The following is a 56,005-nucleotide window of genomic DNA, read 5'->3' on the forward strand; positions in this document are numbered from 1 at the left end:
GCGTATGGCCGCGGTCGCCTCGCCGGACTACTTCGCCCGTCATCCTGTTCCGCAAACGCCGCATGAGCTGACGCAGCACCAGTGTATTAACCAGAGGATGATTAAATCCGGTGGGATTTACGTCTGGGATTTTGATCAGGACGGTGGCGATCTGAACGTGCGCGTGAATGGCCAGCTGACCTTTAATACTTCCTGGCATATTGTCGAAGCTGCCCTGGCGGGATTCGGGATTGCTTTCCTGCCCGAAGACGAGTTTGGCGATCATATTGCTGAAGGCCGGTTAATCCGCGTGCTGGAACCCTGGTGTCTGCCCTTCCCGGGGTATTATCTCTACTACCCGAGCCGAAAGCAGCCGTCGCCGGCCTTTTCGCTGGTGGTGGATGCGTTGCGGATGCGATAATGTTGACCCGATTTCATCGATCATCGCCCTGTGGCCCACATTGTTACGCGCGGCATCGGGCTATTCTCCTCTTCACACTATGAGGAGAATACCCATGAAAATCACCCAGATTCGTAATGCCACTCAGCTGATTACCTACGCCGGGAAACGCTTTTTAATCGACCCAATGCTGGCCCCGAAGGGCGCTTATCCGGGCTTCCCCGGCACGGCGCATGCGGAGATCCGCAACCCAATGGTCGAGCTTCCCGTTGACGTCAACACGTTGCTGGAGGCGGATGCGGTGATCGTCACCCATACCCATGACGATCACTGGGATCGCGCCGCAGTGGAACTGATCGGCAAAGATAAACCTGTCTATGTGCAGAACGACAGCGACGCCGCGCTGCTGCGCAGCCAGGGATTTACCCACCTGACGGTAATGACCGAGGAGACGGCGTTTGGCGATATCCGGATCGCGAAAACCCGCGGCGGCCAGCACGGTACCGATCGTGCTTACGCCGTGCCGGAGCTGGCGGAACGGCTGGGTGAAGCCTGTGGCGTGGTTTTACGTCATCCTGATGAGAAGACGCTCTACATTGTCGGGGATACCATCTGGCGTGATGAAGTGGCAGCCGATCTGCATAAGCATCAGCCGGATGTGGTGGTGCTTAACGCGGGCTATGCTCACGTCATCGGGTTTGGGCCGATTATCATGGGCCAGGAAGATGTGCTCAACGTCCACTTCCTGCTGCCGCAGGCGAAAATTGTGGCGACCCATATGGAGGCCATCAACCACTGTCTGTTGACCCGCCATGCGCTGCGTGAGTACGTTGACGCGAACCTGATTGGTGATGCGGTGAGCATTCCCGAGGATGGTGAAACCGTTATATTCTGAGCATCACCAGGGGAAAGGAGAGACACATGGCGCTAATCAACGTCGCGATTGTTGCGGTAGACGGGTTCAGCCCGTTCCACTACTCCGTTCCCTGCATTTTGTTTGGTGATACGGTATCCGGCGAAAAGCGCTTTAGTGTGTTGATCTGCGCCGAAAAACCCGGATTACTGACATCCAAAGACGGGTTTGCGCTTAACGCGACTCACGATTTCTCCGCCATCGGCCAGGCAGATATCGTCGTGGTGCCTTACTGGCAGCATGTCCAGCAACGCCCGCCCCAGACGCTTCTCGATAGCCTGGTCCAGGCCAGAGACAACGGGGCGGAGATCGTCGGGCTTTGTCTGGGGTCGTTTGTGCTGGGTTATGCGGGCATTCTCGACGGTAAACGCGCGGCCACGCACTGGGAGTTTGAACATCAGTTTCAGACGCTTTTCCCGGACGTAAAGCTGGATATCAATGCGCTCTACGTCGATGATGGCAATATCATCACCTCTGCGGGTACCGCTGCCGCGCTTGACTGCTGCCTGTACATCATCCGCCAGCGCTTTGGCAGCGTGGTCGCCAACCAGATTGCCCGCCGTATGATCGTACCGCCACACCGCGAGGGGGGGCAGGCACAGTTTATTGCCCAGCCGGTACCGAAAGATACCCGTGACGGACGAATCAACTCCCTGATTGACTATCTCCAGCAGCACATTGCCGAACCGCATAATCTGGACTCGCTGGCAGAGGTGGTATCGATGAGCCGCCGCACGCTTACCCGCCATTTTGTAAAAGCCACCGGAATGAGCGTGGCCGACTGGCTGACCACCGAGCGCCTGCGGCGCAGCCAGATACTGTTAGAAGCCGGGAATATGCCCATTGAAAGCGTGGCAGAGCTGGTAGGGTTTAACTCTGCGGTGACCTGGCGCCAGCAATTTAAGGCGCGTTTTGGCGTGAGTCCGGCAGAGTGGCGTAAGACTTTTCGGCTTCGTCATTAATTTATTACGGCTAACTCAAGAGTTAAGAGGCAAATAAAGGCCTTTATATTTTATCTTAACGGAAGGTATCACGCAGGCGGTGGCAGCGCATGCTTTCGCACCGGGCTTACCCCAGCCTCTCCACCCTCGTCTCTCCCTCCGCCATAGACAGCTGATACAGCGAAAACGATCGCTGTTTCTCAATCAAATTCGCCAGTTCCGGCGAGTGGCTGGTGAGCCAAATTTGTGAGTAGCGGCTGGCCTCGGCGATTAAGCTCGCCAGCGCGGGCAGCATCTGCGGGTGCAGGCTGTTTTCCGGTTCGTTCAACGCGATAAAGGCCGGTGGGCGTGGGCTTAACAGCGCTACCGCCAGGCACAGGAAGCGCAGCGTCCCGTCGGAAAACTCCGCCGGTTCCAGCGGCCTGCTCAGCCCCTCGCGCTGCATCATCATGCGAAAGCGGCCGCCGGTGTTGTCGCTGTAAAATTCGCAGCCGGGGAAGGCCTGATCAAGAATGCGCATCAGCAACATTTCATCGCCAATCTCGACAATGGTCTGAAATGCGGCCGCCAGGTTGGCGCCGTCGCTGGCCAGTACCGGGGAGCGGAAACCGACCTGCGGGGCACGCATCGCCGAGCCGGACGAGACGGAAAATTCATGATAAAAGCGCCAGTTACGCAGGGACTCGCGCATCTGCGACACTTCCGGGTAGAGATGCGGTTCGCCGAGCTGCCCGAACACCGATTCGTTTTCATACAGCGTGCCGCTGTGAGTCACTTTTTCGTGGTGCACGTTGTTGAGAAACACCGCCTGATTCCTGCGCTTCATCAGCTGTGATGAAGGGCGACGGCGCTGACCGGTAAGCCAGATGGACTCTTCTTTAATGACTGGATCGAGCTGAAACTGGGAGGGATAGGGCAGTTGCTCGACAAAGCCCACCTGCAGCTCGTACTCGTAAGTGTCCGTTTCCACCGCGAGGTTCATCCGCCGGAGCTGGTCGCTACGGGTCTTACCTGCCCAGAACACCTTCAGAATACCGCCTTCATTTGCCAGCGCCTGGGAGAACTGCCCCTGCGCCGCGCTGTGCATCAGGTATATCGCCTTGTAGATATTCGATTTCCCGGTACCGTTGGGGCCGAAGACGATATTGAGCGCTTCCAGCTCCAGCGACATGTCGCGAATCGAGCGGTAGTTTTGGATATGCAGGCTTTTGATCACAGGCAGGCTCCTTTTTTGCACTGTAGGCCTGTATATAATTACAGTCTTTAAGGTTAAATGCAAAAAAAGAGACGACAGTGAGGGTGTCGTCTAAACGGGGTACTGCTTTGGGCCTCTGAGGGTCAATGGGGCCTTCGCATTTTTATGATCACTTGACTGCCAGACGCAGACCCAAATCATCAGGATAGGGATCAAAGTAGTTTTGCGTCATCAGATACCGGTCAGGGTATTCGGCCAGGTAGTGCTTCAGCAGCGTGATCGGCGCGAGGATGGGCAACTGCCCGTTACGGTAGTGCAGGATCACGTCGCGGAGTTCGCCGCGCTGGCGGCTGTTGAGCTGGTTACGGAAATACCCCTGAATATGCATCAACACGTTGGTGTGATTTTTCCGCGAGGCAGGTTTTTTCAGGATGGTCATCAGCTTTTCGCGGTACGCCACAAAGAAGGCGTCCAAATCTTCCCACTCGTGCAGCGTGGCAACGAACGGGCCGATTTCACGATAACCCGCCTGATGGTGCGCCAGCAGCTGAAGTTTGTAGCGGCTGTGGAAATCTAATAGCGCACGGCGCGTCAGACCCTGGGCGCGCAGTGTGTTCAGTTCATGAAGCGCGAAAACACGCTCAACAAAGTTTTCCCGCAGCACCGGATCGTGCAGGCGACCATCTTCTTCCACGGGTAACCACGGCAGGGTTTCAAGGAGGGTGGCAGTGAACAGCCCGACACCCTCCTTGCGGCCCCGGTTGCCGTTTTCATCATACAGCCGCACGCGTTCCATGCCGCAGCTGGGGGATTTTGCACAGACGATAAAACCTGCCAGATCGCCGATTTTAGGCAGATAATCTGCCGTAAAGTCAGCCATCTTTTGCGTAACGTCTTCGTGCGGGGCGTGGCTAAAACGCATCTGGGTTTCACCGCTGTCCGTCACGATAAGACGCAGTGCAGGGCGTGGCGTCGGCAAGCCGATGGCCATCTCAGGGCAGACGGGCCTGAAATTCACCCACTGGGCCAGTTCGTCCATGACAAAGCCCATACGCTTATGTCCGCCGTCGAAGCGAACGGCGGAACCGGTCAAACATCCGCTAATACCGATTACAGGTTTCATTGTCATGGTGTGTGTCTCCAGTTCGTATATCTAAAACTTACACAACATGAGTAATTTGTCCAAGTATTGGCGGAGTTATTTTTTATTATCCTTTAAAATCAATGTTTCTTAACTGCCCTTGTAGGTCGAGTAGCCATACTGGCTCAGCAGAAGCGGGATGTGAAGTTTCTCGTTGGTTCGGGTCACGGTAAATAGCACTGGGATCTCCGGGAAGAAGGTGTCCAGCTTTTTGCCGTGGAAGTAATCAGCGGTTTTGAAGGTCACTTTATACACGCCTGGCTGCATGTCCTGATCCTGCGGATAGAGTGATTTGATACGTCCGTCGTGGTCGGTTTTGCCGCTGGCAATCTGGGTCCATGTGTTCTGCTGCTGCTTCTCCAGCGTGACGGTAACGTCAGATGGCGGCATCCCGGTTTGCTGGTCGAGAATATGTACGCTCAGGGTGCCGGCAGGGGCGCTAAACGCGGCAGGGGTAAAGGCCATGGCGGCCAGCATCAGCAGAGGGGTTGTTTTTTTCATTGTGTTTTCCTGTGGGGTTGTCAGTTACAGGAAAACGTTAGCATTTGCGGGACGGAAAAATATTCAACTTTTCGTGAAGTTTACCGCAGGAGAAAATAATCAGAGGATAATCACTTCAAGGGATACCTGCTGCTGCCACTGTGCCACCTGCTTTTTCCGTGCGGCGGTCAGTTTACCGCTGGTCACCAGAAGCCATTTGCGCTCGGGGAAAATCTCAGGCGCCAGTGACGTGGAGGGGGTAGGCAAAATATCGATACGGTGCCCTTGTCCGGTACGCGTCAGGGCCTCGAGCCAGATTTCACACGGGTCATTCAGGTACCAGCCACTAAGCAGGATGTTATCACCCGGCGCTTTTTTGTCGCCTTCAAGGCAGAACGAGGCATAGGCGATGATAATGCCGTCGAGGATCTCGCGCAGGGTCATGGCGGCAGGGATGTTGGCTGACATCTGGCTGCGCAAAGGACGCAGCACATTTGCAACCAGCTCTGGCCTGGGGTATTCGCGGCCGGCGTCGTAAATCATCTGGCGCAGGGACTCAATTTTCCCGTCCTGCAGGCGTTGCAGCATGGTCTCAAGCAACGTTTGCCAGTTGTTGGTCCGGCGCGGAACGGGGCGTTCCAGTAGCGGTTTGACCTGGCCGATGGGCACGCCTTTTTTCACCCAGTCGAGGATTTTCAGTGCCTGCTGGACGTCCTCATCACTGTACTGGCGATGGCCGCCCTCCGTGCGCTGTGGCTTCAGTAAACCATAGCGACGCTGCCATGCCCGCAGCGTCGTGGCGGTGATCCCGCTGAGTCTGGCGAATTCGCCGATGGAGTAAGCCATGTCCGTGTCCAGAGTGGAGGAATACTCTCAATATACTACGAATTTTCCCTCACGGGATGAAGCGCCGTAACGGTGCACTACACTTTACTTCCAACCGTGCAAATGAAAGGAATTCTCATGAAACTATGGCCTGTTGTGACTGGTGTCGCCATTGCCCTGACTCTGGTGGCCTGCAAATCCCCTACGCCACCGAAAGGCGTAAAGCCCATTTCAAATTTTGAAGCCAGCCGCTATCTCGGCAAGTGGTATGAAGTTGCCCGCCTGGAAAACCGCTTCGAACGGGGACTGGAGCAGGTGACCGCCACCTACGGCGAGCGCAGCGACGGTGGCATCAGCGTGCTTAACCGGGGTTTCGACCCGGTCAAAAACAAGTGGAATGAGAGTGAAGGCAAAGCGTACTTTACCGGCGAACCGACGACGGCAGCGCTGAAGGTGTCGTTCTTCGGCCCCTTCTACGGCGGCTATAACGTGATCAAGCTGGACGATAAGTACCAGTATGCGCTGGTGAGCGGGCCGAACCGCGACTATCTGTGGATCCTGTCTCGTACGCCGACGATTCCGGATGCCGTGAAGCAGGACTACCTGAATACCGCACGCAGTCTGGGCTTCAAGGTTGATCAGCTGGTGTGGGTTAAGCAGTGAAGATCGTGCTTTCTTCGTAGGGTTTTACTGGCTCGCCTGGATAGACTTCCGTTAAAAGCTCAACGGGAGACGACGACATGAACTGGCAGCCTTTTCGCGGCGACGCACCGGAAAATATGACCATTTTCAGTGCGTCATTTCCGGATATTAGCGACCAGTGGCCGATGAAGGACGACACTGCCCGTGAGATCAATTCGATTAACCGGGCGCTGAAAGCCGACCCGGCGCTTCGTCCTCCGCGGATTGAATACGAAGAGGGGGGACAGGCCGTGCTTGTCCCACAGAACCGTTATTCCGGGCAAGCCTACCGCAATCGTCCGGCGCTCACCGCGTGGCGTACCCGGCTGGTTCCCTCTGCGCTGGCGCTTTTTGTGGTGCAAAACCCGCTGGAGGAGCGCCTACCAGACGGAACCCGAATGGACAGCGACAGCCGCCAGTGGTTTATCCATGCGAACGATGCCATTGGTGTGCGCTCCCGTGCAAAAGTACTGGCTGCGATGGTGGATAAATACATCCGCAACGGGAACGATAACAATTGGGTGAGCCTGGCAAGCGGGGCTGCAATCCCCGTGCTGGAGGCGCTGCGCGAGGCGAAGCTCGACGGCCAGCAGGTGTATCTGACGCTGGTGGATAAAGACCCAGTGGCGCTCAGTTGGGCCGAAACCATGGCGGCGCAGGAAGGCATTATCGTGGGTGAACAGCTGACCCTGCTCAGGCGCAACTTGCTCCATACGCTGGTGCGTAACGAAGATTTACTGCATGAGCTGGGCGAGCATCAGGCCGAACTGGTGGATGCGCTGGGGATTTTCGACTATTTCAACGATGCCGATGCGGTGATTTTTCTCCAGCGTGCGCTGCGGCTGATAAAGCCCGGCGGGGCGGTGATTGTCTCGAATATGCTGGCCAGCAGCCCACAAATCGATTTTATTTTGCGCTGTATCGGCTGGGAGGATATTTACCCGCGGACGCTCCGGCAGCTGCAGGATATTCATATCGCGGCAGGCGTGCCGGTGGAAAACGTCACTGTGGTCGTCCCGAAAGACGGGGTGTATGCGGTGATGGAGATTAAGGTGGGGGATGACAAACCGCACGGTCAGTTCCCTCTCCCTGAGGGAGAGGGCTAGGGTGAGGGGGGACAGGGCGCTACAATATTTACCGTTCCTCAGTTGTTCGGTTTACCCGAACAACTACCATGAAGGGTTAGCTGGTTTCTTTATTCTCAATGTCTGTTGGGGATTCTTGCTTTTCATGCTCTATCTGCTGACCAGTCTCCTGAACCAACTTCCGGGCCATTTCCTTGATACGCTCTCGACTTTCACAGGTTCGAGAGTTTATTACTTCATTTAAGGTCTTCATTTTATTGCCTCCATGCTTCTGGATACTTGATTTAATCGCTGCGCTCTATAATGATCCCCCTCATGAAAATCGAATCTGCACACCCCTCACACTTCGAACGTCTCGTCACAGTCTGGGAGTCTTCCGTTCGTGCCACCCATCACTTTTTACAGGAAAGCGATATTGCGGCGCTGCGCCCGTTATTGCTCAATGCCTATCTGCCCAATCTCAAGGTTATGATTGCCCGCGATGAAGCGGGTGTTATTCATGGCTTTTTAGGCGTCGATGAAAACCGCATTGAAATGCTGTTTGTGGATGATGCGAGCCGGGGAAAAGGTGTGGGGAAATTACTGCTGAACTATGCCATTGCGCATTTTGGTGCGAATGAAGTGGATGTAAACGAGCAAAACCCGCAGGGCGTTGCGTTTTATCAGCATATGGGGTTTGTGCAGGTGGGGCGCTCAGAACGGGACGGACAAGGGAATGCATTTCCGTTGCTGCATATGTGGTTGGGTGAGTGAATGCTAACTTAACGCAGATATCCTACTCGTTAGATATGAAATGAAACGCGTTTTGCCGTTCAGGAATTATACCTTACGATTAAAGTTTGGCTATTATGATATCCGTAATATAACCGAACAAATCAATATCAACGTAATTAATTAGTAAAACACATGGGTAAAGTTTAATGCCTGAATATTTGTGGGTGAAAAAACGAAAAAGGATGACTTAAGAATTACTGAAAAGCAGAAGAGTCACATAAAAATTTTGGTGAATAGATTTAATTATTATTTGGGTTTAATGGTGGAACAAATATGAGAATAATCTCTTCAAAGAATTTTGGCGGAAGATCACAGGAGTCGAACCTGCCCGGGAACGCTGGCGTCCCCAACTGGATTTGAAGTCCAGCCACCTCACCGGAGATGACGATCTTCCGCGCCTGCATTGCTACATGGAGGCGGGGCGCATTATAGCTACTTTCAGTCATTTACCACATACCCCGGCACACTTTTTTCACCTCTCTTTTGACCTTAACACCCCTGTTTCAGTTAATTCCTAAGAAAATCCTCAGGTTAGCATTTCGTGCTCGTCAATATTTACCGCGATCACAAAAAACAAGAAACGTAACCAGCTAACCAGAAAACGCAATACCCGCTCCTGAAACAATGGTTTAAAAATCTGTAACCGGTCTCAGCGCCCCCTACAGCGTGAAGGATAAAAAAATGAGCGACGTATTGTCAGTAAAAGAGAAGATTGGCTACGGCATGGGTGACGCCGCCAGCCACATCATCTTCGATAACGTTATGTTGTACATGATGTTTTTCTATACCGATATCTTCGGCATTCCTGCCGGGTTTGTCGGCACGATGTTCCTGCTGGCACGTGCGCTGGATGCGATTTCGGACCCGTGCATGGGCCTGATCGCTGACCGCACCCGCAGCCGCTGGGGTAAATTCCGGCCGTGGATACTGTTCGGTGCTATCCCGTTCGGCATTGTCTGCGTGCTGGCCTACACCACGCCGGACCTCAGCCTCAACGGCAAAATGATCTATGCCGCCATTACCTACACGCTGCTGACGCTGCTCTATACCGTGGTTAACATCCCTTATTGCGCGCTGGGCGGTGTGATCACCAACGACCCGACGCAGCGTATCTCCCTGCAGTCCTGGCGCTTTGTGCTGGCGACCGCGGGCGGCATGCTCTCGACGGTACTGATGATGCCGCTGGTTAACCTGATTGGTGGCGATGACAAAGCGTTCGGTTTCCAGGGTGGGATAGCCGTGCTGTCGGTGGTCGCGTTCCTGATGCTGGCGTTCTGCTTCTTCACCACCAAAGAGCGCATCCAGGTGCCGCCGAGCACCACCTCCATGCGCGAAGACCTGCGAGATATCTGGCACAACGACCAGTGGCGTATTGTTGGTGTGCTGACCATTCTTAATATCCTCGCCGTCTGCGTGCGTGGCGGTGCGATGATGTACTACTGCACCTGGATCATGGGCTCGCCGGAAATCTTTGTCGCGTTCCTCACCACCTACTGTGTCGGCAACCTGATTGGCTCTGCGCTGGCGAAACCGCTCACCGACTGGAAATGCAAGGTCAGCATCTTCTGGTGGACCAACGCCGCCCTGGCAGTGGTCAGCGTGGCGATGTTCTTCGTTCCCATGCATGCCACGGTGGTGATGTTCACCTTCATCTTTGTGATTGGGGTGTTGCATCAGCTGGTGACGCCGATCCAGTGGGTCATGATGTCCGATACCGTCGACTACGGCGAATGGACCAACGGCAAACGTCTTACCGGCATCAGCTTCGCGGGCACGCTGTTTGTGCTGAAACTCGGCCTGGCGCTGGGCGGGGCGATGATCGGCTGGATGCTGGCAGGAGGTGGTTATGACGCCGCAGCTAAAACCCAGAACAGCGCGACCATCAACATCATTATCGGCCTGTTCACCCTGGCCCCGGCGGTCTGCTACGTGCTGAGCGCCATCATCGCCAAACGCTACTACACCCTGAAAACGCCTTTCCTGACCAAAATCATGAGCGAGCTGGCACACGGCGCGCGCCGCAATCAGCAGGAGTTTGACAACCTGCCGGTCAGTAAAGAATTACAGAACTAAGAGGACGAGAGTATGAAAATCAGTGATGGAAACTGGCTCATTCAACCGGGCCTGAACGTCACCTGCCCGGTTCAGGTGTTCGATGTAGAGCAGCAGGGCAATGACCTTGTGGTATACGTGGCGCCGCGTGATGTACGAGAACGTACCTGGCAGCTTGATACCCTGATGTTCACTGTCCGTCTTTTCTCCCCGCAGGAAGGGATTGTTGGCGTGCGTATCGAGCACTTCCAGGGCGTGCTGAACAACGGTCCGCACTATCCTCTGAATGTCATCAAAGAGATGAACGTTGAGATTGAAAACAATGCCGAATTTGCTGAGCTGAAAAGCGGTCACCTCAGCGTGCGCGTCACCAAAGGCGAGTGCTGGGCGCTGGACTTCCTGCGCAACGGCCAGCGCATTACCGGCAGTCAGCTGAAAAACAACGGTTACGTGCAGGATACCCGTACCGATCGTCATTATGTTTTTGAGCGTCTGGATCTGGGCGTAGGTGAAACGGTATACGGTCTGGGCGAGCGCTTTACCGCCCTGGTGCGCAACGGCCAGACGGTCGAGACCTGGAACCGCGACGGCGGCACCAGTACCGAGCAGTCATACAAAAATATCCCGTTCTATCTGACCAACCGCGGCTACGGGGTACTGGTGAACCACCCGGAAAACGTGTCGTTTGAAATTGGCTCCGAGAAGGTCTCCAAAGTGCAGTTCAGCGTAGAAGGTGAATATCTCGAGTACTTTGTGATCGACGGCCCGACGCCAAAAGAGGTGCTCAACCGTTATACGCGATTCACCGGGCGTCCGGCGCTGCCGCCCGCGTGGTCATTCGGCCTGTGGCTGACCACGTCGTTTACCACTAACTACGATGAAGCCACGGTGAACAGCTTTATTGCTGGCATGGCGGAGCGCGACCTGCCGCTGCACGTCTTCCACTTCGACTGCTTCTGGATGAAGGCCTTCCAGTGGTGTGATTTTGAATGGGACCCGGTGACCTTCCCGGATCCGCAGGGGATGATCCGCCGCCTGAAGGAGAAAGGGCTGAAGGTTTGCGTGTGGATTAACCCGTACATCGGCCAGAAGTCGCCGGTATTTCGCGAACTGAAAGAGAAGGGCTACCTGCTCAAGCGCCCGGACGGCTCCCTGTGGCAGTGGGACAAGTGGCAGCCGGGCCTGGCGATTTATGACTTCACTAACCCGGACGCGTGCCGGTGGTATGCCGACAAGCTGAAAGGCCTGGTGGATATTGGCGTCGACTGCTTTAAGACCGACTTTGGCGAGCGCATCCCGACGGACGTCCAGTGGTTTGACGGTTCCGATCCGCAGAAGATGCACAACCACTACGCATACCTTTATAACGAACTGGTGTGGAACGTACTGAAAGAAACGGTGGGCGCGGATGAGGCGGTGCTGTTTGCCCGCTCGGCGTCGGTAGGTGCGCAACAGTTCCCGGTGCACTGGGGTGGCGACTGTTACGCCAACTACGAGTCGATGGCGGAAAGCCTGCGCGGCGGGCTGTCGATTGGTCTGTCCGGCTTTGGCTTCTGGAGCCATGACATCGGTGGATTTGAGAACACCGCGCCGGCACACGTCTACAAACGCTGGTGCGCGTTTGGGCTGTTATCCAGCCACAGCCGCCTGCATGGCAGCAAATCTTACCGCGTACCGTGGGCGTACGATGATGAGTCCTGTGATGTGGTGCGTCACTTCACTCAGCTGAAATGTCAGATGATGCCGTATCTCTATCGCCAGGCTGCCCTGGCTCGCGAGTATGGCACACCGATGCTGCGGGCGATGATGCTGGAGTTCCCGGACGATCCGGCATGCGATTACCTCGACCGTCAGTACATGCTGGGGGAGTCGGTGATGGTAGCCCCGGTGTTTTCTGAGGCCGGTGACGTGCAGTTTTATCTGCCGGAAGGGCGCTGGACCCATCTCTGGCATAACGATGAAATCAAGGGCAGCCGCTGGCATAAACAGCAGCATGATTTCCGCAGCCTGCCGGTCTATGTGCGCGATAACACCCTGCTGGCGTTGGGCAACAATCAACAGAAACCGGACTACGCCTGGAACGAGGGAACAGCTTTCCAGCTGTTTAACCTGGGCGATGGCGCGATGGCGGTGAGCGAAGTGCCTGCGGCGGACGGTTCTGTGGCATTTACGCTGAAAGCCACACGCAGTGGCGACACCGTGACCATTACCGGCACAGGTGACGCGCGAACCTGGTCGGTCTGCTTGCGCAACGTGCAGAAACTGAGTGGCGTAAAAGGCGGCTCAGAGGCCGGGAGCGAGTGGGGCGTGGTGGTGAAAGCGGAGGGTAATGAGGTGGTGGCACACCTTTAATTTTCCTCACCCTGACCCTCTCCCCAACGGGGGGAGGGAAGGGTTTGCTTCCTCTTCCTTTCAGGGAGAGGGCTGGGGCGAGGATAGTGTCGACACCTCTCCCCCCGTCATCGTCTGTTGCACCTGCTGTTTATCCATATTTACCGCATTCAGTTTCCCGTTAACCGTCGGCTTCAGCGGTGCGTTGGCCTGCACGCTGCCGCTGGCGGTTAGCTGGATATTGCCATCACCGCCAATGGGCAGCGCCGGCCAGCCCCACGCCTGCAGCACGTTGAGCGGCACGCCGCGTCCGTTCAGGCTGATTGTGGTCTGCCGTGGCGGAAGCTGTGAAACCGTCGCCGTGGCTTCCAGAATGCCTTTTTCGGTGAAAGCACTCAGGTCGGTAATGTTTACCGTTGAGGCGTTAGCGTTCAGCGCCAGCGACGGACGACGCACGTCCACGCGGTTAAAGGTCGCCGCCGCGCCGTTCAGCGTTGCGCTGCCACCCCATACGCCCCACTGGCGATCTTTCGCCAGCTGCAGGTTCGCGCCATAGCCATCAAGAGAGGTGATTTGCCACGGGAAGGCCGGGTCGATATCGATAACCAGGTTGCGGCTCAGGCCGAATTTTTTCAGCGTCAGGCTGTTCAGCCATTCCGGTAACGGCTCCATCCACAGCGTTTTCCAGTTCTGCGGCAGGGTGTATTCCAGCCCGGCGATGGCGACATCGTCCAGCACCAGCGCGTTACCTTCGCGCAGCCAGTTACCGGAAGCGCGTACCATGCCGCCCTCCCAGCGGGAGGTAAACTGGCGCAGCGCCACGCCTTGCGGGGAGAACTCCGCATTCATGATCGGGTCGAACAGATGCAGAGAGCCATAAATAAACTCGCTGGCGTTCATGGACAAACGCCCCTCCTGACTTTGCCAGTCGCCTTTGCTGAGTGTCAGGTTGCGCAGGCTTAAATCGAGATCGGTCACCGCCCAGTCCGGCCCCTGCAGGCGTGCGTCAGTCACTTCCAGACGGCCAATCTGCAGCGAGGGAATGGTGGTCAGAGGCGCGAAGAAATCCACCAGTGACTTATCGCTTTGCAGGCGGATCTCATTCAGACGCATGGTGTCGATAATCCAGCTGCCGTCAGCGTTGCGCAGGGCGGACCCGGTGAGCGAACCGCGCGCCATATCGGCACCAATGGTGTTCAGCACCACCTCTTTGCCGTTGAGTTGTCCCTGGATCAGCACGTTGGTGGCCGGCACGCCGTTCAGGGTAAGCGAGCCTGCGCTCACCTGGATCTGTGCGTTTTTACCCAGCACATTGCCTGCCTCTGGCTGCCACGGGCTGACGCCGCCCGTCACTTTCTGTGCGCTGAGATCCCATTCCGTATTGGGGCTGTTAAAGGCCATGTTGTTCAACTGCAAACGGTCCGCCTGGAACGGGAGCGGGGCCGTCTGAGGAGAAAGATTAAGCGTGCCATCGAACAGGGTAATGGTGTCCATGTGCAGCGGATCGGTGACCTGTCGGCTACTCAGACCAATATCGACTTTCCTGGCCACCAGCGTGGCGGGTTTACCGTCGCGGCCAAACGTGACGTTTTCCAGAATGATGTGGGAAGGTGACGAAAAGCGGTGATCCATCAGGTCGAAATTGAGTTCGTAATCGGTATTCACCGTTATCCAGTTGCTGGCCTGAGATGCTCCCCAGCGGGTCTGGAGCAGAATATAGAGCGCCAGCACCACAATGAGCAGGGCCACCAGAAGATAGACGAGTACCTTTCCAATAAATTTCATGGTCTTCCATCCCGCGAAACGCACATAAGGGAGTTATGCACGATTTATGCGCAATGCTCAAGGCGGGAATGGTGTAAAGAGATGTCACGGCAGGCGTTGACAGCCTGCCGTGAGGGCGATCAATTTTTCTCAGGCGGGAAAACGAGGTTCAGAACAATCGCGGTGATACCGCCTGCCGCAATGCCGGAAGAGAGCAGGTTTTTCACCCAGTCCGGGGCAAACTGCAGGATCAGCGGTTGCTGTGAAACACCCAGACCCACGGCCAGCGACAGGGCAATGATCATGATGGCGCGGCGGTTCAGCGGTTCGCGAGAGACGATACGTACACCGGAAGCCGCGATGGTCCCGAACATCACCAGCGTTGCGCCGCCCAGTACCGGTTCAGGTATATGCTGCACAAAACCGCTTACCGCCGGGAACAGGCCGAGGACGATCAGCATCAGCGCCACCACAAAACCGACGTAGCGGCTGGCAACGCCAGTCAGCTGGATCACGCCGTTGTTCTGGCCGAAGCAGGAGTTCGGGAAGGTGTTGAAGACCGCAGAGACAAACGAGTTCAGGCCGTTCGCCAGCACGCCGCCTTTCAGGCGTTTCATATACAGCGGGCCGGAGACCGGCTGCTCGGAGACATCAGACGTGGCGGTGATATCGCCAATCGTCTCCAGCGAGGTGATCATAAAGACCAGCATCAGCGGCAGCAGCAGACCCCAGTCAATGCCCAGGCCGTAGTACAGCGGCGTTGGAATGGTGATCAGCGCACTGTTGGTCTGCGGGGTGTTCTCCGGCAGCATACCCAGCGCCCAGGCCAGCAGATAACCGGCCGCCATGGCGATCACCAGCGATGCCACACGCAGATACGGGTTACGCTGACGGTTTAGCAGAATAATGATTGCCAGCACCACGCCGGCCAGCAGCAGGTTTTTCGGTGCACCAAAAGTGTGGTCGCTCATTGCCGCATAACCGCCACCGATGGAGGTCAGGCCAACCTGAATCAGCGACAGGCCAATGATCATCACCACCACGCCGGATACCAGCGGCGTGATCACGCGACGCGCCAGGTGCAGTACCCGGGAGATCACCATCTCGGTGCAGCTGGCCAGCATCAGCGTGCCAAACAGCGCCGCCATCATGGTCGGAACATCCGCGCCGCCGGTTTTGAGGGCTGTACCGCCCATGATCAGCGGTGCGACAAAGTTAAAACTGGTGCCCTGGATCGACAACAATCCAGACCCCACCGGGCCCCACGCTTTAATTTGAATAATGGACGCCACGCCGGAGGCAAAGAGGGACATACTGATGATGTGCTGTGTATCCTGAGCCGGTAAACCAAGCGCCTGGCAGATGAGCAGCGCCGGGGTGATCACCGCAACGAACATAGCCAGCAGGTGTTGGCAGGCGGCAAAGAGCGTCTGAGGAAGAGGCGGACGGTCTTCAAGGCGGTAAATCAGTTCGCTATTTTGCTTCTGCGCAATCGGTTGCGCATCGGGAGACTCAAGGGTGTTAACGGACATCGGCGGCAATCCCACGGTGGAAAAGCGGGCATTTTATCTGACCACCTGGTAAAAGCAAACGATTGCCAACAAAAAAAGACAAGAAAATCTGCTGCTGTGAGCAGGTTTTCTACAACCCATGGGGAAAAAAAATTACACTTTTTGCGCCGGCGGCTCATGAGGAGCGCAAGCCGGCCCAGGATAACGCCGCGTGTGTATGGAACACGCGCATAACAGGAGCCTTTTATGATTCATCTCGATACGTTGTCGACCCTTGTTGCCGCAACGCTGGTCTTACTGCTTGGCCGTAAGCTCGTACACAGCGTTTCCCTTCTGAAGAAATACACCATTCCTGAACCTGTTGCCGGCGGACTGCTGGTGGCGCTGGCCCTGCTGGTGCTGAAGAAAAGCATGGGCTGGGAAATTGATTTTGATATGTCCCTGAAAGATCCGCTGATGCTGGCCTTCTTTGCCACCATTGGCCTGAATGCCAACCTGGCGAGCCTGCGGGCGGGTGGCAAAGTGCTCGGCGTATTTCTGATCGTGGTGGTAGGACTGCTAGTGATGCAAAACGCCATTGGTATCGGGATGGCCACGCTGCTGGGGCTGGATCCGCTGATGGGGCTGCTGGCCGGATCAATCACCCTCTCTGGTGGCCACGGTACCGGGGCGGCGTGGAGCAAGCTGTTTACTGAGCGCTACGGCTTTGAAAATGCCACCGAAGTGGCGATGGCCTGCGCCACCTTCGGTCTGGTGCTGGGCGGCCTGATCGGCGGGCCGGTGGCGCGGTATCTGGTGAAGCACTCTGGTACGCCAGACGGAAGACCGGACGATGAGCTGGTGCCCACTGCCTTTGAAAAACCCGACGTCGGACGCACCATCACTTCGCTGGTGTTGATTGAAACTATCGCGATGATTGCCATTTGCCTGACGGTGGGCAAAGTGGTTGCGCAATGGCTGGCAGGTTCAGCGTTCGAGCTCCCGACGTTTGTGTGCGTGCTGTTTGTTGGGGTGCTGCTGAGTAACGGTCTGGCGCTGATGGGTTTCTACCGCGTATTTGAACGTGCCGTATCGGTGCTTGGTAACGTCTGCCTGTCGCTGTTCCTGGCGATGGCCCTGATGAGCCTCAAGCTCTGGGAGCTGGCCTCACTGGCGCTGCCGATGGTGGCTATTCTGGCCGTTCAGGCGCTGTTTATGGCGTTCTACGCCATGTTTGTGACCTGGCGCATGATGGGCAAAAACTACGATGCAGCAGTGCTGGCGGCCGGGCATTGTGGGTTTGGTCTAGGGGCAACGCCGACGGCTATCGCCAACATGCAGGCGATCACCGAACGTTTTGGGCCTTCGCATATGGCGTTTCTGGTGGTCCCGATGGTCGGGGCGTTCTTCATTGATATCGTCAACGCGCTGGTGATCAAGCTTTACCTGATGCTGCCGATGTTTGCCTGAGATCAGGCGTTGGAATAGCGTTCGGTTTCCGGCATCCAGCGCTCAATTAACGCTGCCGCCTGTTCGGGGTAGCGCTCATGAATATGGCGTGCGAGGCGCTGAACTTCGGGGATCATGGCCTGATCGCGCAGTAAATCCGCCACTTTGAATTCGGCGTTACCCGTCTGACGCGTGCCCAGCAGTTCGCCTGGGCCGCGGATCTCCAGGTCTTTTTGTGCAATCACAAAACCGTCGTTACTGTCGCGCAGCACCTGCAAACGCATCTGTGCGGTTTTCGAGAGCGGTGCTTTGTAGAGCAGCACGCAGTGAGAGGCGACAGCACCGCGGCCAACGCGGCCGCGCAACTGATGGAGTTGCGCAAGACCAAGACGTTCCGGGTTTTCGATGATCATCAGGCTGGAATTGGGGACATCTACGCCGACTTCAATCACCGTTGTGGCAACCAGCAAATGCAGTTCACCCTGTTTGAACGACTGCATCACCGCCTGTTTCTCAGTAGGCTTCATCCGCCCGTGAACCAGACCCACGTTCAGCTCGGGCAGCGCCAGCTTCAGCTCTTCCCACGTCGCTTCCGCAGCCTGCGCTTCAAGCAGTTCAGACTCTTCAATTAACGTGCAGACCCAGTAGGCCTGACGGCCTTCGTGAGTGCAGGCGTTGCGCACGCGGTCGATGATATCGCTGCGGCGTGTGTCCGGAATGGCGACCGTGGTGACCGGTGTACGGCCCGGCGGCAGTTCGTCGATGGTCGATGTATCGAGATCGGCGTAGGCGGTCATTGCCAGGGTGCGCGGGATAGGTGTGGCAGTCATGATCAGCTGATGCGGATGGAAGCCCTGCTGTAGCCCTTTCTCCCACAGCGCCAGACGCTGGTGTACACCGAAGCGGTGTTGTTCGTCGATAATCACCAGGGCAAGACCATTAAACTGTACCTGCTCCTGGAAAATCGCGTGCGTGCCGACAATCATCTGTACCTGACCGCTGGCAATGGCGTCCTGTTGTGCCTGACGCGCTTTACCTTTTTGCTTCCCGGCAAGCCAGCCCACTTCAATCCCAAGCGGGGCAAACCACGCGCGGAAGTTATTAGCGTGCTGTTCAGCCAGCAGTTCGGTGGGGGCCATTAACGCCACCTGCCTTCCGTGGGCAATCGCGCGCAGGGCAGCCAGGGCTGCAACCAGCGTTTTACCGGACCCCACATCCCCCTGAACCAGGCGCATCATGGGCACATCAAGCGCCATATCGCGTTCGATCTCGGCCGTGACGCGTGCCTGTGCACCGGTGGGTTTAAACGGCAGTGAGGCCAGCAGCTTATCTTTGAGTTCATCTCGCGGGCTTAAGGGCTGGGCATGAAAACGCTGCGCGCCCGCCCTTACCGCCAGCATGCTCAGGTTATGAGCCAGTAATTCCTCAAGGATAAGACGCCGTTGAGCGGGGTGTTTGCCGCTTTCCAGGTCACTAAGCTGCAGGGTTGGCGGCGGGCGGTGCAGGGTGCGCAGCGCCTCGGGCAGACTCATCATGCCCTGAGCCAGCTCAGGCGGCAGTAGCTCGGTAATGGCGCAGGTATCCAGCAGTTCCAGCGCCTGGTCGGTGAGTTTACGCAGCGTTGCCTGCTTGATGCCTTCGGTCGTCGGATAAACCGGGGTCAGGGTCTCCTGCAGCTCCGGCGTGCTCAGATCTCCCTGAACGCGATACTCCGGGTGGATCATCTCTGCGCCGTATTTCCCGCGCTTGGCTTCACCATAGGCCAGTACCCTGCGACCGGTCGCAAGGCTGTTTTTCATGGCCGCATTGAAGTTGAAAAAGCGCATGGTGAGAATGCCGGTGCCGTCGCTGATCTGACAGGTCATCATCCGGCGTCCGCCAAAGGTGATATTGCAGTTCAGTACTTCGCCTTCAACGGTGGCGTAAATGGCAGGCAGCAGATCGCCAATCTTATAGAGTTGGGTGCGGTCTTCATAACGCAGGGGGAGATGGAGCAGGAGATCCTGCACGGTGTGCAGGCCAATTTTTGCCAGTTTACTGCTTTGCGCCGCACCTACGCCCGTCAGGCTATTGAGCGGTATGGCATCCAGCAGACGGCCTTTCATCGGTTATCCTGCGTACTGCATGGTGGCCCACCACTCGGCATCGGCTTCAATTTCGCCCTGCGCGTTGACGTGGGGGTAAGGCAGTTTTTTCTGTTTCGCGACGCGAGCCAGCACCGGGTAACCACCTTCGAACAGCAGGCGCTGCTGCTCCTCTTCCGGCAGCATGCTGTTGCTGCGCTTGTACATGCCCGCGTTCTGACGCTGGCGCTGCGCTTCATAGAGAATGAGCGCAGAGGCCACGGAGACATTGAGAGACTGCACCATGCCGATCATGGGGATGATGATATCCTGATCCGCCAGATCCAGCGCTTCCTGGGTGATCCCGGTTTTCTCCTGACCCATCAAAATACAGGTCGGGCGGGTGTAGTCGATCTCACGAAAATCGACGGCTTTTGCGGACAGGTTAGTGGCCAGGACCTGCATACCGCGACCTTTCAGGTGCGATACGGCTTCGCCAATAGTCTGGTGGGTTTTGACGGACACCCAGCTGTTGCTGCCTGCGGCAGTTGAAGCCATGGTTCGCATGCGGGCACCCGGCCAGACTGCGTGCACTTCATGCACGCCTACGGCGTCTGCGGTACGGACAATTGCAGAGACGTTATGAGGTTTGTGGACCTGCTCCATGCAGACCGTCAGGTCAGGCTGACGCCTGGCGAGCATTTCGCAGATACGCTCGTAACGTTTTGAATTCATAAGTCTAGTTTCGGTTACGGGTGACTTTAATCACGTCCGGCATCACGCGGATCTTGCGCATAATGTTCGCCAGATGCACGCGGTCACGGGCGGTCAGACGAATAAAGGCGCTGTAGACGCGGCCATCTTTCTCTTCCGTGTTCAGGCTCTGAATGTTGGAAGAGGCCGTATTGATTGCTGCCGTCAGGTTCGCCAGGGCGCCCTGGTGGTTGAACATATCCACCTTAATTTCGGTGATAAATTCCTGTGCCGTCTCTTTATCCCACTCGACTGCCATGAACTTCTCCGCCTCTTTTTGATAGCCGCGGATGTTACGACAGGATTCGTGGTGGATAACCAGCCCTTTACCCGGACTGACGTGCGCAATAATCGGGTCACCCGGGATAGGACGGCAACATTTCGCGAAGGTGATAAGTACGCCGTCCGCGCCTTTGATCGGCAGATGACCGTGGCTTTGCGTCGTCGTCGGGATCGCCGTGGTATCACCCTGCTGCAGGTTCTTCGCCACGACCACGCTCATGGCGTTGCCGAGGCCGATTTCTGCCAGCAGATCATCAAGCGAGGCGAGCTTCATGCGCTCCAGCTCACGCTGAATGTTCTCTTTCGGGATTTCAGCCAGCTTACGGCTACCACCCAACGCATGGTTGAGCAGACGACGCCCCAGGCTGACGGAATCATCGCGCTTGAGGTTTTTCAGCAACTGGCGGATTTTGGCGCGTGCTTTGGAACTCACGACAAAGTTCAGCCAGGCCGCGTTCGGACGTGCGCCCGGTGCGGTAATAATTTCCACCGTCTGGCCGCTGGAAAGCGGCTGAGAGAGCGGATAAGGCTGCCTGTCGACACGCGCGCCCACGCAGGCGTGGCCGATATCGGTATGCACGGCGTAAGCAAAGTCGACCGGCGTAGCGCCTGCAGGCAGTTCGACAATGCGGCCTTCTGGGGTGAAAACGTAAATCTCATCCGGGAAGAGATCGGATTTAACGCTCTCGATAAATTCAAACGAGCTACCCGCACTCTGCTGCAGCTCCAGCAGGCTTTGCATCCAGCGCTGGGCGCGGATTTGTGCGGTTGTACTGCTTTCACCACCGTGCTCTTTATAAGCCCAGTGTGCAGCCACACCCATCTCCGCCATCTGGTCCATGTCTTCGGTGCGGATCTGCACTTCAACAGGCACGCCGTGTGGACCGATCATCGAGGTGTGCAAAGATTGATAGCCGTTCGCTTTTGGAATGGCGATGTAATCTTTCATGCGTCCTGGACGCGGTTTGTACAGGCTGTGCATCTGGCCCAGCACGCGGTAGCAGGTATCAGAGTCGTGGACGATCACGCGGAACGCGTAGATATCCATGATCGAATGAAAACGCTGCTCTTTGAGCACCATTTTGCAGTAGATGGAGTACAGATGTTTTTCGCGACCGCTGACGCGGCACGGAATTCCCGCTTCCTGTAAACGTCCTTCAATTTCAGAGAGGATCTTTTGAATCATCTCTTTACGGTTGCCGCGTGCGGCTTTCACCACCTCTTTAATCACGCGATAGCGGTTCGGGTATAACGCTTCAAAACCCAGCTCTTCCAGCTCGGTTTTAATGTGGTGGATACCTAAACGGTGCGCCAGCGGACTGTAGATTTCGAGGGTTTCACGGGCAATGCGGCGACGTTTGTCCGGGCGAAGTGAGCCCAGCGTGCGCATATTGTGGGTACGGTCAGCAAGTTTGATAAGAATGACGCGGATATCCTGCACCATCGCCATAATCATCTTGCGAAAGTTTTCGGCTTGCGCCTCTTTCTTGTCGCGGAATTTCAGCTTATCAAGCTTAGAGACCCCTTCCACCAGCTCGGCAACGCTTTTGCCAAACAGCTGTTCCATATCCTGGTAGGTGGCAGGGGTATCTTCGATCACATCATGCAGCAGGGCAGCCATCAGCGTTTCGTAGTCGAGTTTCATCTCGGCCAGAATACAGGCCACCGCTACCGGGTGCGTGATATAGGGTTCACCGCTTGAACGTGCCTGGCCCTCGTGAGCGTCACGTGCAACGAGATACGCCTGCTGAAGACGCTTAATCTGGTCTTCAGGCAGGTAAGTTTGAATCAGTTGATTCAGGCTTTCAAACAGATACAAGGGCGACCCGCAGGTTTAATTAACGACGACCTTCAGCAATGGCGGTTACGGCCTGCAGTTCTGCGGCTTCCTGCTCTTGCTGCTCCTGGCGCTCACGTACGTCGAGGATCTGATTGTTGATCAGACCTTCTTCGATTTCGCGAAGTGCAATAACGGTAGTTTTATCGTTTTCTTCCGGTACCAGCGGATCTTTACCGCCTACCTGCATCTGACGAGCGCGACGCGCGGCGACCAGCACCAGGTCAAAACGGTTACCAATTTTCTCTACAGCGTCCTGAACAGTTACGCGTGCCATACTTAAAATGCTCCACAGGTGAAGAAATGACTGGGCATGATACTGAAAGTGGGTTCAGTCTGCCAACAGTTTGGTGATTAATGCGTCATGTCGCTGCTTCTGGCGGCTCATACGCAAGCGTTCTGCGCGAAGAATGGTTTTGAGATCGCTCAGCGCGGCATCAAAATCATCATTCACAATAAGGTAATCATATTCCGCGTAATGGCTCATTTCTGCAACTGCCTGCTCCATACGCCGGGCGATCACTTCCTCGCTGTCCTGACCGCGGCCACGCAGTCGGCGATCCAGCTCATCTTTCGATGGCGGTAAAATAAAGATACTGCGTGAATCAGGCATTTTCTTGCGAATCTGCTGTGCGCCCTGCCAGTCGATATCCAGGAACACATTTACGCCCGTGGCCAGAACCTGCTCAATGGTTTCACGCGAAGTGCCGTAGTAGTTACCGAAAACTTCTGCGTGTTCAAGAAACGCGTCTCTGCCAATCATCGCTCTGAATTCATCGTGATCAACAAAGAAATAGTGTTCACCGTGCACTTCACCCGGACGCGGTTTACGCGTGGTGTGAGAAACAGAAACCTGTGTGTCGTACAACGGTTGGGTTTTTAACAGTGCCTGAATAAGGCTGGATTTACCCGCGCCACTAGGGGCAGAAACAATATAAAGCGTGCCTTGAGCCATGAGAGTCTTTTGTATGTGTTAACGAAGAAGTCCTACATACGGGCTTATTATACACGTCGCCGCTGTGTGACGTAGCCTTTGTCACACTTTTTCCCCTGCATTATTGAATTTTGCGCGCCGTTTTCAGGTTTTACAGCTGTTTTGCAGCAATAAAAATAAACCTCTGACAACGCCTCGCAGAGTGAAAGATTGCCATTAGCACGGTTTTCCGCGTCGGGTTATACCTCCACCAACGCAAAGGAGGGGTGGCGATGTGGCGATGGATGAGCGGATTAATGCTGTTGTGGTGCGGCTATGGTGCGGCGGTGTGTCCCGTGTGGTCTCAGGCAAAAGCAGAGAAAGAGATTGCGACGTTGAGTGCGCAAGTCAAACGCTGGGATGATGCCTACTGGAAGCAGGGCGTGAGCGAGGTGAATGACGACGTCTATGACCAGCTCAATGGCCGTTTAAAGCAGTGGCAGCGCTGCTTCGGCGATATACCTTCTGAGGAGGCCTTACCGGTTCTAACGGGGAGCGTAAGACATCCTGTTGCCCATACTGGAGTGCATAAAGCGGCCAGTAAAGAAGAGCTACGCCAGTGGATGCGTGGTCGTGACACTCTCTGGATGCAGCCAAAAGTCGACGGGGTGGCAGTGACGCTGGTGTATCGCGACGGAAAGTTAACCCAGGCTATCAGTCGTGGTGATGGGCTTAAAGGTGAAGACTGGACTGCACAAGTGTATTTAATTCCCGCAGTGCCCAAAAAAGTGACCGGTGCGCTGGCCAACAGCGTCTTACAGGGAGAGCTTTTTTGGTTACGCGACAACCATCTTCAGCGACAGATGGGGGGAATGAACGCACGGGCAAAAGTGGCGGGCGCGATGATGCGGCAAAAGGACAGTCCGCTTCTGAGCCAGACAGGGATATTTATCTGGGCCTGGCCGGATGGGCCGAAAGTGATGTCGAGTGCGCTGTCTGAGTTATCTAAAGCCGGCTTTTCCCTGACGGCGCGTTATACCCTGCCTGTACAGACTGTTGATGCTGTCGAGAAACAGCGCTCGACGTGGCACGACACGGCATTACCCTTTGCCACGGACGGCATTGTGGTGCGGTCCTCGGATGCTCCTCCCGGCGAAAACTGGTTGCCCGGAGAAGGCAGCTGGGTCGTCGCATGGAAATACCCCCCGGTCGCACAGATCGCCGAAGTAAGAGATATTCATTTTGCCGTGGGGCGCACGGGAAAAATCTCGGTCGTGGCGGCGCTGGGCCCTGTCCTGCTGGATGATAAGCAGGTACAACGGGTCAGTCTTGGGTCCGTTGAGCGCTGGCAGAGGCTGGATATTGCGACGGGTGATCAGATACAGGTCAGTCTGGCCGGGCAGGGTATCCCGCGGTTCGATAAGGTGGTCTGGCGGGGGGAAGAGAGACAAAAGCCCACACCCCCGGCCTCGTATTATCATGCGCAGAGCTGTTTTTACGCCTCGCCGGCGTGTATGGAGCAGTTCTTTGCTCGCCTGAAGTGGCTCAGTTCAAAGCACGTGCTGAATATTGAAGGCGTCGGTGAGTCAGGCTGGCGGGCGCTGCATCAGGCGCATCATTTTGAACATATCTTCTCATGGCTGACATTAACGCAGGCGCAGCTGGAGTCTACCCCGGGGTTTTCCGAAGCACGCGGGCTGGCGCTCTGGCATCGCTTTAATCTGGTACGTGAGCGACCCTTTATTCGTTGGATCATGGCATTGGGTGTTCCGCTGACGCAGGCCTCGCTAAACGCTATGGGAGACCTGACGTGGCAGAAAATGCGTGAGCGTAACGCAGCAGACTGGCAGGCGCTGCCCGGCACAGGAAAGGAGAAAGCCCGGCAGCTCGTTGTGTTTATACATGATCCTGGCATTGCCGGGCTGGTTGCCTGGCTCGGCAAGCAGGGAGTGCAAGGATTCTGACATGAGCTTGCTGTCGCTTATCGCTGATAAACGCCGCTATCTTATCGGGGAGAATAGAAAGCGGCCAGTCAGTGGGTGTCCTGAGTGTAATGAAACACGGGCAGTCCCAGTTTCAAGCGCAGCGCAAGCAAGCGAGCCGTGAAGCCAAATAACAAGGTGGCGATGACCACGACGTCATGGCTGGAAACATAATGCTGTAAAGCGATATACAGAACGGCTGATGCAAAGGATATCCCGGCGTAGAGCTCTTTTTGAAAGACCAGGGGTATGCGTTTGCAGAACATATCGCGCAGTACGCCGCCAAATACGCCCGTCACAACTGCGGCAATAGTGGCAATCACCGGGCTTTCGCCCATATCCAGCGCAATTTGTGCCCCGATGATGGAGAACACGACCAGGCCCAGAGCATCAAGCACTAAAAACAGACGTCGAAGATGGGGCATTACAGGAGCAAGGATAGTGGTCAGCACTGCGGCGACAGCCACAATGATGATGTACTCGGGGTGCTTAACCCAGCCGAGAGGGTAATGCCCCAGCAGGATATCGCGTACCGATCCGCCTCCCAGCGCGGTGGCGGTAGCAATAATGATGACCCCAAACGTATCCATACGACGGCGTCCGGCAGCGAGTGCACCGGTCATGGCTTCGGCAGTGATCCCGACGAGATAAAGGATGTGTAGCAGCATGTGTTCCCCCGATAGTGAGGGCAACAGGGTAGCGTTTTGTGCGGTCTGTCACGATTTAGTTTTTCTTGTGTGAGGACGTTAGCCTTATTTTTGGTAATGACTGAACGTTGTTTGGCTGGGTGTAATGGCGTTAAACGGTAATTTTCACATTACAATTATTCATGTTATAGGCGTTTGCCGCCGATAGCCTGTTCCGATAAAAAAATGGCCCCTGAACGGGGCCATGATGAGAAAGCGGCTTGAATAAAGCGTTACTCGATATTCTGGATCTGCTCGCGCATCTGCTCAATCAGCACTTTCAGTTCAATGGCGGAGTTGGTCACTTCAGCATTGATCGATTTCGAGGCCAGGGTGTTCGACTCGCGGTTGAACTCCTGCATCATAAAATCGAGACGACGCCCTACGGCTTCTTTCTTCTTCAGGATGTTGTAAGTCTCTTTAACGTGCGCTTCCAGACGATCCAGCTCTTCGGCGACGTCAATGCGCTGTGCCATCAGCACCAGCTCTTGTTCCAGACGGGTATTTTCCAGCTGAACTTCCGCTTCTTCCAGTTTGGCCACCAGGCGCTCACGCTGCCATTGCAGGACCGCAGGCATATGGGTACGGACTTTAGCCACTTCGGTGGTCACACCTTCCAGACGCTGCTCAATCATCGCTTTGAGGGCCTGGCCTTCAGTTTCGCGGGCAATGATAAAGTCATCCAGCGTGCTGTCGAGGGCACTGAGAATTTCAGCGGCAATCGTGTCCAGATCCTGCTCACCGGCGGCCATGACGCCAGGCCAGCGCAGAATATCGACCGGGTTGATTTCCCCTTCATCGCTTTGCATCTTGACCCAGTTCGCTGCAGTGACGAGCTGTTTCGCCAGTTTTTCGTTGAGGATCAGCTCACCCTGGGCGCTGGCATCAGGCTCAAAACGCAGGTTACATTCCACTTTACCGCGCGTCAGACGAGCACGGATACGCTCGCGTACAACAGGTTCAAGGCTGCGGAACTGCTCCGGCATACGGAAATACGTTTCCAGGTAGCGCTGGTTTACCGAGCGCATTTCCCATGTAGCGCTACCCCAGCTACCCTTGATTTCACGCCGGGCGTAGGCGGTCATACTGCGGATCATAGACATTCCCGTTTTTAAAGGAGAGATGGGGGGATTATAGCTTTCGGGGGCTTCTCAGGATAGGAATAAGCGTCCTTTATCCGTATAATGCGCAGCCACATTCGTTTCAAGCCGGAGATTTCATCATGCGTCCAGCAGGTCGTAGCGCCAATCAGGTGCGTCCCGTCACCCTGACCCGTAACTATACAAAACACGCAGAAGGCTCCGTACTGGTTGAGTTTGGTGACACCAAAGTGCTGTGCACCGCGTCTATCGAAGAGGGCGTTCCACGCTTCCTGAAAGGTCAGGGCCAGGGCTGGATCACTGCGGAATATGGCATGTTGCCGCGTGCAACCCATACCCGTAACGCCCGCGAAGCGGCAAAAGGCAAGCAGGGCGGCCGTACCATGGAAATCCAGCGTCTGATCGCACGTGCGCTGCGCGCCGCCGTTGATCTGAAAACATTGGGTGAATTTACCATTACTCTGGACTGCGACGTCATTCAGGCAGACGGTGGTACGCGTACGGCGTCGATTACCGGTGCATGTGTGGCGCTGGCTGATGCCCTGAATAAGCTGGTTGCAGCCGGTAAGCTGAAAACGAATCCGATGAAAGGGATGGTCGCGGCTGTTTCCGTGGGTATCGTTAACGGTGAAGCGCTTTGCGATCTGGAATACGTCGAAGATTCCGCTGCCGAGACTGACATGAACGTGGTGATGACTGAAGACGGTCGCATCATTGAGGTGCAGGGCACGGCAGAAGGTGAGCCGTTCACCCATGAAGAACTTCTTACCTTGCTGGCGTTGGCCCGAGGGGGAATTGAATCTATCGTAACGACGCAGAAGGCGGCGTTAGAAAATTGATTTTAAAGGCGACTGATGAGTCGCCTTTTTTTTGTTCGTACAAAAGCAAAAGTCGGAGGAGTAAGCCCATGAAATCCTGGCAGCGTGAGTTTATTGAGTTTGCGCTTAACAAGCAGGTCCTGAAATTTGGCGAGTTTACGCTGAAATCCGGGCGTAAGAGCCCCTATTTCTTCAACGCCGGACTGTTTAATACCGGGCGCGATCTGGCATTGTTAGGCCGTTTCTATGCCGAAGCGCTGGTGGACTCCGGTATTGATTTTGACCTGCTGTTTGGCCCGGCCTATAAAGGCATTCCGATTGCCACTACCACCGCGGTTGCGCTGGCGGAACACCACGACCGCGACGTACCGTACTGCTTTAACCGTAAAGAGGCTAAAACCCACGGTGAAGGCGGTAATCTGGTAGGCAGCGCGCTGCAGGGTCGCGTTATGCTGGTGGACGATGTGATCACCGCCGGTACCGCTATTCGCGAATCGATGGAGATTATTCAGGCCAACGGCGCTACGCTTGCTGGCGTGCTGATCTCTTTGGATCGTCAGGAACGCGGGCGTGGCGAAATCTCTGCGATTCAGGAAGTTGAGCGCGATTACGGCTGTAAAGTGACCTCGATCATCACCCTGAAAGACCTGATTGCGTATCTGGAAGAGAAGCCTGAGATGGCGGATCATCTGGCTGCGGTACGTGGGTATCGCGAAGCTTTCGGCGTGTAATATCAAGCCCGGTGGCGTTCTGCTTACCGGGCCTGAAGATTATTGCAGCTGTGCCGCCACTAACGGCCAACGGGCGTCAAAATCGTCCGTTGGACGGTATTTAAACTCGCTGCGAACAAAGCGGGAGAGCATGCCTTCGCAAAACGACAGGATCTGACTTGCCAGCAGCGTTTCATCGGTGCTGTAACCTTCACCCTCACGCATTTTTTTCTCGCGCAGTACCTGGCGCAGTTGTGCTTCAATACGCTCGAAGAGCTGGTTAATACGGCCCTGTAATCGGTCCTGCTCGAACATCAGCGCGTGGCCAGTCAGGATACGGGTTAAGCCCGGATTGCGTTCACCAAAGCCCAGAATGAGCTGCACAATCAGACGCAAACGCGCAGTCGTGTCTTTTTCGTCTTTCAGAATAAGGTTGATGCGAGTGATCAGACTGTCTTCGATAAATTCGATCAGACTGTCAAACATCCGGGTTTTGCTCGGAAAATGACGATACAACGCCGCTTCAGACACGCCCACGGAGGCGGCCAGTTTTGCGGTGGTGATGCGTTGACTACCATCGCTGGATTCAAGCATCAGCGCCAGAGATTGAAGTATTTCTTCGCGACGGTTCCTTTTCGCGGTTTGTTTTTCTGCCATGTTACAAAATACCCCTGAAAATAAGCACTTGCCAGGCTGGCATCCACACAGCGACCGCAAACTGACGTTTGCGGTTTGTTATTGCATTATGGCGCTGTGAGATACGTGTCGGTCGGGCGGTTATTTGCGCCCGGAATGGCCGAAGCCGCCTTCGCCACGGTCGGTGGCGTCAAAGTCTTCCACCAGGTTAAATTCTGCCTGAACCACCGGTACAAAGACCATCTGTGCGATACGCTCGCCCGGTTCAATGGTGAAGCTGTCCTGACCACGGTTCCAGACGGAAACCATCAGTTGACCCTGGTAGTCAGAGTCGATCAGGCCGACCAGGTTACCCAGTACCACTCCATGCTTATGACCCAGACCAGAACGCGGCAGGATCACCGCTGCCAGCGACGGGTCAGCAATGTGGATTGCCAGGCCGGTTGGGATCAGGGTGGTTGCACCCGGAGCCAGCTCTACGGCGTCATCGAGACAGGCGCGCAGGTCAAGACCGGCAGAGCCGGAGGTGGCATAGGTTGGCAGCGCAAATTGCTTACCAACACGCGGGTCCAGAATCTTAACGTCGATTTTTTTCATCATAACGGGTAACGATCTCGTCCAGTAATTGTTGGCCCAGGAGTTCCTTGCGCTCAAGCGGTAAGACTTTATCTCCATCCTGCCAGAAAAGGTGCAGTGCGTTGCTGTCGCTGTTAAATCCTTGCGTGGCCAGCGATACGTCGTTCGCGCAAATCAAATCGAGGTTTTTGCGGGTACGTTTTTGCCGGGCATATTCTTCCACATTATTTGTTTCTGCGGCAAACCCAACAACGTAAGGACGATGGCTTTTCAGTGCGGCGACACCCGCAACAATGTCCGGATTTTTCACCATTTTTAGTGTTAATTCATCGCCTTGCTTTTTAATTTTTGACCCGGAAATGGTTTCGGCACGGTAATCTGCAACAGCCGCACAGCCGATAAAAATCTGCTGGTTCTGCGCATGCGCCTGTACGGCGGCGTCCATCTCCAGGGCGGTGGTGACATCAATACGCTGCACAAATGGCGGTGTCGGTAACGAGACCGGGCCGCTCACCAGCGTGACCCTTGCACCGCGTTTTGCCGCCGCGGCAGCAATCGCAAAGCCCATTTTACCGGAGCTATGGTTGGTAATGTAACGCACCGGGTCCAGCGGCTCGCGCGTTGGGCCCGCGGTAATCATGATGTTGAGATGTTGCAGATCGTTGACAGGCGAAAAATGGCCGGCGGCCAGCTCAACGATGGTCAGCGGGTCAAGCATACGACCAGGACCCACATCACCACACGCCTGGCTACCGCTGTCCGGCCCCCAGATGAGCAGGCCGCGTGAGGCCAGCGTCGTCAGATTATGTTGGGTGGCGGCGTTGCGGTACATCTGCTGGTTCATCGCGGGGACGACGGCAACAGGTGCGGGCGTGGCCAGGCAAATGGTCGAGACCAGATCGTTTGCCATGCCGGCTGCTACGCGGGCAATTAAATCCGCTGTGGCGGGGGCAAGGATAACCAGGTCTGCCCATTTTCCCAGCTCAATATGGCCCATCGCGGCTTCGGCGGCCGGATCAAGGAGGCTGTCAGAGACGGGGTACCCTGAAACGGCCTGCAGGCTCAGAGGCGTGATAAAGGCTTTGCCGCCTTCCGTTATCGCGACCCGCACATCCGCCCCGCGCTCGCGCAAACGACGCACCAGCTCCGGCGCTTTATAGGCAGCAATACCGCCGCTCACGCCAAGAACGATTTTTTTACCGGCCAGGCTCATCATGATTCTTTCCTGTTGGGTTTCACCAGAGAGCGGGCATTTTATCACAATCCCAAAAAGGGGGTGATTTTGTCCTTCGGCCAGTTTGCGAGGCGTTACGCAGGAATGAAAAGTGGGCATCGAGCGCCGGGGGTGGCTGTGGCAGCATGATGGCAAACCGAAGGAGACAGGCATGGAAGAGACTGAACTGCTGCTACCGCGTGAAAAAATGCTGCGCTATGGCGTCACGTTGTTAAAGGACGACGAGTTGCTGGCACTCTTTTTACGCACCGGAACACCCGGCAAAACGGTATTTACGCTGGCAAAGGAGCTCATCGACCATTTTGGTTCGCTGTATGGCTTATTGACGGCGGATCTGACGGAATTCAGGCACGTCGAAGGAATTGGCGTGGCGAAGTTCGCCCAACTGAGGGGGATTGCTGAACTGGCCCGCCGTTTTTACGACGTCCGTATGGAAGAGGAAGATCCCATACTCACCCCGGATATGACACGCGTATTTCTCCAGAGCCAGTTATCTGATTTAGAGCGCGAGATCTTTATGGTGATCTTTCTTGATAACAGGAACCGGGTACTAAAACATAGCCGCCTTTTTTCCGGAACCCTGAGCCACGTTGAGGTTCATCCGCGAGAAATTGTGCGGGAAGCGATAAAAGTGAATGCAGCCGGCGTGATACTCGCGCATAATCACCCCTCTGGCTGTGCAGAACCAAGCAGAGCTGACAAAGAGATGACCGAACGCATTATCAAATGCTGTCAATTCATGGACATTCGTGTGCTCGACCATCTGATAATTGGTCGCGGCGAGTACATTTCTTTTGCAGAACATGGCTGGATTTAGGCTATTTCTCGCGATCCATCGGGATCTTTGTCTGTTCGGGACTTGAGCACACCGCCGAGTCAGCGTATACTACGCCACCTTTGAGAATCTCGGGTTTGGCATTTGGGCCTGGCAATCGAGAGTTCAATAGAACTATGCGATGACCGGGCTGTAAAGCCTGACGAGGCGCCGATACCCCATACGAAGCTCGAGCTAATTTGATTTTTGGAGAATAGACATGTCCCGAGTCTGCCAAGTTACTGGCAAGCGTCCGGTGACCGGTAACAACCGTTCCCACGCACTGAACGCGACTAAACGCCGTTTCCTGCCGAACCTGCACTCTCACCGTTTCTGGGTTGAGAGCGAGAAGCGTTTTGTCACCCTGCGCGTATCTGCTAAAGGTATGCGTGTAATCGATAAGAAAGGCATTGATACAGTTCTGTCCGAACTGCGTGCCCGTGGCGAAAAGTACTAAGTACTTAAAGAGGAAATAAATCATGGCTAAAGGTATTCGCGAGAAAATCAAGCTGGTTTCTTCTGCTGGTACAGGTCACTTCTACACCACCACGAAGAACAAACGTACTAAGCCGGAAAAACTGGAACTGAAAAAATTCGATCCAGTTGTACGCCAGCACGTACTGTACAAAGAAGCTAAAATCAAATAATTTTAGCCTCCTTGTATTGAAAAACCCCGCAACTGCGGGGTTTTTTGCATTCTGCATCTTACTCCGGAGGAACCATGCCTGAATTACCTGAGGTAGAGACCAGCCGCCGCGGTATTGAGCCGCATCTGGTCGGCGCGACTATTCTTCATGCTATCGTTCGCAACGGTCGCCTGCGTTGGCCGGTATCCGATGAAATCCATGCGTTAAGCGATAAACCGATTCTCAGCGTCCAGCGTCGCGCCAAATATCTGCTGCTGGAGCTGCCCGACGGCTGGATTATCATCCATCTCGGTATGTCCGGTAGTCTGCGCATCCTTACCGAAGAACTGCCCGCGGAAAAGCATGACCATGTCGATCTGGTGATGAGCAACGGTAAAGTGCTGCGTTACACCGACCCACGACGCTTTGGCGCATGGCTGTGGACCAAAGAGCTTGAAGGACACAGCGTTCTGGCGCATCTGGGGCCAGAGCCGCTCTCAGAGGCATTTAACGCGGAATACCTGAAAGCGAAGTGTGCAAAGAAGAAAACCCCGATCAAACCGTGGCTGATGGACAATAAGCTGGTGGTGGGAGTAGGGAATATTTATGCCAGCGAATCGCTGTTTGCTGCCGGGATCCATCCCGATCGGCTGGCCTCGTCGCTGTCATCCCAGGAGTGTGAACTGCTGGTCCGGGTGATTAAAGCGGTGCTGTTGCGTTCTATTGAGCAAGGGGGGACCACTCTGAAGGACTTCCTGCAGAGCGACGGTAAACCCGGCTATTTTGCTCAGGAGCTGCAGGTATATGGCCGTAAGGGTGAGCCGTGCAGAGTCTGTGGGACACCGATTATTGCAACGAAGCACGCCCAGCGCGCCACGTTCTATTGCCGTCAGTGCCAGAAATAGGGCTACTTTAATTTTTCCATCAACGCCTGATGGACGTTAGCCGGCAGGAAATGGGTCACGTCACCGTGATGACGCGCCACCTCTTTGACCAGCGAAGAAGAGATAAACGACCACTCTTTTGAGGGCATCAGGAACACGCTCTCCAGCTCTGGCATCAGGTGGCGGTTCATGTGCGCCAGCTGCATTTCGTATTCGAAGTCTGCCACCGCGCGTAACCCACGGATCAAAATGTTAGCCTGCCGGGCACGGGCGAAGTTGGCCATCAGATCGCTGAAGCCCACCACCTCAACGTTTGGCAGATGTGAGATAGCGTCAGTGGCAAGTGCAACGCGCTCATTGAGGTCGAACATGGGTTTCTTACTGGGGCTGGCGGCGATCGCCAGAATCACCTTATCAAACATGCATGCCGCACGGGTGATGATGTCAAGATGACCGTTGGTGATGGGATCAAAGGTACCCGGATAAATCGCTTTTGTGCTCATGGCTCACGTTTTCTCTGAGTAGCCGCGGCAAAGCGCCCACAGCTCGGTGTATTTGTTGAAAGTATACTGGGCATTCACCACCGCCAGTAACCACCCCTGTTTACCGTCCAGCACGCCGCCTCGCAGCAGCAGTGTTTTCAGAAATGCCCCCAGCGTGTGGGTGAAAATACCGGTCAGCGTGGCCTTCTTGCCGTGCAGGTAACGCTCATGCGCCCATGCGGTGGCATAGTTAAGCTGTTTGCGCTGGAAGCTGGCGAAATCCCGGCAGGTCAGATGCAGCAGATCGCCCGTCAGAGGAATGACGGGGGCACTGTCGCATGCCAGGGATTCATGGACCAGATTATCGTTGTACTGATATCGCTCACGCTCGTAGAGGCGCATTACGCGGTCTGGATACCAGCCGCTGTGGCGCATAAAACGGCCAAGGAAATAGTTGCGACGTGCAATGCTGTATACCGCGCCAGGCTGAGGTGCTGCCAGCACCGCCTGAATGGCCTGGCGGAGCTCAGGTGTGATGCGCTCGTCAGTGTCCAGCATCAGCACGTAATCGCCAGTAGCATAGCGCTGCGCGCGCTGGCGCTGGATGCCGTAGCCTTGCCAGTCGGTATCGATAAAGACCTTTGCACCCGCGGCACGGGCGACATCCACCGTGTTGTCCTCGCTGCCGGAGTCGAGAAGGACAATTTCGTCAGCCCAGGCGACGGAGGCCAGGCAGTCCGGAAGCAGGTCGGCGGCGTTTTTGGCGATCATCACGACCGACAGACGCGTTGACATTAGTGGCTCCGCTGAGGCAGATAAGGTTGCAGAAGTTGCAGCAGACGAGTGAGTGCGCCCTGGTTCTGATGCAGCACTTCGACAGCATGGCGACCATACCAGAGGCGGTAGTCTTCGTCGGTCAGAAGGGTTGAGACCTCTTTGACCACCGAGTCCGCGTCGGTCACGGTAATTAACCCGTCGGCTTGCTGCAATTTAGCGCAGATATCTTTGAAGTTAAACGTGTGTGGGCCCATCAGCACCGGAATGGCGTGTGCGGCCGGCTCAAGCGGATTATGGCCGCCGCGCTCCACAAGGCTGCCGCCGACAAAAGCCAGATCGGCAATGCCGTAAAGCAGCATCAGCTCGCCCATTGTATCGCCAATCACCACCTGAGTGCTGCCGGAGGGGATCTCACCGCTGCTGCGCAGGGTAAAGCTGAAGCCGCCTTTCTGCACCATCTCACGCGCATCTTTAAAACGTTCGGGGTGACGGGGGACCAGAATCAGCAGCAAATCGGGGAATTTTTCCAGCAGCTTACGATGAGCCTGCAGGATAATGGCTTCTTCGCCGTCATGGGTGCTGGTTGCAATCCACACCTGGCGACGCGGTGCCCACTGGCGACGCAGCGTAATCGCACGGGCGGCGAGTTCAGGCGTGACGGAGATATCGAACTTCAGGCTACCCGTCACCGCAAGCTGGTTGCGCTTCAGGCCCAGAGCGAGAAAGCGCGCCGCGTCTTCTTCATTCTGCGCGGCAATCAGCGTAATTCGGCTGAGCAGGCGGCGCATAAATTTACCTAACTTGCCGTAACCTTTCGCCGAGCGCTCTGAAAGGCGCGCGTTGGCAATCACCAGCGGAATTTTACGGGCATGCAGGGCGGAAATCATATTTGGCCACAGCTCGGTTTCCATGACGATCACCAGTTTCGGGCGAACGGTATTCAGGAAGCGGTTCATGGCGCAAGGCAGGTCGTAAGGCAAATAGACGTGTTGAACGTCTTTACCGAACGCCGATAATGCGCGTTCAGATCCCGTCGGCGTCATGGTCGTGACCGTGATCGGCAGTGACGGATAGCGGTGACGAAGGGCGCGAACCAGCGGGATCGCCGCCAGCGTTTCGCCCACAGAAACGGAATGCAGCAAAATACCGTCCGGCACGACTTTATTGCGGCAGTAACCATAGCGTTCAGCCCAGCGTTTACGATACGCAGGCGCTTTACGGCTACGAAGCAACAGTCGCAGCCACACCAGTGGCTGGATGATGTAGAGCAGGGCGGTATACAACAATTCCAAGCGATTATCCGTTTTTTAGTTTCGGCGGGGAAATTCTAAGCATTTAAGCCGGGTAAAGCTATCTCTTATGCCAGATACCGTTTTAAACGGAAGTAGCGTCGGCCCAGGCGCCAGCGCAAACGGGGGCTTTTGGCACTTTTCCAGATAAGCCTCCAGATACCCGTGTCGAAGAACTCTTTTATTATCATCGACTTCTTCTGCACATCCTTCATATTGTCGAAGGTATGAATGATCCCAAGCCCCTCTTTGGCGATTTGCCAGTGGCAGGCGGGGATATCTTTCACTTTTTCCGGGTAACGCTGGTTGATGGCATCCAGCATCTGCAGAATTTTCATGTAATGGCGCGCCGAGCGAATCAGCGTGTCATCATTGTCCGGCATATGAGAAACCGATGCGGAGTGAATGTAATAGTCGTAAAAACGTTCACTGGTGTACTGCACGCGGTCAGCTGCGAGCAAGACTTCGGTAGTCCATGGGATATCCTGATGACGCAGGCCGGGCTCAAAACGAAAACCGTTCTGACGAATAAAGTCGTGGCGATAGATATTCAGCCAGGTCACATGCAGAAACTTGCGTGAGTCGAGCGCTTTTTTTAACCAGGCCGCACCGGTCATGACGCCTGTCGAGGCCAGCTTGTCTTCCGGGAAAATCGGCCGTGAAGGCTTCTTATTGTTTTCCCAGACGTAGTTTCCGTTGCAGGTGGCGACATCCAGATTCTGCGTGATGGCCATATCAAGCAAGCGCTGATACATGCCGGGCTTAAAGACATCATCAATATCCGGGAAAGAGAGATATTGGCCGGTAGCGACGGCCAGACCGGTATTGCGCGCAATGGATACACCCTGATTTTCCTGTTCGATAACCTGCATTTGTGGCAGTTTTTCACGCCAGGTTTCGACTATCTGCATCGAACTGTCCGTGGAGCCATCATTGACGATGATGACTTCCATACTGTCGATCTGTTGATTCGCAAGGCAGGTAAAGAACTGATCCAGGAAAGCTTCGCCGTTATAAACGGCAACCACTACGCTTAATAATGGCGCTGAATTTTGCATAAGAAACCTGATTATTATTGATTGTCTACCAACGCAACATATTGCTGGCAAATGGCATTTATCCCGAACGACGCGATCGTTGCGCTATCAACGACAGGCGGGGAGGTATAGAGATCGGCCAGTGTTTTCGCCAGTGATTCGTCATTCATCTCCGACAGCCCGCGCGCCAACGTACCCGTGAGGATTTCAGCGGGCCCGCCAGGACAGTTCGTACTGACAGGCGGCGTCTGGCAGATGATGGATTCTACCAGTACGTTACCAAAACCTTCACAGTCAGAACTTAACACTAAAAGCCGTGCGCCTTTAATCCACGGATAAGGGTTGGACTCGAAGGGGCGGAAAATAACCTTGTCTTCGATCCCGAGTTCTTTCGCTAACTGTTTAAGCTGTTGAATTTTCGTGTCAGAACCGTTGCCCATCATCACCAGCGATGCGTCTATTTTGCTCTGCGCATAGGCACGCAGAAGGCGGTCGTGGCGTTTATGTTCATGAAAACGACCCACGTGAATAATGTAATCCTGCCCCTGCATCTCAAAAGGCGCATCCGCCAGACGCTGGATTTCAGGAATATCAAAGGGATTATGGATAACCGCTTTGCGACGAAGGTCGATGGACAGCGTCTCTGAGAGATCTTTCAGCACGGCGGCGGAGACGGCGACAACGTTTCGGTTTTCGTAGGTATGACGAATTTTGTAATGCTTAAACCAGCGTGAAAGGCCGTGGCGATGACGCAGGTAGGAGAATGAGAACATGCCATGCACGCAGAACCAGACCTTATCGCGATCCAGCGCACGACTGTGCGCCACAATACGATCGGTTTTATGCAGGTGCGAGAATATGACGTCGAACTTCCCGCTGCGCTCAGCCTGCTCAATGGCATTGTCCAGCAGTTGCGCCCGGCGCGGGATCTCGGTGAGCTTTCTCCAGGGCTTTTTACACGTATCCTGAATGACCTGATAATCAATGCCTGCCGGGATGGCGTAGTCGCACACCTTTCGCAGGGAGAAAAGGGAGACCTGATGCCCCATTTCTATCAATCCGCTGGAGAGGGTGAGAACCGTTTTTTCGGCTCCTCCACCGGGCAAACCATCAATAATCATTAGGATGCGCATTTTTAATCCAGTAATTTTTGATAAAGCGAAATAAGCTGACTTGATAATTTTTCTGGGGTCGCTTCTTTTACGCGCTCACGCGCTGCCCGCCCCATATCGTTATTCTTATCCAAAGATGGAAGGGTCATGACTGCCTCCTTCAATCTGCTGATATCAAGTGCATCACAGTAAAAGCCATTCTGACCTTGCTCAATAAACTCTGCACCACCGCAACTCACTGAAGTAATGACGGGCAAACCGCAGGCCATCGCTTCAAGAATGACGTTTGGAAAAGGATCATACAGCGTTGGCAGCAGTAATCCATCGGATACCTGGTAAAATGGCAGTGTCTCTTTTTGCATCCCCAGGAAGCGAATTTGCCCCTCACAGCCCAATGAACGGGCGAGGTCACGGTAACGACTTTCTGCTTTATCCTGTCCAACCACAATCAGCCATGCGGGTGTGCCCGCAATAGCGCGGATAGCGCTGGCCAGTCCCTTACGTTCAAAACCTGACCCGACGAAACACAACACCACGGCATCGACAGGCAATCCGAGCTGCCGGCGCAGTGCAGCGCGCTGTCCTTCGGTTGCCGGAACGAAGCGGCTGGAATCAATTGAATTATAAATCACATGTATCTTTTTTGCGTCAATATCAAAGTCTTCGATGATTTCGCGTTTGATCATCTCCGCATTGCAGATAACGGCTTTCAATTCAGGAGCCTGATACATTTCACGTTCGGCGTGCATGACGTAGCGATGGTAGCGATCGTGCATCAGAAGTTGTGCACGCCAGGCAGGCAGAATGCGCGCACGCTGCAGCAGCCAACGCCGGTGCACGCCATCCCCTGCGCGGTAAATATCGCAGCCAGGAATACGCTCGTGGCTCTGCACAATGTCAAACTGCTGCTGTTCCCACAGTGCACGCGCAGCATGTGCAAACCCGCGTTCGCGACTGATTCGGCCCCATTTACGTGGGTCGCAAATATGGATATGCCAGTCGTCCTGCTTCTCCCCCTGCCACTCACGCGTGATGACGTTGAGTTCCAGGTTTTGGTTGCTCAGTGCGGTAAGTGCCCGGGAAACGAAGCGTTCCGCCCCGCCATCAGGACGGTATTTTTGGCGAACAATCGCCAGACGATGGTGTTTCATTACAGGTATCTCCTGGCGGCGGAGATCACGACATCAACGGGAATGGCGTCGAGATAGCGTTCAGTTGTTTTGGTATCAATGGCGTCCGGATCGGGAAGTGGGCCAAAATCGCCAGCCCAGATGACTTCACCGTTGACCTGCCATGGCGACCAGAACACCCGTTTTGACGGGCCGAAGAGAGCAATGCACGGCGTCTGAAGCGCGGCGGCCATGTGCATCGGAACAGAATCGACGCCAATAAAGAGGCGCGCATGATCGATAAGTGATGCCAGCTGGCGCAACGTGAGTTGACCGGCCAGAGAGACTACGCCCGTTTTTGGCGCCGCGGCGAGAATGCGGTCTATCATCGCCAGCTCTTTTTTATCCGGGCCAGCGGTGAGAACTACAGTGTGGCCATCCTGCTGGAGTGCGGTGATGGTTTGCGCCATCTTGCCTTCGTCCCAGCATTTAAAGAACCAGCGTGACGTTGGCTGGATCACCACGTAGTTATCAGCCACACCCTGTTGCGTCAGTAGCTGGCGCGCAAGATCCCAGTCCTCTGCGCGATAGGCCATAGTGACGTCTGGCTGAGCCGGGACGGGCAACGGTGAAAGAATAGAAAGATTTTGCTCAACGGTATGGAGCGACGGGTGATTGGCGACGGAAACCAAATCGGTATGACAAAAACGCCAGAACGCGTTTTTTCGCTTGTTAAACGCGAACCCGAGGCGTACTGGCGCGCCGGTGAAACGGGTGACAATGGCGCTGCGCCACTGATCGGCAAGGTTAATCACCAGATGATAACGCTGCGCTCTTAAGGCACAGAGTAACTGCCACTCTTTTTGCAGATGTTTCAGGGTGCCGAGCTGCTTCCATTTACGATCTATACCGTAGATGGTGCCGATCGCCGGATGCGCGGCGAGCATATCGCGTGTCTCTTCATAAAGAAGAACATCGATTTGCGCCGTGGGCCATTTTTGACGTAACGAATTAATGACCGGAGTTGTGAGTAACATGTCGCCATGATGTCGAAGTTTGATAAGTAAAATACGTAAATCAGGCGTGTCGAGTAGGTTAATCATCATCATCTTATCAGCGGTATACTGTCAGCAATTCTAATAGACCTGATGGCGACTTGCACTCTTTCTCCATAATGTCAGGAATTTCCCTGGAAGGGTTTACTCCTGCTTCGCAGAGTGCGTAACATAGCCCTCACTCTTACGTCTTACGGACTCATTATGAAAAAACCAGCGTTTATCATCACCATTGATACAGAAGGCGATAATCTCTGGCAAAACCACCGTGTTATCAAAACGGAAAACGCACGCTACCTGGCACGATTTCAGGTGCTATGCGAGCGTTTTGGTTTTAAGCCGGTCTGGCTGACCAACTATGAGATGGCGATCGAACCGGTTTTCATTGAGTTCGCAAAAGATGTGATTGCCCGCGGCCAGGGCGAGGTTGGCATGCATCTTCATGCGTGGAACAGCCCACCTGAACATGACCTCACCGGTGATGACTGGCGCTGGCAACCTTATCTGATTGAGTTTTCAGATGAAATTATGCGCGAGAAAGTGCTTTTTATGACGCACTTACTGGAAGAGACCTTCCAGACCAAAATGCTGAGCCACCGTGCCGGGCGTTGGGCGTTTGATCGTCGCTACGCAAACTTGCTGATAGAGCTGGGTTATCAGGTTGATTGTTCCGTCACCCCGCGGGTGAACTGGCGAAATGCCAAAGGGGCACCGCAGGGTCACGGAGGAACGAATTATCAGCATTTCCCTGACCATGCCTACTTTATCGATACAGAGGATATTTCCCGCCCGGGAAAGAGCCCTTTGCTCGAAGTGCCGATGAGTATTCAGTATAAACACCCGGCCTGGCTGAACACCGTTAAACAGGGCTACGATCGGCTGCGTGGGAAATACCGTTCCCCGTCAGTTAACTGGCTGCGTCCGTCCGGTGGAAATGCGTCTGAGATGATTAAGGTCGCACAACAGTGCTTGTCGCAGGGCAATGATTATGTGGAGTTTATGCTCCATTCTTCAGAATTTATGCCCGGCGGAAGTCCTACGTTCAAAGATGATGCGGCCATTGAAGGGTTGTACCAGGATTTGGAACAGTTGTTTACATGGCTGTCGGACAAGACGGTGGGGATGACGCTGGCGGAGTTTTATCAACACCAGAAATAATAATGCCCGCCAGGCGGGCATTATTTATCATTGTTGTTTTGTCTGAGAGAAAGGTGTACTCAGAGCAAACAGGATCATAAAGAATATCAATGCCTCCGAACTCAACAATATGACGTCTGTCAGGCCATAGAGCAATAATAGAAGCATGGCAGTCAATAGCAGACCATTTTTGTTTCTGATGGCGTAGCCAATCATCGACACGAAGAAAAAGAGCAGTATTGCCAGGCCAGGTATTCCTTGTAATGAATACTTTTCAATAAACTCATTGTGTAGATGAATTCTAATATACCCGAGTGCTGCAGCAACATTTGGGTGGCCATCTTTAACATAGTTTCTTGACCAAGATTCTCTACTTTCGATCGACTGACCTAATGGATGCTCAAAGCCATTATGGATACCCACTTCCCACATAGAAAAACGAGCGCCCAGAGAAGTAGCATCTTGCCCTTCCTGATATTTTGCTATTTCTATCTCAGTCTGCTGAATTTTAGGTAAAATCAATGGCTTATAGCTAACAATGACTATGCCAGCAACAATGCATAAAAATATTAATAATGATTTGAGATGAATTTTTCTGAATTGATAAAGGGTGAGAAAAATAGCGAGGACGAGATAAAGCCCCATTGCAGCACGAGTAGCTGTTAAAAGAATGACAAAGAATGAAGTTAAAATAACAAAGCCAGCAAAAATATAAATTTTTGTATTCTTAAGCAGATAAAGACTATATACAAAGGATAAGGACAATACTGAGTAGACATAGGCGGCTATAGTTGGGCGATTTATTGCCATCTCAACACGATTTATTCCTTGCGAAGCTTGCACCAGACCGTAACCTGTGGCTAATAAAAACCCTAACCCTGACGCAATCAAAAAATATGTCTTAAACTTTTCATTAGCAATATAATATTTAAAACGGTCGAGATAAAAAACCAAAAAACTTGCCAGGATTAGTTTTTTACAAGAGCCAAGGTAATCACTGTATGCATTCAGCCCTACATTGTGGTACTCATAAAAGAGATACCATATTAAATTTAATAAACCTATCAATAAGATAGGGAATGCAATGGTGAAAGGTCGCCATTTAATATTCTTATATTCCAGGGCTAAACCAAGAATACCAGTATATATGGCTATATAGAAAAACTCTCTTTGTTTACCAGAGCTAACCAGCACTAAAGCCAAAGAGATAAGACTTAATATGAGTGTTAGCTGATAAAGTCGTAATTTTATTTTTTCCATAATGCCTCAATAACCCTTTTCTTATAACTAAACCGAATATGAGTATCCATAAAGAACGAAAGCGAATAAAGCTGGCTCACCCGATCTTCTACTAAATGTAAGTGTGGTGTCGAGAGATACTTTTTATGGTTACTGTATATATCAAACCAGTGACAATTGATGAGATGTTTAAAACTGCGCGGGAAGGTTTCTTCCATGCGAAGCGTGCAATCAACAAGTGAAGTGATTTTGCTGGCGTCAAGTTCGCTGGATAAGCTTCCATGACGTTTGATGTAATAATAATGTCCCTGACGCTGATAAAATATTTTATGCGCTTGCATAATCATTCCGGGGAACACAGCGAAATCTTCGTAACAGACCATCGAAGGTATAGGGTTAGCTTTATACAGGTCTTTGTGAATAAATTGGCCGATCAGATGTGCCTGAAAGTCTTTATGTCGCAAAAAACGGGAGACCGCGTCTTGTTGCGAGATTGCCATAGGGTCGAAACCCTGCCAGGTTGAGGTGATCTTTTTGATATCACGAATTTCACGTAAGCGCGTCAGTAGCATATCTGGACGCTGTGCTTGCAGAAAACCCACGGCATCCCGAATGCTGCCCGGTTTTAGCCGGTCATCGCTGTCCAGCATCGTAATATAGTCCCCTGATGCCAGCGTAACAGCACTGTTTCGGACCCGACCCACGTTACGGTAATCTACACATCGCGTTGTTGCATGAGGTAATTTTGGTAACCACGCTTCAATAATATCCTGTGTGCCATCATTTGAGCTGTCATTAAAGATGATGATCTCAACAGCATCGCCTGCACTCCCAATCGCATTCTGCAGGCTTTCTAAAGTAGCATGAAGGGTATCTTCGGCATTATGCGCGGCAATAATGATGCTTAGAAAAGCCATAAAAATTAGTTTCCCTGGGCATCAGTGAGAGATGTGATTGTGTTAGCTTTTGGTAATTCGCGAATAAAATCTTTAAGCTCACGTAGTGATTCGTCTGTCACAGCGAAAAGTTCTTCCCGATCTTGGGAGAAATAGTAGCGTGTTTCAAATACATACGAGCAAATATGCGCATCATTCCCAATCAGCAATACCTTGCCAAGCGGACGTTGTTCATAATGGCAGCAAGGGCCAAACAGCAACACCACCGGGACGCCCACCGCATCGGCAATGTAGATATTCCCTGAATCTGACGCAATATAACAATCCATTTTGGATATCGCCCACGGCAGTTCTTCGAGCGATATTTTCCCAATGAGGTTGATAAAATTGGGAATTTCACCGTAAGCGCGGGTGATGTCATCCATCCACGGCTGTTCGTTCGGTGCGCCAAAAACATAAAACTCGCAGGGCAGGTCGGCAAGATGATCGACAATACGTTTCCAGATTGCCGGGGGAACCGTCTTTGCTTTGTTACCGGCAGAAATACTGATACCAATTCGGATAACCCCGGGTTTATCGAGAATTTGCGGGTAAACCGCAGGCTTGAACAGGGGCTTTGTGGCGTGCTTGGGGGAGTCCTGCCAGGTGAGCGCGCGATCGGCGAGCTTGAGATAGTTAGTGACGGACAGCGTCTTTTTGCCATGCTCAACGGTACCATCAGCCGTGGCATAAAAAATTCCGTGATACCACCTGCGCGTATAAGTGCTTAAAAATTGTTTGTTTTTTGCATTACAGGCTGAGGCGAAAAAGAGATTCACACTGTTGGGCTGCAGCAGATAGACATTGTCGTAGCGATTCATGATCCGGCAGGCGAAGCAGAGCTTACGCCACAGGTTGCGCTTTTGCTGCTCCACAAAAAAGATCTCTTCGATACTGTCGTCATGCTGAGCCAATGCGTTAACGCTGCGGCTGATCAGCACATCGCTTTTTTGCAGATACGCCAGTAGAGGCGTTGCATTGATAAAGTCACCGATTTTGGCTGTCTGAATGACAAGGTTTCTGCCCGTGTCTTTGCGAAACAGCTTCCGGATGAGTTTCACCGGAAAAAGTAAAATCAGCAGAAATACATAACTCATGGGTTAAATATCCCTGTTAGAAAGCCGATGGCTGCCCTGTAAAAACGAAAAAATCGCATCTGCGGTAATGTCTCTCATATGCTGCGTCGGACTGACCATTTGATGCTGGTTTTTACCGTACCCCCCGATCAGTCCCGGGTCGGTCGGACCGAAGAGGGTGATATTGGGGCGGTCCAGCGCTGCGGTTAAATGGCTTAATCCGGTATCCACGGATACGACGGCGTTGGCGCCTGCCAGTTGCGCGGCAACCTGAGCCAGCGTGAGTTTAGGTAACACTTCCACATTTGAAAAACCCGCGGCCAAACGCTCTGCGCGTTGCCTTTCGTGTTCTGCGCCCCACGGGAGTTTAATATGGATGCCGGTCGGTTGCATTAGCTCAATGAGTCTTCGCCAGTGTGATTCCGGCCAGTGCTTATCATCGCGCGTTGTGGCATGCAGAAAGACCAGATAGGGCGGCGTGTGCGTCTTCGCATCGCGCAAAAAATGTTGCGCAATAGCGTAATCACCCTGCGTGTCCGGTTTTGCATAGCCGAGGCTTTTCGCAAACAGCTCGCGGGTGCGCTCCACGGCGTGCTGCTGTTTCGCGATATGGTGGCGGCGATTATAGAACAGGCTCGCCAGCGGCTCGCGGGCGGTTTGCCAGTCCATACCGTGCTTTACGCCGTGCGCCAGACGCGTGACCAGCGCGGCGCTTTTGACCAGACCCTGTGCGTCAATGATGGCATCGTAACGCTGCGCTTGCACCGCATCACGGAAGGCTTGACGTTCAGCCTTAATCGGTGCTGAGAACCACGCTTTACGCCAGCGGCGGATAGCAACCGGGATCACGCGGTCTACTGCTTCATGCCAGGTGGGGATCTGTGCGAAGCCCTCCTCCACCACCCAGTCAAAACGAATGCCGGGAATGGCCTGCATGGCGTCGGTGAGCGACGGCAGAGTATGCAGGACATCGCCCATGGAAGAGGTTTTAACGATCAATACCCGCATCCGTTATCCTTCTTCACTCAACAGCAGCTCGTTGAGCTCTTCAAGGACACACTCGGGCGTGATGTCGATCAGGCTCTGGTGATAGCCTTCAGCCGCATCGCCTTTTCGCACCTTGTGATAACCGCTGATCAGACGTATGACGCGCGCTTTATGAGAAAGCGGTGGCGTAAAGTCAGGGCTGCTGGGGCCATACAGAGCAACCAGCGGCCGGTTGAGCGCAGCGGCGACGTGCATCAGGCCTGAGTCGTTGGTGACGACGGCTTTACAGGCGGCAAGTAAAACTACCGCCTGTTCCAGCTGGGTTTCCCCTGCCAGATTACGGCACCATGCCTGCTGTTCTGTATTCAGCGAAGCCAGAATTTCGTTACCCGCCTCGTGGTCTTTCGCCGAGCCAAACAACACGACCTGATTACCTTCATCGATCAGCTGTTTTGCCAGCTCAGCGTAATGATAATGCGGCCAGCGTTTTGCCGGGCCGAACTCTGCTCCCGGGCAGAAACCGATCATGGGGCGTTCTGATGAAATTCCAAACGCGTTGCAGGTGTGGGATTTCTCACCGTCGTTGACCTGGAGCTGGGGCCAGAGCAGCGGTTGCGGCAGATCTTTTGCGCTGCGCATCACGCCTTTGTCATAGGCCAGCGCGACGTAGCGCTCGACCATAAGTGGCCAGGCGTCTTTATCGAGCACGCGCGCGTCGTTCAGCAGACCGTAGCGCATTTCTCCACGCCAGCCGGTGCGATGGGGGACGCCCGCAAAGAAGGGTACAAGGGCTGATTTAAAGGAGTTAGGCAGGACATAGGCGCGGTCATAGCGCTTTTCGCGCAGGCTATGGCCGAGCTTGCGACGTTCACCAATTTCCAGCGCGCCGTGGCCGAGCGGCATTGGGATCGCCTCGTTAACTTCCGGCATACGCGATAACAACGGACGGCACCAGGCAGGTGCCATCACGTCAATTATCGCCTGGGGATAACGCGCCTTGAGCATGCGATAGAGACTTTGCGACATCATCATGTCGCCCACCCATGACGGGCCGATCACCAGAATTTTCATACTTACGCGTCGCGGTTCAGCCAGGCCATATATTCCGTTACGCCTTCGGCAACGGTCTTGAACGGTTTGTCGTAACCCGCTGCACGCAGGTTGGTCAAATCCGCCTGTGTGAAGGCCTGGTAACGACCTTTCAGTTTGTCCGGGAACGGAATGTATTCAATGCTGCCTTTTTTGTGGTACGCCAGGGTGGCGTCCGCCACGGCCTGGAAGGATTCCGCACGGCCTGTCCCCAGGTTAAAGATACCGGAGACGCCGTTTTCCCAGAACCACAGGTTCACTGCCGCCACGTCGCCTACGTAGACGAAGTCACGCTTGAAGCCGTCACTGCCTTCAAACAGTTTCGGGCTTTCGCCATTGTTCAGCTGCGTGTTCAGGTGGAACGCGACGCTCGCCATGCTCCCTTTGTGGCCTTCGCGCGGTCCGTACACGTTGAAGTAACGGAAACCCACAATCTGGGAATTGGCTTCAGGCAGAACCTGACGCACGTATTCATCGAACAGGAATTTGGAGTAGCCATAGACGTTCAGCGGCTGCTCATATTCGCGGGATTCGATGAAGTCTGACGTACGGCCACCGTAGGTTGCTGCAGAAGAGGCGTACAGGAACGGAATTTCACGCTCCAGGCAGTAATGCAGGATCTCTTTGGAGTACTGATAGTTATTGTCCATCATGTACTTGCCGTCCCACTCGGTGGTGGAAGAGCATGCACCTTCGTGGAAGATGGCTTCGATCTCGCCGAACTCTTCACCTGCCATAATCTGGATAAGGAAGTCTTCTTTATCCATATAGTCAGCGATGTTCAGATCCACCAGGTTTACAAACTTGGTGCCGTCTTTCAGGTTGTCCACCACCAGAATGTCGGTGATGCCTTTGTCATTGAGGGCCTTAACAATGTTGCTGCCGATAAAGCCCGCGCCGCCGGTAACGATGATCATAACTGTAACCTTTGAAGTGTGGAGTCCGGGGACAATCCCGGACGCTAATGTTCTTATCATATCATTAGTATGGCTGCCCTTCAGCCATTCACCGACATAGCGCAAGGGTACACGTGATTTATGCTGCAAAAACGAGAAGAGATAATGTGTCATCTCGTCATGGCGGCCAGGGTTGGGTAATATGTGCCAAAATTTGCCGAGTCTGGAGAATTGCAATGCGTGGTGATTTTTACAAACAGTTAAACAGCGACCTCGACACCGCACGTGCGGAAGGGTTGTTCAAAGAAGAGCGTATTATCACGTCTGCTCAGCAGGCGGACATCACCGTTGCCGATGGCAGCCATGTGATCAACTTTTGTGCGAACAACTACTTAGGTCTTGCGAATCACCCTGAGCTGATTGCCGCGGCAAAACAAGGCATGGACACCCACGGTTTCGGTATGGCCTCCGTACGCTTTATCTGCGGTACGCAGGACAGCCATAAGCAGCTTGAGAAAAAGCTGGCGGACTTCCTGGGGATGGAAGATGCGATCCTGTACTCCTCGTGCTTCGACGCCAACGGTGGTCTGTTTGAGACGCTGCTCGGCGCAGAAGATGCCATTATCTCCGACGCCCTGAACCACGCTTCTATCATTGACGGTGTGCGCCTGTGTAAAGCGAAGCGCTTCCGCTACGCCAACAACGACATGGTTGAACTGGAAGCGCGCCTGAAAGAAGCGCGTGAAGCAGGCGCCCGCCATGTGCTGATCGCCACCGACGGCGTGTTCTCTATGGATGGCGTGATTGCCAACCTGAAGGGCGTGTGCGACCTGGCAGACAAATACGATGCGCTGGTGATGGTTGATGATTCACACGCCGTCGGTTTTGTTGGTGAGAACGGCCGTGGATCTCACGAATACTGTGACGTAATGGGTCGCGTGGACATTATCACCGGTACGCTGGGTAAAGCGCTCGGCGGCGCGTCAGGGGGTTATACTGCTGCGCGTAAAGAGGTGGTTGAGTGGCTGCGCCAGCGTTCCCGTCCGTACCTGTTCTCCAACTCGCTGGCGCCGGCGATCGTTGCCGCATCCATTAAAGTCCTGGAAATGGTGGAGTCTGGCGCTGAGCTGCGCGACCGTCTGTGGTCAAACGCCCGCCTGTTCCGTGAAAAAATGGGTGCCGCAGGGTTTACGCTCGCCGGTGCCGATCACGCCATTATCCCGGTGATGCTGGGCGATGCGGTTGTGGCGCAGAATTTTGCCCGCGAGCTGCAGAAAGAAGGAATTTACGTTACCGGGTTCTTCTTCCCGGTGGTACCAAAAGGCCAGGCGCGTATCCGCACCCAGATGTCTGCGGCACATTCGCCTGAACAAATTGAACGTGCGGTGGAAGCCTTTACCCGCATCGGCAAACAGCTGGGCGTAATTGCCTGAGGACGTGTGATGAAAGCGTTATCCAAACTGAAAGCGGAAGAAGGGATTTGGATGACCGACGTGCCGGAGCCGGAAGTCGGTCATAACGATCTGCTGATCAAAATTCGTAAAACCGCCATTTGCGGCACTGACGTTCATATCTACAACTGGGACCAGTGGTCGCAGAAAACCATTCCGGTACCGATGGTCGTGGGCCACGAATATGTCGGCGAAGTGGTGGGCATGGGTCAGGAAGTAAAAGGCTTCAACATTGGCGACCGCGTCTCGGGTGAAGGTCATATTACCTGTGGTCACTGCCGTAACTGCCGCGGTGGACGCACGCACCTGTGCCGTAACACAATCGGCGTGGGCGTGAACCGTCCGGGCTGCTTCGCAGAATATCTGGTGATCCCGGCGTTTAACGCGTTCAAAATCCCGGACAACATTTCTGACGATCTGGCCTCTATCTTTGATCCCTTCGGCAACGCGGTACATACGGCGCTCTCTTTCGACCTGGTCGGCGAAGATGTGCTGGTTTCCGGCGCGGGCCCCATCGGGATTATGGCGGCTGCGGTGGCGAAGCACGTTGGTGCCCGCAATGTGGTGATTACCGATGTGAACGAGTATCGCCTGTCGCTGGCGCGCAAAATGGGTGTGACCCGCGCGGTGGATGTCTCTAAAGAGAGCCTGAGCGACGTGATGGAAGAGCTGGGCATGACCGAAGGTTTTGACGTGGGTCTTGAGATGTCCGGCGCACCACCGGCGTTTCGCACCATGCTGGACACCATGAACCACGGCGGACGTATTGCGATGCTGGGCATTCCACCGTCTGATATGTCTATCGACTGGAACAAGGTTATCTTCAAGGGGCTGTTCATCAAAGGTATCTACGGCCGCGAGATGTTCGAAACCTGGTACAAGATGGCGGCACTGATCCAGTCTGGTCTGGACCTGTCTCCGATTATCACCCATCGCTTCTCTATCGATGAGTTCCAGGAAGGCTTTGACGCGATGCGCTCTGGCCAGTCCGGAAAGGTTATCCTGAGCTGGGATTAGTCATAAAAAAAGGGGCCTCAGGCCCCTTTTTTACTGGTTCTTCTTCTCTTCGTCTGTCAGGTAACGCACCTTTCGCGTGTAATCCTGACCTTTGAACTGCAGCTTATTGTCTGGTGACTCAAGATACTTCTGCCATTCGGACAGCGGGAAACCGCCGTGTGCGCCAATGACCTCTTTCGGTACCACAGCCTCTTGTCCGCCAATTTTCTTAGAGACCGGCCAGTTCATCCAGTCACCCAGATTGACCGTTTTCACATCCAGCATATCCAGAAGTGCGGCGAGCGGAAGCTGATCGGTTGGGGGCTGATTATCTTCCATTAGCTCCCAGGTATCCTGGAACAGGGTCAACCACAGCGGGCAAATGCGTCGCCACGTCTTTTGGGTTGCTGCGAGGAAAGCGCCGTTAACGTGATCGACAAGATAAGGGCGCACCGTCTCTTTGTAATAGGCGGGCACTTTCTCCGCGGGAGCGCCATCGAGTTTGGCGATCATCTTACCCTGACGGAAGCTGGAGTAGATGTGCATATCGGCCATGTTGATCTCAGGCATTTTGAGCAGATTGAGATCGGAGTCGATCATCAAAACGCCTTCACCCCGGGCCTGTAGCGGCGCATTGAGCTTCACCAGACGGCTAAGATAGATCTGCTTGTAGCGGTAACTCTCTTCTCGTTTAGGAAGCGTGAGTGTCACTACGCGAGTTTTAGGGGGAAGCACCCCGAAAGCAGATTCTGGCTGATCGCTGACAATCACGATCTCGCTGACGCCGGTGGCATAACGCTCAGCAAAAGTTGCCGACAGTAACGCCTCTTCAACAAAATCAGCGCCGGTGCAAGGAATGACGATGGAGTCAACGGCAACAAGATTGCCCGTTACCGGCAGGGAACGGTACGGAATGTTATGTCGTCCGGTAATATGACGATAGCGAGCGTTAAGGAATTTAAACATGTTCATCTCGTGTGATTATTTTGCGCCAAGTACCGCTTCGACGCCGCTAACATACTGTTCAATGGCATAGGTTCCACAGACATTCTGACGGGCAGCCAAAGCCAGGCGTGCGCGCAGATCGGCATCTTTCCAGATGCTCTCAAGATGCGCGGCAAGCTGTAAAACGTCGCCCCAGGGGAACAAGAGTCCCGTCGACCCTGGGTCAATTAATTCCGCTGTCCCGGTCACCTGCGAGCCAATGACAGGGATATTAAGCAACATGGCTTCCAGCACGACGCGAGGTAATCCTTCGCTCTGTGAGGCTAAAATAAAAGCGTCAAATGTCGCAAGGTAATCAAAGGGGGTATTCTGGAATCCCGTGAAGATGACCTGCTTCTCAATACCCAATGCGGTGGCCTGAGCAATTAATGCGTCGCGTTCGCCACCTTCACCGACTAACACCATCTTCCATTTTGCGTCAGGGTTCTTCTGACTGAACTGCGCCAGCGCCTCCAGAGTATGATGGTTTGCTTTGCGGGGGATCAGTGACCCCACGCTACCGAAAACGAAAGTATCGTCATCAATGTTCAGCCGCTGGCGCATTGCACGTCGGTCTGGCAGGGGCTGGTGGATGTCGATTGCATTGTTTACAGTTGTGCAGAGCTCAGGGCGAACCCCATTCTGAAGTAAAACACGCTCAACGCCGTGGGAGACCGCGATGATTTTTGTGGCATGGTCATTAACCAGCCTGACCAGCGGCGGCGTCATGACAGGTTCGATGCGGCAGTGCTGAATTAACCGCACATGCTGTTTTGCACCGGCTAAATACCCTTCTTCATTTGAGCCAGGCTGATTGTTCATATACAGCGTATCGAATCCGCCTTCACTGAGCAGCGTTGCAATTCTGCGAACATTGGGCCGAATACGCCAGAGCGTGTCGATATGGCGCGTAAAGGCCTTACGCCCCCGGCGCGAGAAGAAAAGGAGACTGCGGCCCAGCTCTTTCGCAAGTTTCGCCCATACGGGCTGCCGTGGCTGAGGGATCACAATTAAGGGAATGCCGATACTGTCCAGCACCTGGCCGATTGTTTGCCCTTCGGCACGGCTGTAATCACTGTAAAAACAGCAGGTGATATCGAACTTCTCGCGGTCAATCCGCTTCAGAAGTTCGAGCATGCTGTTGGTGCCACCACCCCACTCTTTGCCGGTATCGAGGAGCAGTATTTTGTGTCGTTGCAGCATCGTTCTACCTTAATCGCCTCTCACAGTCTGTTGCCGGGTAATATTCCAGCCCTGCCACTGGTGCTGGAAATATTGCACCAGTGTACTCTGGCTCACGCTCTCACTAAGCACGGCAAAGAACCGCGTCGCGTAGACGGGTTCCGGCGGGCGTTTCGTTTTACACAGCGTCACACCCCTGAATGGATTGCGCGGCTGCGTTACCGGTGGCTGTGCATTGCCAGGACGCGACGTATCAACCTGTGGCTCATTCAGCAGATCGCCAGGACGAACCAGCGTAATATCAGACGGCAATGTCGGCAGCATCTGCTGCAGAACGCGAACGGTAGACGGATGCGGGTGGCCGATAGCAATAGCCGAGCCATTGCGTCGTGCTAGCTGTACGGCGCGATTGAACTGCCCGCGGATATCCGCGTCGTTCTGGGTGTCATCGAGGAACACCTTGCGCTTTATTACCTTCACGCCTGTACCCTGCGCGGCACGCATCGCCTGGCTGTTGCCGATGGTCATGCTGTCGAGGAAATAGAGGTTATAGCGCTCCAGCGACTGCATCACTTTGAGCATCCCGTACAGGCTGGAGGTCATCGCGCTACCCATGTGGTTGTTCAGCCCGACGGCGTACGGCACTTTATTGTAAGCATCGCGAATGATGCGATCGATCTCATCGCTGCTCATATCAGGACGCAAAGTATCTTTTTCCAGCGGCTGCTTGCTGAGCGGTGCCATCGGCAGATGGATGAGAACCTGATGGCCGCTGTTATGCGCTTTGATCGCCATTTCACGCGCGTGCGGCGCATTCGGGAGGACGGCAACAGAGATGGCGGCCGGCATCGCCAGCACCTGATTCTCGGTGTGCGGACGATAACCGAAGTCATCAATCACTATCGCGAGTTTGCCAGCGTAGACCGGTGCTGCCAGCGCCAGTGCACTGGCAAAGGAGAGAACAATTCGACGAAATTGAAGCAAAACTTATCTTCCCAACCACGGCTGTGGATTGACCGCCTGACCCTGGCGACGAATTTCGAAATAGAGTGACGGGCGGCCCTGACCGCCACTGCTGCCCACGAGGGCGATGGGTTGGCCGGCGCGCACCTGAGTACCAACGCTGACCAGTGCGCTCTGGTTGTAGCCGTAAAGGCTCATATCGCCTTTACCGTGTTCCACCACTACCACAAGCCCGTAACCCTGCAGCCAGTCGGCCAGAATCACACGGCCATCGGCGATGGCTTTTACTTCGCTACCTTCAGACGCACCGATAACTATCCCTTTCCAACGTAGTTCACCCTGCAGCTGTTCGCCATAGCGATGCAGAATTGTACCGCGCACGGGCCAGTAAGCCTGACCACGAGGGGAGCCTAAACCGCCGGTACGTGACATCAGGGAGCGTTCGCTTTCGCTTGGCTTGTAGGTCGTACCTTTGCGTGAGGCTTCCTGCTGCTTGTCGCGTACGGCCTGCGCTTCGCGGGCCTCTTTTTCGGCGCGCGCTTTCGCCGCCGCTTCCGCGCGGGCGATACTGTTACGCAGTTTCGATTCGTTGGCGCGCATTTCGCTCAGCTGGCTTTGGCCTTGCTGAATAGAGGACTCGAGACCGGAAAGGGTTTTCTTGCGCTCGTTGCGGGCCTGCTCGAGCTTCGCTTGTTGCGCCTGCTGTTCGTAGAGCAGCGTCTGTTGCTGGCTCTGCTTCTCTTCGAGCTCGGCTTTTTGCGTGGTGACCTCTTCGCGCGTCTGTTTCAGCTGCGCGATAGTCTCCTGACGCGCCTGGTTCAGGTAACCAAAGTAGGCCTGCAGACGCTGACCGCGCTGGCTCTCTTCACCGCTGAGGATCAACTGAAGGCCCGTATGCTCACCCTGGCGAAAAGCAGCATCAAGCTGTGCGGCAAGGTTGCGTTCCTGGGCATCACGCTGGCGTTCCAGTTTGGCAATCGACGCGTTCATTTCGTCGATCTGTTTATTCAACTGGGCGAGGGTGTTTTGCGTTTCACGTAATTTACGTGCGGCAGCGGAGATGGCTTCTTCCTGCTGCTTAAGCTGAGCGAGCAGAGCAGAGCGTTGTTGCTGTTGCTGGCGTACCGCACGCTCTTTCGCGGCGATATCGGCCTGAATGGATTTCAGCTGGTCACGGTCATCCGCGTGGGCGGATGCGGCGCACAGCAATACGCCAGCGCTGAGTGCGCTGGCGCAAAGCAGAGGTCTGACTGATAACCTAAGCGGCTTCACGACCCATGTGATTGAAAAAATCGCCTTTCCCCTCATGGGGAGCGATTATTCCACGATGAACAGCGGCTTACCAGTCATCTCTTCAGGGATCTCCATGCCCATCAGCGACAACATGGTTGGCGCGATGTCGGAAAGCTTGCCGCCTTCCACTGCTTTCAGTGATTTATCACCCACATAAATCAGCGGAACAGGCAGGTTGGTGTGAGCGGTGTGCGCCTGGCCGGTTGCCGGGTCGCGCATCTGTTCTGCGTTACCGTGGTCAGCGGTGATCAGCAGCTGGCCGCCAACGGATTCAACCGCTTTCGCGACCTGCTCAACACAGTGATCCAGCGCTTCAACCGCTTTTACGGCGGCTTCCATCACGCCGGTATGACCCACCATGTCGCCGTTCGGGTAGTTACAGATGATGGTGTCGTATTTGCCGCTTTCGATTGCCGCAACCAGTTTTTCAGTCAGCTCGGCAGAGCTCATTTCTGGCTGCAGATCGTAGGTAGCCACTTTGGGTGAGTTAATCAGAATGCGATCTTCGCCTTTGAACGGCTCTTCAACACCGCCGTTAAAGAAGAAGGTGACGTGGGCATATTTCTCGGTTTCGGAGATACGCAGCTGTGTCTTGTCGTTCTTCGCCATCCACTCGCCGAAGGTATTGGCCAGTGATGCGGGTGGATAAGCGCATGGCGCATTGATGTCAGCGGCGTATTCGGTCAGCTGAATAAAGTCGATCTTCACCACTTTCTTACGGGTGAAACCGTCGAAATCACTGTTCACGAACGCACGGGTGATTTCACGCGCGCGGTCAGCACGGAAGTTCATGAAGATCAGCGCGTCGCCGTCTTCCATGGCGGCATCAGCCTGACCTTCAGCACGAATGACGGTTGCTTTCACGAATTCATCGTTTTCATCACGCGCGTAAGCGGCTTCCAGACCTTCCACCGCGGTTGCGAACTGGAATTCACCTTTTGCCAGCGTCATCAGGTCATAGGCCTGTTCAACGCGATCCCAACGGTTGTCGCGGTCCATTGCGTAGTAGCGGCCGATGATAGAGGCCACACGTCCTTTGCCAAGCGCGGCGAATTTGTTTTCGAAGGAGGCCAGTGAACCTTTTGCGCTGCGTGGTGGCGTATCACGACCGTCCAGGAAAGCGTGCAGATAGATTTTTTCTGCGCCGCGCTCAGCCGCCAGTTCAACCATCGCCATGATGTGATCTTCGTGGCTGTGTACGCCACCGGCGGAGAGCAGACCCATGATATGAACTGCTTTACCGGCCGCCACGGCTCTGTCCACCGCGCCGCAAAGCACTGGATTGTTGAAGAAGGTACGTTCTTTGATTTCAACGTCCAGGCGCGTCAGGTCCTGATACACGATACGACCTGCACCCAGGTTTACGTGGCCAACTTCGGAGTTGCCCATCTGACGATCTGGCAGACCCACTTCCAGCCCGGACGCATCAATCAGGGTGTGGGGACGTTTTGCCCATAGCGCGTCCATCACCGGCGTTTTGGCGTTGAAAATGGCGTTATCCT

The 56,005-nt window shown here is 54.5% G+C and carries 54 protein-coding genes and 1 tRNA gene (2 of these 55 running past the window's edge); 19 read left to right on the top strand and 36 right to left on the bottom strand.

Annotated elements, in window-relative coordinates:
* The 3 genes from AB6731_RS17515 to AB6731_RS17525 form a co-directional block, all read left to right on the top strand.
* On the top strand, positions 1 to 400 hold the end of the coding sequence (locus tag AB6731_RS17515) for a LysR family transcriptional regulator (protein WP_020882709.1). 488 nt of this gene lie to the left of the window's left edge; 400 of the gene's 888 nt are visible here — the last part of the coding sequence; its start codon lies off the left edge, out of view; the stop codon is at positions 398 to 400.
* Positions 401 to 494: 94 nt separating this feature from the next.
* Positions 495 to 1,274, top strand: coding sequence for an MBL fold metallo-hydrolase (locus AB6731_RS17520; RefSeq protein ID WP_228176200.1), 780 nt, complete (start codon positions 495 to 497; stop codon positions 1,272 to 1,274).
* A gap of 26 nt (positions 1,275 to 1,300) precedes the next feature.
* Positions 1,301 to 2,254, top strand: coding sequence for a GlxA family transcriptional regulator (locus tag AB6731_RS17525; protein WP_047366254.1), 954 nt, complete (start codon positions 1,301 to 1,303; stop codon positions 2,252 to 2,254).
* A 106-nt stretch (positions 2,255 to 2,360) separates the two neighbouring features.
* Here AB6731_RS17525 and AB6731_RS17530 read toward each other — a convergent pair whose 3' ends face one another.
* The 4 genes from AB6731_RS17530 to AB6731_RS17545 form a co-directional block, all read right to left on the bottom strand.
* Entirely contained in the window at positions 2,361 to 3,449 is a 1,089-nt protein-coding gene (locus AB6731_RS17530; RefSeq protein WP_371006611.1) for an AAA family ATPase, read from the bottom strand.
* Positions 3,450 to 3,597: 148 nt separating this feature from the next.
* Positions 3,598 to 4,557 carry a DUF523 and DUF1722 domain-containing protein gene (locus tag AB6731_RS17535; protein WP_020882705.1) on the bottom strand — a complete coding sequence of 320 codons (960 nt, stop codon included), beginning with the start codon at positions 4,555 to 4,557 and terminating at the stop codon, positions 3,598 to 3,600.
* A gap of 102 nt (positions 4,558 to 4,659) precedes the next feature.
* A complete protein-coding gene (gene uraH, locus AB6731_RS17540; RefSeq protein ID WP_014168029.1) occupies positions 4,660 to 5,070 on the bottom strand; it encodes a hydroxyisourate hydrolase in 411 nt (136 codons plus the stop codon).
* Between the two features lie 99 nt (positions 5,071 to 5,169).
* Positions 5,170 to 5,895, bottom strand: coding sequence for a MerR family transcriptional regulator (locus AB6731_RS17545; RefSeq protein ID WP_014168030.1), 726 nt, complete (start codon positions 5,893 to 5,895; stop codon positions 5,170 to 5,172).
* Positions 5,896 to 6,012: 117 nt separating this feature from the next.
* Between AB6731_RS17545 and AB6731_RS17550 the strand changes: the two genes are divergently transcribed.
* Positions 6,013 to 6,537: a lipocalin family protein gene (locus tag AB6731_RS17550; protein WP_020882704.1), complete on the top strand. Its 525-nt coding sequence runs from the start codon at positions 6,013 to 6,015 to the stop codon at positions 6,535 to 6,537.
* Between the two features lie 77 nt (positions 6,538 to 6,614).
* Positions 6,615 to 7,661: a class I SAM-dependent methyltransferase gene (locus AB6731_RS17555; RefSeq protein WP_371006612.1), complete on the top strand. Its 1,047-nt coding sequence runs from the start codon at positions 6,615 to 6,617 to the stop codon at positions 7,659 to 7,661.
* A 76-nt stretch (positions 7,662 to 7,737) separates the two neighbouring features.
* Here the strand turns inward: AB6731_RS17555 and AB6731_RS17560 are convergent, their stop codons facing one another.
* Positions 7,738 to 7,893: a hypothetical protein gene (locus tag AB6731_RS17560; RefSeq protein WP_153852750.1), complete on the bottom strand. Its 156-nt coding sequence runs from the start codon at positions 7,891 to 7,893 to the stop codon at positions 7,738 to 7,740.
* A gap of 62 nt (positions 7,894 to 7,955) precedes the next feature.
* On the opposite strand from AB6731_RS17560, the gene AB6731_RS17565 reads away from it, so the two are divergent.
* Entirely contained in the window at positions 7,956 to 8,393 is a 438-nt protein-coding gene (locus AB6731_RS17565; protein WP_371006614.1) for a GNAT family N-acetyltransferase, read from the top strand.
* Between the two features lie 320 nt (positions 8,394 to 8,713).
* Here AB6731_RS17565 and AB6731_RS17570 read toward each other — a convergent pair.
* A tRNA-Sec gene (locus tag AB6731_RS17570) sits at positions 8,714 to 8,808 on the bottom strand.
* A gap of 287 nt (positions 8,809 to 9,095) precedes the next feature.
* Here AB6731_RS17570 and AB6731_RS17575 point away from each other — a divergent pair.
* Positions 9,096 to 10,487 (top strand): glycoside-pentoside-hexuronide family transporter, encoded by a 1,392-nt coding sequence (locus AB6731_RS17575; protein ID WP_324279804.1) that lies wholly within the window; start codon positions 9,096 to 9,098, stop codon positions 10,485 to 10,487.
* A 12-nt stretch (positions 10,488 to 10,499) separates the two neighbouring features.
* The gene (gene yicI / locus AB6731_RS17580) at positions 10,500 to 12,818 is read left to right on the top strand and encodes an alpha-xylosidase (protein ID WP_371006615.1); all 2,319 of its coding nucleotides are present in this window, start codon (positions 10,500 to 10,502) and stop codon (positions 12,816 to 12,818) included.
* A 60-nt stretch (positions 12,819 to 12,878) separates the two neighbouring features.
* Here the strand turns inward: yicI and AB6731_RS17585 are convergent, their stop codons facing one another.
* On the bottom strand, positions 12,879 to 14,582 hold the full coding sequence (locus AB6731_RS17585) for an AsmA family protein (protein WP_020882698.1): 1,704 nt from the start codon (positions 14,580 to 14,582) through the stop codon (positions 12,879 to 12,881).
* A gap of 119 nt (positions 14,583 to 14,701) precedes the next feature.
* A complete protein-coding gene (gene xanP, locus AB6731_RS17590) occupies positions 14,702 to 16,093 on the bottom strand; it encodes a xanthine/proton symporter XanP (protein ID WP_032679316.1) in 1,392 nt (463 codons plus the stop codon).
* Positions 16,094 to 16,318: 225 nt separating this feature from the next.
* Between xanP and gltS the strand changes: the two genes are divergently transcribed.
* Entirely contained in the window at positions 16,319 to 17,521 is a 1,203-nt protein-coding gene (gltS, locus tag AB6731_RS17595) for a sodium/glutamate symporter (RefSeq protein WP_047954870.1), read from the top strand.
* 2 nt (positions 17,522 to 17,523) lie between these two features.
* Here the strand turns inward: gltS and recG are convergent, their stop codons facing one another.
* From recG to gmk, 5 genes are read right to left on the bottom strand one after another with little or no spacing between them, the layout of a single operon-like run.
* On the bottom strand, positions 17,524 to 19,605 hold the full coding sequence (gene recG, locus AB6731_RS17600) for an ATP-dependent DNA helicase RecG (RefSeq protein WP_020882696.1): 2,082 nt from the start codon (positions 19,603 to 19,605) through the stop codon (positions 17,524 to 17,526).
* A 3-nt stretch (positions 19,606 to 19,608) separates the two neighbouring features.
* Positions 19,609 to 20,298: a tRNA (guanosine(18)-2'-O)-methyltransferase TrmH gene (gene trmH, locus AB6731_RS17605; RefSeq protein ID WP_014168042.1), complete on the bottom strand. Its 690-nt coding sequence runs from the start codon at positions 20,296 to 20,298 to the stop codon at positions 19,609 to 19,611.
* 4 nt (positions 20,299 to 20,302) lie between these two features.
* A complete protein-coding gene (spoT, locus tag AB6731_RS17610; protein ID WP_014168043.1) occupies positions 20,303 to 22,417 on the bottom strand; it encodes a bifunctional GTP diphosphokinase/guanosine-3',5'-bis pyrophosphate 3'-pyrophosphohydrolase in 2,115 nt (704 codons plus the stop codon).
* Between the two features lie 19 nt (positions 22,418 to 22,436).
* Entirely contained in the window at positions 22,437 to 22,712 is a 276-nt protein-coding gene (rpoZ, locus tag AB6731_RS17615; protein WP_000135058.1) for a DNA-directed RNA polymerase subunit omega, read from the bottom strand.
* 54 nt (positions 22,713 to 22,766) lie between these two features.
* Positions 22,767 to 23,390, bottom strand: a complete 624-nt coding sequence (gene gmk / locus AB6731_RS17620) for a guanylate kinase (protein ID WP_014168044.1) — start codon at positions 23,388 to 23,390, stop codon at positions 22,767 to 22,769.
* Between the two features lie 251 nt (positions 23,391 to 23,641).
* On the opposite strand from gmk, the gene ligB reads away from it, so the two are divergent.
* A complete protein-coding gene (ligB, locus tag AB6731_RS17625) occupies positions 23,642 to 25,312 on the top strand; it encodes an NAD-dependent DNA ligase LigB (RefSeq protein WP_371006616.1) in 1,671 nt (556 codons plus the stop codon).
* 68 nt (positions 25,313 to 25,380) lie between these two features.
* Here the strand turns inward: ligB and AB6731_RS17630 are convergent, their stop codons facing one another.
* On the bottom strand, positions 25,381 to 25,998 hold the full coding sequence (locus AB6731_RS17630; RefSeq protein ID WP_020882694.1) for a trimeric intracellular cation channel family protein: 618 nt from the start codon (positions 25,996 to 25,998) through the stop codon (positions 25,381 to 25,383).
* Positions 25,999 to 26,249: 251 nt separating this feature from the next.
* Positions 26,250 to 27,113, bottom strand: coding sequence for a YicC/YloC family endoribonuclease (locus AB6731_RS17635; protein ID WP_020882693.1), 864 nt, complete (start codon positions 27,111 to 27,113; stop codon positions 26,250 to 26,252).
* Positions 27,114 to 27,238: 125 nt separating this feature from the next.
* On the opposite strand from AB6731_RS17635, the gene rph reads away from it, so the two are divergent.
* Together rph and pyrE are read left to right on the top strand one after the other, a co-directional pair.
* Positions 27,239 to 27,955: a ribonuclease PH gene (gene rph, locus AB6731_RS17640; RefSeq protein ID WP_013094888.1), complete on the top strand. Its 717-nt coding sequence runs from the start codon at positions 27,239 to 27,241 to the stop codon at positions 27,953 to 27,955.
* Between the two features lie 68 nt (positions 27,956 to 28,023).
* Positions 28,024 to 28,665: an orotate phosphoribosyltransferase gene (gene pyrE, locus AB6731_RS17645; RefSeq protein ID WP_014168048.1), complete on the top strand. Its 642-nt coding sequence runs from the start codon at positions 28,024 to 28,026 to the stop codon at positions 28,663 to 28,665.
* 39 nt (positions 28,666 to 28,704) lie between these two features.
* Here the strand turns inward: pyrE and slmA are convergent, their stop codons facing one another.
* The 3 genes from slmA to coaBC all read right to left on the bottom strand — a co-directional run bounded on the left by slmA (position 28,705) and on the right by coaBC (position 31,069).
* The gene (slmA, locus tag AB6731_RS17650) at positions 28,705 to 29,301 is read right to left on the bottom strand and encodes a nucleoid occlusion factor SlmA (RefSeq protein ID WP_020882692.1); all 597 of its coding nucleotides are present in this window, start codon (positions 29,299 to 29,301) and stop codon (positions 28,705 to 28,707) included.
* 120 nt (positions 29,302 to 29,421) lie between these two features.
* Positions 29,422 to 29,880 carry a dUTP diphosphatase gene (gene dut / locus AB6731_RS17655; RefSeq protein WP_014168052.1) on the bottom strand — a complete coding sequence of 153 codons (459 nt, stop codon included), beginning with the start codon at positions 29,878 to 29,880 and terminating at the stop codon, positions 29,422 to 29,424.
* Positions 29,858 to 31,069, bottom strand: coding sequence for a bifunctional phosphopantothenoylcysteine decarboxylase/phosphopantothenate--cysteine ligase CoaBC (gene coaBC, locus AB6731_RS17660; RefSeq protein ID WP_219373264.1), 1,212 nt, complete (start codon positions 31,067 to 31,069; stop codon positions 29,858 to 29,860). Before coaBC ends, dut begins: the two co-directional genes overlap by 23 nt.
* A gap of 172 nt (positions 31,070 to 31,241) precedes the next feature.
* Between coaBC and radC the strand changes: the two genes are divergently transcribed.
* The 4 genes from radC to mutM all read left to right on the top strand — a co-directional run bounded on the left by radC (position 31,242) and on the right by mutM (position 33,435).
* The gene (gene radC / locus AB6731_RS17665) at positions 31,242 to 31,907 is read left to right on the top strand and encodes a DNA repair protein RadC (protein WP_020882690.1); all 666 of its coding nucleotides are present in this window, start codon (positions 31,242 to 31,244) and stop codon (positions 31,905 to 31,907) included.
* Between the two features lie 217 nt (positions 31,908 to 32,124).
* Complete coding sequence (rpmB, locus tag AB6731_RS17670) at positions 32,125 to 32,361, top strand: 50S ribosomal protein L28 (protein ID WP_002436699.1); 237 nt, start codon at positions 32,125 to 32,127, stop codon at positions 32,359 to 32,361.
* Between the two features lie 22 nt (positions 32,362 to 32,383).
* Positions 32,384 to 32,551, top strand: a complete 168-nt coding sequence (gene rpmG / locus AB6731_RS17675; RefSeq protein WP_003024094.1) for a 50S ribosomal protein L33 — start codon at positions 32,384 to 32,386, stop codon at positions 32,549 to 32,551.
* Positions 32,552 to 32,625: 74 nt separating this feature from the next.
* Positions 32,626 to 33,435: a bifunctional DNA-formamidopyrimidine glycosylase/DNA-(apurinic or apyrimidinic site) lyase gene (gene mutM, locus AB6731_RS17680; protein ID WP_032679319.1), complete on the top strand. Its 810-nt coding sequence runs from the start codon at positions 32,626 to 32,628 to the stop codon at positions 33,433 to 33,435.
* 2 nt (positions 33,436 to 33,437) lie between these two features.
* Here mutM and coaD read toward each other — a convergent pair whose 3' ends face one another.
* From coaD to rfaQ, 7 genes are all read right to left on the bottom strand, one after another.
* Positions 33,438 to 33,917, bottom strand: a complete 480-nt coding sequence (gene coaD, locus AB6731_RS17685) for a pantetheine-phosphate adenylyltransferase (protein WP_014168056.1) — start codon at positions 33,915 to 33,917, stop codon at positions 33,438 to 33,440.
* Between the two features lie 3 nt (positions 33,918 to 33,920).
* Entirely contained in the window at positions 33,921 to 34,691 is a 771-nt protein-coding gene (locus AB6731_RS17690; protein ID WP_134179756.1) for a glycosyltransferase family 2 protein, read from the bottom strand.
* Positions 34,691 to 35,965: a lipid IV(A) 3-deoxy-D-manno-octulosonic acid transferase gene (waaA, locus tag AB6731_RS17695; RefSeq protein ID WP_014168058.1), complete on the bottom strand. Its 1,275-nt coding sequence runs from the start codon at positions 35,963 to 35,965 to the stop codon at positions 34,691 to 34,693. The genes AB6731_RS17690 and waaA overlap by 1 nt, the downstream gene beginning before the upstream one ends.
* Positions 35,966 to 36,030: 65 nt before the next feature.
* Positions 36,031 to 37,020 carry a glycosyltransferase gene (locus AB6731_RS17700; RefSeq protein ID WP_073397556.1) on the bottom strand — a complete coding sequence of 330 codons (990 nt, stop codon included), beginning with the start codon at positions 37,018 to 37,020 and terminating at the stop codon, positions 36,031 to 36,033.
* A 14-nt stretch (positions 37,021 to 37,034) separates the two neighbouring features.
* Positions 37,035 to 38,132 carry a glycosyltransferase gene (locus AB6731_RS17705; protein ID WP_032679322.1) on the bottom strand — a complete coding sequence of 366 codons (1,098 nt, stop codon included), beginning with the start codon at positions 38,130 to 38,132 and terminating at the stop codon, positions 37,035 to 37,037.
* Positions 38,133 to 38,134: 2 nt separating this feature from the next.
* Entirely contained in the window at positions 38,135 to 39,262 is a 1,128-nt protein-coding gene (locus AB6731_RS17710; protein ID WP_050737642.1) for a glycosyltransferase family 4 protein, read from the bottom strand.
* Complete coding sequence (rfaQ, locus tag AB6731_RS17715) at positions 39,262 to 40,329, bottom strand: putative lipopolysaccharide heptosyltransferase III (RefSeq protein ID WP_371006617.1); 1,068 nt, start codon at positions 40,327 to 40,329, stop codon at positions 39,262 to 39,264. The genes AB6731_RS17710 and rfaQ overlap by 1 nt, the downstream gene beginning before the upstream one ends.
* A 150-nt stretch (positions 40,330 to 40,479) precedes the next feature.
* Between rfaQ and AB6731_RS17720 the strand changes: the two genes are divergently transcribed.
* On the top strand, positions 40,480 to 41,433 hold the full coding sequence (locus AB6731_RS17720; RefSeq protein WP_371006618.1) for a polysaccharide deacetylase family protein: 954 nt from the start codon (positions 40,480 to 40,482) through the stop codon (positions 41,431 to 41,433).
* Positions 41,434 to 41,460: 27 nt separating this feature from the next.
* Here the strand turns inward: AB6731_RS17720 and AB6731_RS17725 are convergent, their stop codons facing one another.
* From AB6731_RS17725 to rfaD, 6 genes are read right to left on the bottom strand one after another with little or no spacing between them, the layout of a single operon-like run.
* Positions 41,461 to 42,672: an O-antigen ligase family protein gene (locus AB6731_RS17725; RefSeq protein WP_371006619.1), complete on the bottom strand. Its 1,212-nt coding sequence runs from the start codon at positions 42,670 to 42,672 to the stop codon at positions 41,461 to 41,463.
* A complete protein-coding gene (locus AB6731_RS17730) occupies positions 42,660 to 43,568 on the bottom strand; it encodes a glycosyltransferase family 2 protein (RefSeq protein ID WP_371006620.1) in 909 nt (302 codons plus the stop codon). The genes AB6731_RS17725 and AB6731_RS17730 overlap by 13 nt, the downstream gene beginning before the upstream one ends.
* Positions 43,569 to 43,573: 5 nt before the next feature.
* Positions 43,574 to 44,683 (bottom strand): glycosyltransferase family 9 protein, encoded by a 1,110-nt coding sequence (locus AB6731_RS17735; RefSeq protein WP_020882679.1) that lies wholly within the window; start codon positions 44,681 to 44,683, stop codon positions 43,574 to 43,576.
* A gap of 3 nt (positions 44,684 to 44,686) precedes the next feature.
* The gene (gene rfaC, locus AB6731_RS17740) at positions 44,687 to 45,670 is read right to left on the bottom strand and encodes a lipopolysaccharide heptosyltransferase RfaC (protein ID WP_014168067.1); all 984 of its coding nucleotides are present in this window, start codon (positions 45,668 to 45,670) and stop codon (positions 44,687 to 44,689) included.
* A gap of 3 nt (positions 45,671 to 45,673) precedes the next feature.
* Positions 45,674 to 46,720 (bottom strand): ADP-heptose--LPS heptosyltransferase RfaF, encoded by a 1,047-nt coding sequence (gene rfaF, locus AB6731_RS17745; RefSeq protein WP_371006621.1) that lies wholly within the window; start codon positions 46,718 to 46,720, stop codon positions 45,674 to 45,676.
* Between the two features lie 2 nt (positions 46,721 to 46,722).
* On the bottom strand, positions 46,723 to 47,655 hold the full coding sequence (gene rfaD / locus AB6731_RS17750; RefSeq protein WP_008502707.1) for an ADP-glyceromanno-heptose 6-epimerase: 933 nt from the start codon (positions 47,653 to 47,655) through the stop codon (positions 46,723 to 46,725).
* 215 nt (positions 47,656 to 47,870) lie between these two features.
* Between rfaD and kbl the strand changes: the two genes are divergently transcribed.
* Together kbl and tdh are read left to right on the top strand one after the other, a co-directional pair.
* Positions 47,871 to 49,067 (top strand): glycine C-acetyltransferase, encoded by a 1,197-nt coding sequence (kbl, locus tag AB6731_RS17755; protein ID WP_020882676.1) that lies wholly within the window; start codon positions 47,871 to 47,873, stop codon positions 49,065 to 49,067.
* 9 nt (positions 49,068 to 49,076) lie between these two features.
* Positions 49,077 to 50,102, top strand: a complete 1,026-nt coding sequence (gene tdh / locus AB6731_RS17760) for an L-threonine 3-dehydrogenase (RefSeq protein WP_020882675.1) — start codon at positions 49,077 to 49,079, stop codon at positions 50,100 to 50,102.
* A 30-nt stretch (positions 50,103 to 50,132) separates the two neighbouring features.
* Here tdh and AB6731_RS17765 read toward each other — a convergent pair whose 3' ends face one another.
* The 5 genes in view from AB6731_RS17765 to gpmM are tightly spaced (at most 33 nt apart) and all read right to left on the bottom strand, a layout consistent with a single transcriptional unit that may run on beyond the window.
* Positions 50,133 to 51,047 carry a hypothetical protein gene (locus AB6731_RS17765; RefSeq protein ID WP_020882674.1) on the bottom strand — a complete coding sequence of 305 codons (915 nt, stop codon included), beginning with the start codon at positions 51,045 to 51,047 and terminating at the stop codon, positions 50,133 to 50,135.
* Positions 51,048 to 51,062: 15 nt separating this feature from the next.
* A complete protein-coding gene (locus AB6731_RS17770; protein WP_040018395.1) occupies positions 51,063 to 52,268 on the bottom strand; it encodes a glycosyltransferase in 1,206 nt (401 codons plus the stop codon).
* Between the two features lie 9 nt (positions 52,269 to 52,277).
* Positions 52,278 to 53,231 (bottom strand): divergent polysaccharide deacetylase family protein, encoded by a 954-nt coding sequence (locus AB6731_RS17775; protein ID WP_014168074.1) that lies wholly within the window; start codon positions 53,229 to 53,231, stop codon positions 52,278 to 52,280.
* Between the two features lie 3 nt (positions 53,232 to 53,234).
* Complete coding sequence (gene envC / locus AB6731_RS17780) at positions 53,235 to 54,494, bottom strand: murein hydrolase activator EnvC (protein WP_025206449.1); 1,260 nt, start codon at positions 54,492 to 54,494, stop codon at positions 53,235 to 53,237.
* Positions 54,495 to 54,527: 33 nt separating this feature from the next.
* Positions 54,528 to 56,005: the 3' portion of a 2,3-bisphosphoglycerate-independent phosphoglycerate mutase gene (gene gpmM, locus AB6731_RS17785; protein WP_020882671.1), read on the bottom strand. The gene runs 67 nt beyond the window's last position; only the last 1,478 of its 1,545 coding nucleotides appear in the window; its start codon lies off the right edge, out of view — the gene reads right to left on this strand; it ends in the stop codon at positions 54,528 to 54,530.

It is taken from the genome of Enterobacter sp. RCC_40 (assembly GCF_041360735.1).
GTDB lineage: Bacteria > Pseudomonadota > Gammaproteobacteria > Enterobacterales > Enterobacteriaceae > Enterobacter > Enterobacter ludwigii.

Bases quoted from the DNA above. Each gene is read 5' to 3' on its own strand.
- AB6731_RS17690 (WP_134179756.1), bottom strand. From the start codon at position 34,691: ATGTCAACGCGTCTGTCGGTCGTGATGATCGCCAAAAACGCCGCCGAC.
- ligB (WP_371006616.1), top strand. From the start codon at position 23,642: ATGTGGCGATGGATGAGCGGATTAATGCTGTTGTGGTGCGGCTATGGT.
- mutM (WP_032679319.1), top strand. From the start codon at position 32,626: ATGCCTGAATTACCTGAGGTAGAGACCAGCCGCCGCGGTATTGAGCCG.
- kbl (WP_020882676.1), top strand. From the start codon at position 47,871: ATGCGTGGTGATTTTTACAAACAGTTAAACAGCGACCTCGACACCGCA.
- AB6731_RS17725 (WP_371006619.1), bottom strand. From the start codon at position 42,672: ATGGAAAAAATAAAATTACGACTTTATCAGCTAACACTCATATTAAGT.
- rpoZ (WP_000135058.1), bottom strand. From the start codon at position 22,712: ATGGCACGCGTAACTGTTCAGGACGCTGTAGAGAAAATTGGTAACCGT.
- gltS (WP_047954870.1), top strand. From the start codon at position 16,319: ATGATTCATCTCGATACGTTGTCGACCCTTGTTGCCGCAACGCTGGTC.
- gmk (WP_014168044.1), bottom strand. From the start codon at position 23,390: ATGGCTCAAGGCACGCTTTATATTGTTTCTGCCCCTAGTGGCGCGGGT.
- rfaF (WP_371006621.1), bottom strand. From the start codon at position 46,720: ATGAAAATTCTGGTGATCGGCCCGTCATGGGTGGGCGACATGATGATG.
- AB6731_RS17585 (WP_020882698.1), bottom strand. From the start codon at position 14,582: ATGAAATTTATTGGAAAGGTACTCGTCTATCTTCTGGTGGCCCTGCTC.
- AB6731_RS17550 (WP_020882704.1), top strand. From the start codon at position 6,013: ATGAAACTATGGCCTGTTGTGACTGGTGTCGCCATTGCCCTGACTCTG.
- AB6731_RS17705 (WP_032679322.1), bottom strand. From the start codon at position 38,132: ATGCGCATCCTAATGATTATTGATGGTTTGCCCGGTGGAGGAGCCGAA.
- AB6731_RS17730 (WP_371006620.1), bottom strand. From the start codon at position 43,568: ATGGCTTTTCTAAGCATCATTATTGCCGCGCATAATGCCGAAGATACC.
- dut (WP_014168052.1), bottom strand. From the start codon at position 29,880: ATGATGAAAAAAATCGACGTTAAGATTCTGGACCCGCGTGTTGGTAAG.
- uraH (WP_014168029.1), bottom strand. From the start codon at position 5,070: ATGAAAAAAACAACCCCTCTGCTGATGCTGGCCGCCATGGCCTTTACC.
- slmA (WP_020882692.1), bottom strand. From the start codon at position 29,301: ATGGCAGAAAAACAAACCGCGAAAAGGAACCGTCGCGAAGAAATACTT.
- AB6731_RS17635 (WP_020882693.1), bottom strand. From the start codon at position 27,113: ATGATCCGCAGTATGACCGCCTACGCCCGGCGTGAAATCAAGGGTAGC.
- rfaQ (WP_371006617.1), bottom strand. From the start codon at position 40,329: ATGATGATGATTAACCTACTCGACACGCCTGATTTACGTATTTTACTT.
- rph (WP_013094888.1), top strand. From the start codon at position 27,239: ATGCGTCCAGCAGGTCGTAGCGCCAATCAGGTGCGTCCCGTCACCCTG.
- rfaD (WP_008502707.1), bottom strand. From the start codon at position 47,655: ATGATCATCGTTACCGGCGGCGCGGGCTTTATCGGCAGCAACATTGTT.
- AB6731_RS17535 (WP_020882705.1), bottom strand. From the start codon at position 4,557: ATGACAATGAAACCTGTAATCGGTATTAGCGGATGTTTGACCGGTTCC.
- AB6731_RS17770 (WP_040018395.1), bottom strand. From the start codon at position 52,268: ATGCTGCAACGACACAAAATACTGCTCCTCGATACCGGCAAAGAGTGG.
- AB6731_RS17700 (WP_073397556.1), bottom strand. From the start codon at position 37,020: ATGCAAAATTCAGCGCCATTATTAAGCGTAGTGGTTGCCGTTTATAAC.
- AB6731_RS17545 (WP_014168030.1), bottom strand. From the start codon at position 5,895: ATGGCTTACTCCATCGGCGAATTCGCCAGACTCAGCGGGATCACCGCC.
- AB6731_RS17720 (WP_371006618.1), top strand. From the start codon at position 40,480: ATGAAAAAACCAGCGTTTATCATCACCATTGATACAGAAGGCGATAAT.
- coaBC (WP_219373264.1), bottom strand. From the start codon at position 31,069: ATGAGCCTGGCCGGTAAAAAAATCGTTCTTGGCGTGAGCGGCGGTATT.
- trmH (WP_014168042.1), bottom strand. From the start codon at position 20,298: ATGAATTCAAAACGTTACGAGCGTATCTGCGAAATGCTCGCCAGGCGT.
- rpmG (WP_003024094.1), top strand. From the start codon at position 32,384: ATGGCTAAAGGTATTCGCGAGAAAATCAAGCTGGTTTCTTCTGCTGGT.
- AB6731_RS17525 (WP_047366254.1), top strand. From the start codon at position 1,301: ATGGCGCTAATCAACGTCGCGATTGTTGCGGTAGACGGGTTCAGCCCG.
- xanP (WP_032679316.1), bottom strand. From the start codon at position 16,093: ATGTCCGTTAACACCCTTGAGTCTCCCGATGCGCAACCGATTGCGCAG.
- coaD (WP_014168056.1), bottom strand. From the start codon at position 33,917: ATGAGCACAAAAGCGATTTATCCGGGTACCTTTGATCCCATCACCAAC.
- AB6731_RS17555 (WP_371006612.1), top strand. From the start codon at position 6,615: ATGAACTGGCAGCCTTTTCGCGGCGACGCACCGGAAAATATGACCATT.
- AB6731_RS17630 (WP_020882694.1), bottom strand. From the start codon at position 25,998: ATGCTGCTACACATCCTTTATCTCGTCGGGATCACTGCCGAAGCCATG.
- AB6731_RS17710 (WP_050737642.1), bottom strand. From the start codon at position 39,262: ATGAAACACCATCGTCTGGCGATTGTTCGCCAAAAATACCGTCCTGAT.
- AB6731_RS17575 (WP_324279804.1), top strand. From the start codon at position 9,096: ATGAGCGACGTATTGTCAGTAAAAGAGAAGATTGGCTACGGCATGGGT.
- pyrE (WP_014168048.1), top strand. From the start codon at position 28,024: ATGAAATCCTGGCAGCGTGAGTTTATTGAGTTTGCGCTTAACAAGCAG.
- tdh (WP_020882675.1), top strand. From the start codon at position 49,077: ATGAAAGCGTTATCCAAACTGAAAGCGGAAGAAGGGATTTGGATGACC.
- radC (WP_020882690.1), top strand. From the start codon at position 31,242: ATGGAAGAGACTGAACTGCTGCTACCGCGTGAAAAAATGCTGCGCTAT.
- AB6731_RS17560 (WP_153852750.1), bottom strand. From the start codon at position 7,893: ATGAAGACCTTAAATGAAGTAATAAACTCTCGAACCTGTGAAAGTCGA.
- AB6731_RS17520 (WP_228176200.1), top strand. From the start codon at position 495: ATGAAAATCACCCAGATTCGTAATGCCACTCAGCTGATTACCTACGCC.
- rpmB (WP_002436699.1), top strand. From the start codon at position 32,125: ATGTCCCGAGTCTGCCAAGTTACTGGCAAGCGTCCGGTGACCGGTAAC.
- AB6731_RS17565 (WP_371006614.1), top strand. From the start codon at position 7,956: ATGAAAATCGAATCTGCACACCCCTCACACTTCGAACGTCTCGTCACA.
- AB6731_RS17765 (WP_020882674.1), bottom strand. From the start codon at position 51,047: ATGTTTAAATTCCTTAACGCTCGCTATCGTCATATTACCGGACGACAT.
- recG (WP_020882696.1), bottom strand. From the start codon at position 19,605: ATGAAAGGCCGTCTGCTGGATGCCATACCGCTCAATAGCCTGACGGGC.
- rfaC (WP_014168067.1), bottom strand. From the start codon at position 45,670: ATGCGGGTATTGATCGTTAAAACCTCTTCCATGGGCGATGTCCTGCAT.
- AB6731_RS17735 (WP_020882679.1), bottom strand. From the start codon at position 44,683: ATGAGTTATGTATTTCTGCTGATTTTACTTTTTCCGGTGAAACTCATC.
- yicI (WP_371006615.1), top strand. From the start codon at position 10,500: ATGAAAATCAGTGATGGAAACTGGCTCATTCAACCGGGCCTGAACGTC.